We start from the raw sequence: 56,165 nt of genomic DNA on the forward strand, positions 1-56,165 counted from the left end.
AGGCCTGATCCGAAGGAATGACCAGACGCCACTTAGCGCCGGTCGGCATGTTCTGCAAGGCGCTGGTCCAGCCGCTGATCACACTGTCGAGCCGGAACCACTGGGGCTGGGTGCTCTGATCGAAGATCGTGCCGTCCGGCAAACGACCGACGTAACGCACCTCAACCCGGCCGTCGGCACTGGGCTTGGGGCCGGTGCCAGGAGTCAGCTCGGTCATGAGAATCCCGTCAGCCAGCACCTTCACACCCGGCTTGGCCTTCTCGCTGTCCATGAACGTGCGCTCGGCCTTGAGGGCCGCCTCGGTCGGCGCATCCGTACCGGCAGTCTCGGCCTGAGCGATAGCGGCATCATGCTCGCGCAGAATCTGGTCGATGCGCTCCTGCTTGAGCGCCAGCGGCTTGCCCTGATAGGCCTGCTGCAAGCCTTCCACCAACGCCTTGAGGTCCAGGTCAGGGACTTCCTGATGCAACCGCTCGCCAAGGCTTGCGCCCAGGCTATAGGCGAGGTCGTGGCCGTCACTGGACGCAGGCGGTGCCTCGGCGGCTTGAGCCAGGGGTAGCAAGAGGAACAACGACGTTAACAGGTAGCGCGACATTAATGCTCTCCGGCCTGGGAAGGCAGCGATTATGCCTGCGCCAGCGCGAGTAGTGACGAGTCTTGTGACGTGAATTTCACAATGCCTTTGCATCGTGCCGAGCAATCATTTCTCTCAGTATGCAACAGGGACCCATGGATGCTGTCAAGATGCCCTAGCGGCGATGCGCGCAGAAGCCTAGTATGAGCCGCAATTTCGTCACCCAGGAGGTAAGTCATGTCGGCCAAAAAGAAGCCAGTAAATACTCCGTTGCATTTGCTCCAACAATTATCGGGCAGCTTGCTTGAACATCTGGAAGACGCCTGCTCCCAAGCCTTGGCTGATGCCGAGAAACTGCTCGCCAAGCTTGAGAAACAACGCGGCAAGGCGCAGGAAAAACTGCACAATTCCCGCATCAAACTGCAGGATGCTGCCACCGCCGGAAAATCCAAGGCGCAGGCCAAGGCCAAAGGCGCCGTGTCCGAGCTGGAAGAGTTGCTGGACGCTCTCAAGGATCGTCAGACCGAAACCCGCACGTACATCCTGCACCTCAAGCGTGATGCCCAGGAAAGCCTGAAACTGGCCCAGGGTATTGGTCGCGTAAAAGAGGCGGTCGGCAAGATCCTGACCACTCGCGATGCCAAGCCTGTCGCGCCTAAAGCCGTCGCCAAGACACCTGCTGCCAAAGCACCCGCAAAAACTGCAGCGAAAGCGCCGGTTAAAGCGGCCGCCGCCAAGCCAGTCACCAAAGCCGCAGCCAAGCCTTCCGCAGTTGCCAAGCCAGCGGTCAAAACCGCTGCTGCCAAGGCCCCGGTAAAAGCCGCCGCCAAACCTGCCGCCCGCACGACTGCAGCAGCCAAGCCTGTCGCAGCCAAGACCACTGCCACCAAGCCGGCTGCGGCCAAGCCGGTTACCGCCAAGCCTGCTGCAGCCAAGACCACTGCCACCAAGCCGGTTGCAGCCAAGCCTGCCGCCACCAAGGCGCCGGCTGCCAAGGCCACCGCCAGCAGCGCTGCCAAACCTGCAGCAGCAAAAGCAGCGGCCGCCAAGCCTGCGGCGAAAGCGCCTGTGAAAGCGCCCGTCAAGGCACCGGCCAAAGCACCTGCCAAGGCACCTGTGAAAGCAGCAGCCAAGCCTGTCGCCAAACCTGCGGCGAAGCCAGCCGCCGCCAAACCGGCCACGCCAGCGCCTGCTGCTGCAGCCAAGCCGACGACGCCTGCACCTGCTGCGCCAGCCGCCGCACCGGCAACCCCTGCCAACGGCGCAACGCCAACCAGCGCTTCCTAAGTCTGGTCGACGGCATGTCCAACCGCGATGCGCAGCACATCCAGCGCATCGCGGTTTTTTTCTGCATCCCCTTCGGCAAGTTCGAGCAGCCACTCCTCTGCATTCCTCGCCTCACCTGCCGGCCAATCCCCGGTCAGTGCCTCAAGCTTTATCATCAGGCTCTGTTCGGCCTCCAGTTCCAGCGCCTTGACCTTCATCCGTAATGTAGTCAGCAACGCATCTTCAAGCGCAGCAATGCGCCATTGGTTGCGCAAATCCCGTAGCGGACGCACCACATCGTCATGCCAGGGTGTCGCCAACTGCTTTATTTGCGCGACTCGCTGAGCGTTGCACGCCACGTCGCGCGTACCCAGCCACACCCCGCAAAGCACCATGCACACGTTGGCCCCGTTGGCTTGCAGCGTCAGACAAGCCTGTTCCACACCCGGTCGGGCGTAGAAATCGAGGGTGAAACTCCAGAGCGCTGAAGGCATAGTGATCCACCTGTTCAGGACGAAGCTGGTAGACTCCGCCGCCATTATGATTCGACTTCAAAGCCTTACCTTACAGCGTGGTCCGCAACGTCTGCTAGAAGACGCCGAGCTGACTCTGCACGCCGGCCATAAAGCCGGCCTGATCGGTGCCAATGGCGCCGGTAAATCCAGCCTGTTTGCCCTGCTGCGTGGAGAGCTGACGCCGGATGCCGGTGACTGCCTGCTGCCCGCCGACTGGCGTATCGCGCACATGCGCCAGGAGGTCGACACGCTCGAACGCCTGGCCGTGGATTACGTGCTCGATGGCGACGAGCGCCTGCGGGAAGTACAGAGCTCGCTGGCCGAGGCCGAAGCCGCGCAGGACGGCGCCGCTCAGGCACGTCTGCATTCGGAGCTCGACAGCGCCGACGGTTATACCGCCGACGCACGCGCTCGCAAGCTGCTGGCCGGGTTGGGCTTCACCAACGAACAGATGGAACGTCCGGTCGGCAGCTTCTCCGGTGGCTGGCGTATGCGCCTGAACCTGGCGCAGGCATTGATGTGCCCCTCGGACCTGCTGCTGCTCGACGAACCGACCAACCACTTGGACCTTGACGCCATTCTGTGGCTTGAAGACTGGCTCAAGAGTTACCCCGGCACCTTGCTGCTGATTTCCCACGACCGGGATTTTCTGGATGCCGTGGTCGATCACATCGCCCATGTCGAGCAACGCAAGATCACCCTCTATCGCGGCGGCTACAGCGCGTTCGAGCGGGCCCGTGCCGAACGTCTGGCGCAGCAGCAACAGGCCTACGAAAAGCAGCAGGCGCAACGTGCGCACATGGAAAAGTACATCGCACGCTTCAAGGCCCAGGCTACAAAGGCCCGTCAGGCACAAAGCCGGATCAAGGCGCTGGAGCGCATGGAAGAGCTGTCGGCCGCGCACGTCGACTCACCGTTCAACTTCGTTTTCCGTGAGTCCGACAAGATCTCCAGCCCATTGCTGGACCTGTCCGACGCGCGCCTGGGTTATGGCGACAAGACCATCCTCGAGAAGGTCAAGCTGCAACTCACGCCCGGTGCACGCATCGGCCTGCTGGGTCCGAACGGCGCAGGCAAGTCGACGCTGATCAAAAACCTCGCCGGCGAGCTCGAGCCGCAAAGCGGTCGGCTGGTGCGTGGCGAAAACCTCACCGTGGGCTACTTTGCCCAGCATCAGCTCGACTCACTGGACGCCAAGGCGACCCCGTTGCTGCACTTGCAGCGCCTGGCACCGACCGAGCGTGAACAGACGCTGCGTGATTTCCTTGGCGGTTTCGACTTCCGTGGCGCGCGCCTGGATGAGCCGGTGCTGAATTTCTCCGGTGGCGAGAAAGCCCGCCTGGCGCTGGCACTGATCGCCTGGGAAAAGCCCAACCTGTTGCTGCTCGATGAACCGACCAACCACCTCGACCTGGAGATGCGCCTGGCGCTGACCATGGCCTTGCAGGAGTTCGGTGGTGCGGTACTGGTGGTGTCTCACGACAGGCACTTGCTCAAGAGCACGACCGATGACTTCCTGCTGGTGGCCGACGGCCGCGTACAGGAATTCGACGGCGATCTGGATGACTACACGCGCTGGCTGGCCGATTACCGGCTGCGCAACGCGCCGGTCAGCAACACGCCCGTCAACGCCGACAAGACCGACAAGAAAGCCCAGCGCCAACAGGCAGCGGCCTTGCGTCAGCAACTGGCACCGCACAAGCGCGAAGCCGACAAGCTGGAGCGTGATCTCGGGCTGGTGAATGAAAAACTCGCCAAGGTCGAAGAAGCGCTGGCCGACAGCACCAACTACGAGGCTGCCAACAAGGACAAGCTACGCGATCTGCTGGCCGAACAGGCCAAGCTGAAAGTGCGTGAATCCGAGCTGGAAGACGCCTGGATGCAAGCGCTGGAACTGTTGGAATCAATGCAGGCCGAACTGGAAGCATTGTCGTGAGCGAGGCAGGGAAGTGATGGACATGTTGGGCTTGCCGGTATCCGCGTACTGGCTTGAACCGCTGCTGGTGGGTGCGCAGATTCTGCTGATCCTGTTGGCCGGTTACGTACTGCAACGCATCGTCGGTGGTTTTCTGACCGGTCTGGGCGAGCGTTATCCGTTGCCGCCAGAATTGCTGGTCCCGGTTCGCGGCGGCCTGCGCTGGTTGATCATGGGCAGCGCCTTTGTTCTCGTCCTCGGCCGACTCGGGGTATCGGCTACGGTGCTGTGGACCGCACTGTCCGGCTTCGTCGCCGTAGCGGCGGTGGCGTTCTTTGCAATGTGGAGCGTGCTGTCGAACCTGCTCTGCGCCATTCTGATCTTCACCATCGGCCCGTTCCGCATCGGTGACATGGTCGAGCTGGTCGATACGCTGGACAAGCCGGGCGTGAAGGGGCGGGTGGTCGCCATCAATCTGATGTTCACCACCCTGATCGAGACCCCGGAAGCCGGTGGCGCGCTGGTCCAGGTGCCCAACAGCCAGTTTTTCCAGAAGTCCGTGCGCCGCTGGCGTGGCAGCGATCTGTTTCCGCAGATGGTGGTTGCAAAGCAGCCGGATGAGCAGGATTAGAAATCGTTAGCCTTGCAAAGCATTAAGCACTAATTTATTGCGCATTCGACTTTGTATGAGGTGCACGATGGCGCTTGAAACGTGGCTGGGCTTTTTTGCGGCCTGCTGGATTATCAGTCTTTCCCCCGGCGCGGGCGCCATCGCTTCGATGTCCTGCGGCCTGCAATACGGTTTCTGGCGGGGCTACTGGAATGCCCTGGGCTTGCAGATCGCGTTGGTGGCACAGATCGCCATTGTCGCGGCAGGTCTTGGCGCAGTGCTGGCGGCCTCGGATATGGCGTTCACGCTGATCAAGTGGTTCGGCGTCGCGTATCTGGTCTATCTCGGCATCAAGCAATGGCGCGCTTTGCCAGCCGATCTGGCCGATGAATCTGCCGTGCGCCCGGTGGGCAAACCGATGACGCTGGTCTTGCGCGGCTTTCTGGTGAATATCAGCAACCCCAAGGCACTGATCTTCATTCTGGCGATCCTGCCACAGTTCATCGACCCGACCGCTCCGCTGCTCATCCAGTACGCGATCATCGCAGCGACCATGGTGGTGGTCGATCTGATCGTGATGGCGGGCTACACCGGGCTGGCATCCAAGGTGCTGCGCCTGCTCAAGACGCCTCGCCAGCAACGTCGCATGAACCGCACCTTCGCCAGCCTGTTCGTAGGCGCGGCAGGTTTCCTCGCGACGTTGCATCGCGGTACGGCCTGAAACGTGTCGGTCTGGAGCCCTGAGCAGACATACGTTCTGTTCAGGGCGATTGAAGGCCGAACGTAAGATTCTGTAACAAAAATAGACCTCGACTATTGAGTAGTGCCGTTGCGGCGTTAACAATGCAACGCTTCGCATTCCCGTCGAGATTCTGCAATGCCCGTCCGTTCTCGTTTTCTTGCCTGGTTACTGTTGCCGCTTCTGGCGCTGGGCAGCTGCATTGCGCTGGCCGACCCGGTCGAGGGTGCCGCCCAGGCGCTGCATCTGCTGGATTACCTGGGGGCCGATTACCCGGCGACCGTGGCGGACGGCAAGGTTGTGGACACCGTCAAGTATCAGCAGCAGGTCGATAACCTGACTGCGTTGCAAGGCCTCATCGTTGCCTTGCCGCAACGCGCCGAGCGTGATGCTCTGGAGCAGGCGGTAAACCAGCTGAAAAGCGCTGTGGCAAGTCGACAGGACGCTGCGCAGGTCACTCGTCAGGCGCGGCAGTTGAGTGCGAAGCTCGCGCTTGCCTACGAGGTCAGTCAGGCCCCGGCCATTACGCCGGACCCCGCCCGTGGCGCGCCTTTATACGCCCAGCATTGCTCGGTGTGCCATGGCGACAGCGGTGCAGGGGATGGACCGGCAGGTATCGGCCTGGAACCGCCACCCTCGAACCTGCGGGATACTGCGCGGCTGGATCGCCTGAGTCTCTACGACCTCTACAACGCGACCGGGCTAGGCATTGCCGGCACCGATATGCCCGCGTTCGCCGACCAGCTGGACGATCGCCAGCGCTGGGACATCGCGACGTATATCGCCAGCTTCAGCGCACAACCGGTCGCCCAGCCTGCCAAGACCTTCAACCTCGCCGATCTGGCTCGCCAGACACCGGCCGAAATCCAGGCTGGCGAAGGTCCGGACGCTACCGCCACCTTCCGGGCCCAGCGCGCGCAGCCACCTCAGGTACAGCGCGGCCCGGCGCAACTGCTGGATTACACCAGTGTAACGCTGGACAAGAGCCTGGCAGCCTACAAGGCCGGTGATCGCGAGCAGGCCTATGATTTGTCGGTCGCGGCGTATCTGGAGGGTTTCGAGCTGGTCGAAAGCTCGCTGGATAACGTCGACGCCAATGTGCGCAAGGACACTGAAAAGAGCCTGATGGCTTACCGGCAGTCCTTGCAGGACAGCATGCCGCTACCTCAGGTCGCGCAAAAACTGGAAGCAGCCAAAGGCAAGCTCAAGGAGTCGGCGGACCTGTTGGGCAGCGACGGCCTGAGCCTGTCGCTGAGCTATATTTCGGGCCTGCTGATCCTGCTGCGTGAAGGGCTGGAAGCGATTCTGGTACTGGCGGCGATTCTGGCGTTTCTGCGCAACACCGGCCAGCAGTCTGCCGTACGCAGCGTCAACATCGGCTGGGGTCTGGCGCTGCTGGCCGGGCTGGCCACCTGGGCACTCGCGGCGTATGTCATTGACGTCAGCGGCGCGCAGCGTGAATTGCTGGAAGGCGCCACCGCGCTGTTCGCCAGTGTGATGGTGCTCTGGCTCGGGGTGTGGATGCATGATCGTCGTCACGCCGCTGCGTGGCAGGACTACGTCAAAAGCAGTCTGGTCGGCGGCGGCGGTCGTTTCGGCTTCGCGGTGCTGGCGTTCTTCTCGGTGTATCGCGAGTTGTTCGAAGTCATCCTGTTCTACGAAACCCTGTGGCTGCAGGCCGGACCGGCCGGGCACGATGCCGTGCTGGCGGGGGGTGCCACGGCGCTGGTGCTGCTCGTAGGCCTGGCGTGGGTCATCCTGCGCGGCTCGGCGAAGCTGCCGCTGTCGCTGTTCTTCGGCATCAATGCTGCGCTGCTCTGCGCACTGTCAGTGGTGTTTGCCGGTCACGGCGTCAAGGCGCTGCAGGAGGCGGGGATATTCGGCACAAGGCCGGTGCCGTTCTTCGAGTTCGACTGGCTGGGCATTCACGCCGACCTGTACTCACTCAGCGCACAGGCCATCGCCTTGATCGCCATTGCAGTGCTGTACGGCAGAAGTCGTCTGGCCGAGAAGCGCAGGCTGCAAACGGCAGGCTGACGTTTTGCCTGCCAGGGACAAGTGGTGCTCACCGCTTGTCCCTGCTTCCCCCCCAGCGCTGTTGCGATTCGCCGTCTCACTTTCCCGCCCTGTACAAAAAACCACCTGTTACTTCTACCAGTAGACGCCCTTTTTCTTCAGGCCTAGTGTAGCGAAACGCCAACTCGGCTATCGGGTACTGGCGCATTTACCTGACAACGGGGTGGGTGATGGCCAAGTATGAGATTCGGTTGTGGGCTGAAGACATTGAGGAACATGACCATCCTGAAATAGCCATTGAATTTTATGAAAACGATGACCTGCAAGAACACGCCTGGGTCAGGCTGCACCCGCAGGGAAAACACAAGATTCGCGGCGAACTGGGCAGGGATGAGGAAGTGCTGACGGCTCTGGCGCTGGCCTTCAGGAAGAAAGTGGCTGAGTTGGCCGATTGGTAACTTTACTGTTGATAACCTGAGGCACGGCGGGCAATAAAAAAGGTTCGTTCAAACGAACGAACCTTCCAATTTGACACCGACCGATCACGTCACTCGGGATCAACCGGCTTCTTCAACTTCGGGTTCGGGAAGAACTGCACACCCTGAACCTTGGGATCAGCCGGTTTGACCACCGCCTTGTTGACCCGCGTACCCAACTCCTTCGGTATCGAAATACCCTGCTCGTTGAGCGTGTCGCTGTAACCGCAACTCACGCACTCGCGATGCGGCACGTCGTTTTCGTTCCACATCATCAGTTTGTCAGGCTCGCTGCACGCCGGGCAAACCGCCCCGGCGATGAAGCGTTTCCTGGTAATGACTACCGGGGTATCGGTCATGCTGCCGCATCCTCACTCAAGCCACTGTGACGCAACAATGCGTCAATCGACGGCTCGCGTCCTCGGAAGTCGACGAACAGCACCATCGGTGCCTGCGAACCACCACGCGCCAGAATGGCTTCGCGGAAGGCGCGTCCGGTTTCAGCGTTGAGCACACCGTCTTCCTCGAATTTCGAGAACGCATCGGCGGACAGTACCTCGGCCCACTTGTAGCTGTAGTAACCGGCTGCGTAACCGCCTGCGAAGATGTGTGCGAAGCTGTTCGGGAAGCGGTTATAGGCTGGCGGACGCATCACTGACACTTCGTCGCGAATGCCTTCCAGCACGTCCAGCACGCTGCGGCCGTCGCCATGCGTGGCATGCAGCTCGAAATCGAACAGCGAGAACTCCAGCTGACGCACCATCATCAGGCCGGACTGGAAGTTCTTGGCGGCGAGCATCTTCTCCAGCAGATCCTGCGGCAGAGGCTCGCCGGTTTCGTAATGACCGGAGATCAGCGCCAGGCCCTCGGGCTCCCAGCACCAGTTTTCCATGAACTGGCTCGGCAACTCGACGGCGTCCCAGGCCACGCCATTGATACCGGATACCCCGGCATGCTCGACGCGGGTCAGCAGGTGATGCAGGCCGTGACCGAATTCGTGGAACAGCGTGGTGACTTCGTCGTGGGTCAGCAGCGCAGGTTTGCCGGCAACAGCGGGTGTGAAGTTGCACACCAGATTGGCCACCGGGCTCTGTAACGTGCCTTGCGCCGTACGGCGACGGTCGCGCGCGCCGTCCATCCAGGCACCACCACGCTTGTTGGCGCGGGCATACAGATCGAAGAAGAAGCGCCCGACGTGCTGGCCGTTTTCCTTGATCTCGAACAGACGAACATCCGGGTGCCAGGTGTCGAAGCCTTTCTGCTCGGCAATCTCGATGCCGTACAGGCGCTGAACGATGGTGAACAGGCCGCCAAGCACCTTATCGACAGGGAAGTAGGCACGCAGGATTTCCTGGGAAACGCTGTAGCGCTGCTCGCGCAGCTTCTCGCCGTAGAAACCGCTGTCCCAGCTTTGCAGATCAGGGCAGCCCTGTTCGGCGGCATAAGCCTTGAGCTGCTCCAGATCCTGGGCAGCAAAAGGCTTGCTGCGCTTGGCCAGGTCACGCAGGAAGCTCAGTACCTGGTCGCTGGACTCGGCCATCTTGGTTGCCAGGCTCAGCTCGGCGTAGTTCGCATAGCCGAGCAATTGCGCGAGTTCCTGACGCAGGTCGAGGATCTGCTCCATGACCGGCGTGTTGTCGTTCTTGCCCGCGTTCGAGCCTTGATCCGACGCACGGGTGGCGTACGCCGCATAGACTTCTTCGCGCAGTGCGCGGTCTTCGGCGTAGGTCATCACCGCGTAATAGCTCGGGAATTCCAGCGTGATCAGATAGCCTTCCAGATTCTTTGCCTTGGCAGCGGCAGCCATCTGCTGTTTGGCAGAATCGGTCAGGCCGGCGAGGGCGGACTCATCGGCGACCAGCTTGGTCCAGGCCTGAGTGGCATCGAGCAACTGGTTGGAAAACTGGCTGCCCAACTCCGACAGTTTGCTCTGCACTTCGGCGTAACGCTTCTGCTGCTCGGGCGGCAGATCGATACCGGACAGGCGGAAGTCACGCAGCGACTGCTCCAGAATGGTCTTCTGGCCAACGTCGAAACTGGCGGCCTCGGGGCCATTGGCCAGGGCTTCATAGGCTTGGAACAGCGCGCGGTTCTGGCCCATCTCGGTGGAGTAGGCGCTCAAGGCCGGCAGGCAGGATTCATACGCTTCGCGCAGCTCGGCGCTGTTGCACACGGCATTGAGGTGGCTGACCGGGCTCCAGGCAGCGCCTAGGCGGTCGTTCAGTTCGTCCATGGTCAGCACCAGCCCGGCCCAGGTCGGTGTCGAACCCTGTTTGGCGAGGATGTCGGCAATCGCGGCACGGTTATCCGCCAGGATCTGTTCGATAGCAGGTTTGACATGCTCGGCACGAATCGCCGAAAAGGGTGGCAGGTCGTACGATTGCAGAAGAGGGTTGTTCGCGCTCACGGTTTTGCACCTTGCCTTGAAGAAACACTCAGCCATCTTAATTACAATCGACGCCGACCGCAGCAACCAAACCCGCTCTGCACGCCTATCACTGCCAAAGAAGGAGCCTATCGTGGCCATTCGCAAGTTTCAGGAGCACACCCCAGCCCTCGGCGAACGGGCCTTTGTCGATCATTCAGCGGTGGTTATCGGTGACGTCGAAATCGGCGCCGACAGCTCCGTCTGGCCGCTGACCGTGGTACGCGGCGACATGCACCGCATCCGCATCGGCGACCGTACCAGTGTGCAGGACGGCAGCGTGCTGCACATCACCCACGCCGGCCCATTCAACCCGGATGGTTTTCCGTTGATCATCGGCGATGACGTGACCATTGGCCACAAGGCCATGCTGCATGGCTGCACAATCGGCAATCGCATCCTGGTCGGAATGGGCACGACCATCATGGATGGCGCGGTAGTTGAAGACGAAGTCATCATCGGCGCAGGCAGCCTGGTACCGCCCGGTAAAGTGCTGGAAAGCGGCTTTCTGTACGTCGGCCGCCCGGTCAAACAGGTGCGTGCATTAACCGACAAGGAAATCGCCTTTTTTCCGTACAGCGCCACTAATTACGTGAAACTCAAGGATCAGCATCTGGCGGAGGGGTTTGATAAGGGTTGAGGCCCGCTATTAATACTGCGCTCTGCACTCAGTCGACCTTCTATTCTGGCCGAAGGCCTTAGGAGCGAGCCGGGCGACGCTTCGCTTGTTCGCGAAGACCGCGGTTCAAACGCCCATTGTGTGAGCGCTGTACCGACCTCTTCGTGAGCAAACTCACTCCCACGGAGAGTTCAAGGCATCAACGCCCGCAGCGCCGCCTTGCGCGCCTCGGCAGGCATCGCGCCCAGCTTCTCCACAGCCCGATAAAAGGCCTGCCAGTCGCCATTCACCTGCCTGAACAACGCCTCGAAAGCTGGCACCCATTGATCGTAAAGACCAAAAGGCAGCAGCTTGGCGTTGTTCATCGGGCTGTTGATCCAGGCATCGAAGCGCTTGTCGCCTGCCCATTGATCATCCCGCAACGCGCGGTAATCACGGCGCATCCGCTCGAATTCTTCAGCCTTGCGGGCGCGCATCACCTCGGCCGACAGCGGCTGGCGATACAACGCCTTGAGCCGCTCCCGGGTATCGAGCACCAACCGGGTAAACTGATCACGCCGCGCCGACTGCGAAACACTCTCCGGCGGTAATCCCCGCGCCGCACGCCATTGCCGCGTACCTTCCTGCTCGACGAAACTGGCGTAGGACTCGTTGAACTCCGTGTCGTCCTTCACGTAAAAACGCTGATGCGCCAACTCATGAAAAATCAGCGTGGCCAGACGCTCGTCGCCCCAGCCCATCATCGAACTGAGAATCGGATCATTGAACCAACCCAGCGTCGAATAGGCTTCCACGCCACTCAAATACACATCCTTGCCCGCCTGCCGCTGCAACGCCGCCTCACCACGCGCCCCGCCAGGGCTGTAATAACCGCGATACGCCACACACCCAGCGATTGGAAAACAGTGCGTGACCGGCTCCAGCGAGAACTCATCCGTCGCGAACACATTCCACACCACATAAGGCCGCCCCAGATCCGCGTACAGGCGGTAACTCTTGTTATCCGGCAGATGCAAATGCTCACTGGCAAACGTCCGAGCCAACTGCGACCGGGCCAGATGCTGGCGCAAACCTGCATCCCGAGTCGGGTCAGCCACGATCTTCTCCACCGGCTCACGTGCCTGCAGCAACTGCCACTGCCCCTGAGCCAACTGCCCGTAGTAGGAAACGCTGGAGCAGCCGGCAAGCAGCGTGACGGTCGTCAGCGCTGGCAGGTGTCGAAGGCGTGGCAGGGAGAATGTGGCCATGAAGGAAGTGCTTTGGTGGCTTGGGTACGGTGATGTTATGCAGGAGGGGAGTGGGGATGTGCAACTGTTATGAGGATTGAAGGTTACAGAGACTCAAACCACGGACGAGCTGGAACGCACCAAGCTGTGCGCCTGTGTAAAAAGCTATTTTCATTAGACACAAACAGAAAACCCACCGTGCAGGTGGGCTTTAGGTATTGCTATATCATCTGTCCGTGGGGGGAGGCATAAGCCAGCTAGGCCCTCGGCAAGTGGGCAGACTATAGGGAGATTTGCAGTTGTCGTCAATGTCAGGTTTAGAGGTCGCAAAGGCCATCAGATTGTCCATTTCCTCTGCCCGGATTTCGACGTATGAGAACGCAGCGCGCGCTGTGGGCCGGGGTCTTGATGAGGCCATCACTTTGTATGCCTGGAACGCCCTCGTCTCTGCAGCGTTCCTTACACCGCTACACCTGTGCGAGGTGATTGTTCGTAACGGTGTTGCAGACGCAATCGCTTCGGTTTACGGCCCCGAGTGGCCTTGGAGTCCCGGCTTCGAGCAAAGCTTGCCCAATGTTACAGGTCCGGTTTTCAAGCCAAAACAAGAGCTTGCAAGAGCCAGACAGAAATGTGGAACAACCGGGGCCGTTATTGCGGAGTTGAAATTCGTCTTTTGGGAAAAAATGTTCACAAAACGGTTTGAAGGCCGTATCTGGACTCCTTATCTATACCGCTTTTTTCCAAACCTCGAAAAGTGCTTCACTGTATCTGCCCACCGAGCAAAGATCGCGGCTGATCTCGAACAAATCCGATTGCTTCGAAATCGAATTGCTCATCATGAACCAATCTTTTCACGAAACCTGAGAAGCGATTTTGCCGTTATCCAACGCTTGACCGAAACACGCTGCGCAGTTTCTGCAGACTGGATGACTGGCCAACAGCAGGTCATGTCAACGGTTGCCACTAAACCTTTTTAAACAGAGGTACACCTCGGTGCCAAACCGTCTTCTGATACTGATAACCGCACTCACTCTAGCCACCCTCGCCGGATGCGCCGGCCCCTTGCCCACCGTCAATCCGGACATGGCGTGGGTCGACATGCGCACCATCACCGGCCAGTTGATCATGGGCGACAAGCTCGATGGCAAGAACACTTACGACGGCCGCTATTTTCAGGTGACGCCGGGCAGCCATGAGTTGCAGGTGCGTTATGACTACGAGTACCGCTCGGGCGGCATGGGGATGATCGGCGACGAGTACACCGAGATCACGTGTTACGTCAGTGTTCGTTACGACCACTTCGCTGCCGGGCAGCGTTATGTGCTGGAGGTACGCTCACTGGCGAACAGTGTCGATGCCTGGCTTTACGATGCAGAGCGCAAGGTGGTGGCCGAGGAGGAAGAAGAGGGCGGGGTGCACTGCATCTGATCAGCGACCGTTGAGCTGATAGATGATTTTTTTCGTACCGTTGTCGCAGCTGCCGACGATCATGCTGGGATCGGTGGCCTCTTCGTTGCCAACAATTTCCAGCGTGTAGGACGTGACGTTGTTGGCCTGGATCTTGGCTTCGATTTCAGCCTTTAGTTCTTCGCAGGATTTCGGTGCCGCCAGGGCGCTGGTTGCCAGCAGGGTGCAGGTCGCTGCCATAATAAAACGTTTCATGCTCGACTCCTGATCATAATCAAACCATGCGTCAACCAACGCATGACCGATGAAGCAAGCCAGCTTTATACAGCAGATACAGGAGCGCACAAGGCGCCCCCGCAAGGCTGGCTGTGAATCAGCTCAGCAATGTAGCGTCCAGGGTAATCTTCGCGTTCAGTACCTTGGAAACCGGGCAGCCTTCTTTGGCCTGCTTGGTCAACTCGTCGAACTTCTCCTGGGTCGCGCCTGGCACTTTGGCCTTGAGGGTCAAATGCACAGCGCTGATCGCGAAACCGCCTTTTACCTCATCCAGCGACACCTCAGCCTGAGTATCGATGCTTTCAGCAGTCAGGCCTGCACCGCCCAGGATCATGGACAACGCCATCGAGAAACAGCCTGCATGGGCTGCGCCGATCAGCTCTTCCGGGTTGGTGCCTTTGCCGCCTTCAAAACGTGCCTTGAAGCCGTAAGGCGCTTCGCGCAGCACTCCGGTTTCCGTGGAGATGCTGCCGATACCGCTTTTCAGATCACCTTCCCAGTGGGCGGATGCTTTCTTGACGATACTCATGGTGGCTCCTTTTGGAATGAATTTGGATCGTTGCTGTTACAGCATTCTGAGGATAGACGGCTCTGGAAAGTTCAACCGTCGGAAAGACCAACCATTTCAGTAGGTTTTTCTACACTGCCCATTGAAAAGCCGGACTTGCGCCCGCACTGCTGTTTCATCGTGGGCAGCTCCAGCAGCCGGCCCATCACAATTCGAGGAGCTACCCCGGCCTATGAAACGTTTGGCAGATGTAAAAATTTCCACCCTTGATCTGGTGCCGGTGCGCCACGACAAAGGGCCCGCCGATTCCCTGCGCAACTCGCTCAACCTTGCCCAGCATGTTGAAAAGCTGGGTTACAACCGCTTCTGGGTGGCCGAGCACCACAACATGGACGGCATCGCCAGTTCAGCGACCTCGGTGCTGCTCGCCTACCTGGCAGGCGGCACGTCGACCATTCGTGTCGGGGCTGGCGGGATCATGCTGCCCAACCACGCGCCGCTGGTGATTGCCGAGCAGTTCGGTACCCTGGCCAGCCTGTATCCCGGCCGCATCGACCTGGGACTGGGCCGCGCTCCGGGCTCCGACCAGATGACTGCGCGTGCCTTGCGCCGCGAGCGCTCCGGCAGTGCCGATGACTTTCCGGATGATGTCACCGAGCTGATGGAATACCTGGGGCCGCGCACGCCTGATCAAAAAGTGATCGCCGTACCCGGTTCAAACACCAACGTGCCGATCTGGCTGCTGGGCTCGAGCCTGTTCAGCGCCCAGCTGGCAGGCATGCGCGGCTTGCCGTATGCCTTCGCATCGCACTTTGCACCGCGTTACATGCACGAGGCGATTCGCGTGTATCGCAATCACTTCCAGCCATCGGAAGTGCTCGACAAGCCTTATGTGATGCTCGGGGTGCCCCTGTCGGCGGCCGACACGGACGAGCACGCCGAATACCTGGCGACGTCGGTCTATCAGCGCGTTCTGGCGTTGATGCGTGGGCACAGCCTGATGCAGCGCCCGCCTGTCGAGTCGATGGACGGTCTGTGGCTGCCACACGAGCGTGAAGCCGTATCAAGCTTCCTGGGTCTGGCGATGGTGGGTGGCCCGGAAAAGATTCGCGCCAAACTGGACGTGCTGCTCGAGCAGACCGACGCGGACGAGTTGCTCTTCACCTGCGACATGTACGAGCACGAAGACAGGCTGCGCTCTTACGAGATCCTGGCCCAGGTCGCGCACGGCTAAGCGACTTTCCGAATCGGAAAAAACCAGCCAGAAACAGCATCGCCCCGGACTAAATGACAGTCCGGGGCGATGCTGTTCGTGAAACCTGCAAACGGGATTGACCGGGCCAACCGGCCTGAGCCGGGCCTGGCTGGCAATCAACCGCGCTGGTAAACGATTTCCTTGGTGCCGCCTTCGCAGGTGCCGACGACTTGCTTGTCGGCCGCGCTGCCTTTCTCGACCACTTCCAGCGTGTAGGACGTTACGCCCTTCGCCTGGAGTCTTGCGTCGAGTTCACTTTTCAACTCTTCACATGGCTTGCCTGCCGCGAGGGCAGTGCCTGCAATGCTCAGCAAGCCTACAGCCAACAAAAACTTCTTCATGGGTAATCCCTCTCGTCCGGCCAAATGAAGACGCCATCAGAACAGGCGCCCATTGAAAATCCCCACGCTCACACAGCGAACGCGTGGCCACATTTGCGTGTAGCGCAGCTTATGGCAATCGGCCAGCCGAAAGGTTCAGATCACCCTCAGCTGTTGGTGATGCGGAAGCCCACTTTCAACGTCACCTGGAAGTGCGCGACTTTGCCGTTTTCGATATGGCCGCGGGTTTCGGTCACTTCAAACCATTCCATCAGGTCGAGGCTTTTGCTGGCTTCGGCCAGGGCATTGTTGATGGCGTCTTCGATGGTGGTCGTGGAAGAGCCTACGATTTCAACTTTCTTGTACGTGTGATGATCCGACATGGCAGTTCTCCTGAGGTCTGAAAAAGACGCGATATAGAGCGCGCTCCCTGCTTCTGTCAGGAGAAGGCGCGCAAAAGTTCAGACCTTTGCAAAATTCCCATCGCACTTTCCAAAAAGCCCGGAGTCCGAAACAACACGCCCACTCATCATTGCAGGAGAAACACCATGGCTACTACGTCACTTCGCAAAGCCTCGTTGCAGAGTATGGAAGCTGAAATCGAGAGCCTCCTGAAGTCCCTGGAGGGCCTGAAAGCCGACGCTACCGACGAGTCGCGCAAGACACTGAAGAATCTGAAAGCCAACGCTGAAAGCGCGCTGAGCCACTCGCGCAGCCTGCTCAGCGATGTCTACGAAGACGTCAAAGAGAAAACCCGCGAAAACGCACTGGCAACCCGTGACTACGCTCAGGAACACCCTTGGACCACCGCCGGCGTTGCGGTAGGTGCCATCGGCCTGATCGCTGCCTACATGCTGTTCAAGCGCGGTAACTGATCAGTTTTTGATCGGTTCCCCGGACCGCTTCAGCTCATTTTTTAACCACTGAGCAAGCTGCTGCGCTCGTCCATCGGCCGCACGTCTGGGTACCCAAAGCGCCAGCTGCGCCGGGGTTTCACTGAACCCCCAAGGCGCAGCCAGGCGACCGGCCTTCAGGTCATCGATGACCAGAGGCTCGGGCGCAATTGCAATGCCAAGGCCCGCCACGGCCGCCTCCAGCAAATAATACAAATGCTCGAAACCCTGCCCGTAACGCAATGACTGCGGATCGATGCCGTTCTGCTGCGCCCAGCTCGGCCACGCCTGCGGACGCGATGTGGTTTGCAGCAACGACTCTTCCAGCAACGCCTCGACTGGTGCATCGCACAGACGCTCGAATCGCGCGAAACGTGGGCTCAACACCGGTCCGATCCGCTCACTTGCCAGTTCGAAGACCTGCATGTCTGCCGGCCATGGCGGCTCGGCAAATATCAACAGGGCATCAAGACCTGGCCGACGCGGGTCAAGATCACCTTCACCTGCCGACAGGTGCAGACGCAGGTCCGGCAGCTCGGCATTCAGGCGACTCAAGCGCGGGATGAACCAGCGCGCCAGCAGGCTGCCGGAGCAACCCAACACGAACGGCGCATCTGCGCTGCCCTTGCTCAGTTCTGCACACACGCCGCGCAGCCGGTCGAACGCGTCGCCGCTGACATCGCGTAGGCGAATACCTGCATCTGTGAGTTTCAGGCCTCGTCCGTCCTTGCTGAACAGGCTTACACCCAGGTGTTCTTCAAGCACTTTCAATTGGCGACTGACAGCACCATGCGTCACGTTCAGCTGTTCGGCCGCTTGGCTGACACTGCCAAGCCGGGCAGTGCTTTCAAAGGCGCGCAATGCATTGAGGGGAGGGAGGTCGCGGCTCATGATCTGTGAGTTTTCCTGACAGGTTGCAGCGATCTTATCGGTTTTCATCCAGCCTTGCGCTGGTTAAAGTGGACCCATTGCCAATACGGCTCAACCCATTCGCCCAATACTGCAACTGGAGCACTTCATGACCCAGACCAATTTCCGCAGCGGCCCCGACGCCAATGGCCTGTTCGGCTCATTCGGCGGCCGCTACGTGGCTGAAACCCTTATGCCGCTGGTGCTAGACCTCAACCGCGAGTACGAAGCCGCCAAAGCCGACCCGGAATTCATCAAGGAGATGGCCTACTTCCAGCGCGATTACGTGGGCCGTCCAAACCCGCTGTACTTCGCCGAGCGCCTGACCGAGTTCTGTGGCGGCGCGAAAATCTACTTCAAGCGTGAAGAGCTCAATCACACCGGCGCGCACAAGATCAACAACTGCATCGGTCAGGTGCTGCTGGCCAAACGCATGGGCAAAAAACGCCTGATCGCGGAAACCGGCGCCGGCATGCACGGCGTTGCCACTGCTACCGTTGCTGCACGTTTCGGTCTGCCTTGCGTGATCTACATGGGTGCTACCGACATCGAGCGTCAGCAGGCCAACGTGTTCCGCATGAAGCTGCTGGGCGCTGAAATCGTTCCGGTCACTTCCGGCACCGGCACACTGAAAGATGCGATGAACGAAGCGCTGCGTGACTGGGTGACCAACGTCGACGACACCTTCTACCTGATCGGCACCGTGGCAGGCCCGCACCCTTACCCAGCGATGGTCCGTGACTTCCAGGCCATCATCGGCAAGGAAACCAAAGAGCAGATGCTGGAGAAGGAAGGTCGTCTGCCGGACAGCCTGGTCGCCTGTGTCGGCGGCGGTTCCAACGCCATGGGCCTGTTCCATCCGTTCCTGGATGACGCCAGCGTGGAAATCATCGGCGTTGAAGCGGGCGGTCACGGCGTCAGCACCGACAAGCACGCGGCCAGCCTGAACGGCGGCGTACCGGGCGTGCTGCACGGCAACCGTACCTACCTGCTGCAGGACGGCGACGGACAAATCACCGATGCGCACTCGATCTCTGCCGGTCTGGACTACCCAGGCATCGGCCCGGAACACGCATTCCTGCACGAAGTGAAGCGCGTCGAATACGTCAGCATCACCGATGACGAAGCGCTGGATGCTTTCCATCAGTGCTGCCTGCTCGAAGGCATCATCCCGGCGCTGGAAACTGCTCACGCCCTGGCCGAAGCCATGAAGCGCGCGACCAACCTGCGCGATGATCATCTGATGGTCGTGTGCCTGTCCGGGCGCGGCGACAAAGACATGCAAACCGTCATGAACCATATGGCAGCCGCCGAACACACTCAGGAGCAGCTGGTATGAGCCGTCTAGAACATCGTTTCGCCCAGCTTAAAACCGAAGGTCGTGCGGCGCTGGTCACCTTCATCACCGCCGGTGACCCTGGCTACGACACCTCGCTGAAAGTCCTGAAAGGCCTGCCTGCGGCGGGTGCTGACGTGATCGAGCTGGGTATGCCGTTCACCGATCCGATGGCCGACGGTGTGGCGATTCAGCTGGCGACCCTGCGTGCTCTGGACGCTGGCCAGACCCTGCAGAAAACCCTGCAGATGGTCAGCGAATTCCGTGTCGACGATCAGACCACGCCGATTGTGCTGATGGGTTACTACAACCCGATCCACCGCTTTGGCGTCGAAGCCTTTGTGGCGCAGGCAAAGGAAGCGGGTGTTGACGGTCTGATCATCGTTGACCTGCCTCCTGAGCACGACGCCGAGCTGGCGACTCCTGCACAGGCGTCCGGCATCGACTTCATCCGTCTGACTACGCCGACCACCGATGATGCGCGCCTGCCGCGCGTGCTGGAACGCAGTTCCGGGTTCGTTTACTACGTGTCGGTCGCCGGTGTGACCGGGGCTGGCTCGGCCACCACCGAGCACGTCACTGAAGCCATCGCTCGCTTGCGCCGCCACACCGATCTGCCGATCAGCGTCGGTTTCGGTATCCGCACACCCGAGCAGGCCGCGGCGATTGCGCGTCTGGCTGACGGCGTGGTCGTGGGCTCGGCGTTCGTCGACAAGATCGCCAGCGCCGAGTCGCCGGAGCATGCCGTCGACGGCGTGCTGACGCTGTGCGCGGCGCTGGCCGAGGGCGTACGTAGCGCTCGTCGCTGAGGGTAAAGTTTCTGATACAGAGGAATCAAAGCCTGAGCGGCGGCTCTATGTAGCAAGACGTAAGGGGTTCATGACCAGCGTCATGAACCCCTTTTTGCTGCATTGAGTGAAGCCGAGGAAACACCATGAAACTGCCAAACCGTTTTATCACCGGACTGGGTATCTTGATGATCAGCGCCAGTCCGCTGCTGCAAGCTGCACCACCGGATCAACGCGGTGATGGCCCGGACGACAATCGTGGCGTTCAACAGCCGGGGCCGCAGAGCAATGGCGGGCATAACGAGCGTGGCAATGACCGTGGACCGGGCAATGACAATGGCCGGGGTCCGGACAAAGGCCCGGCCAGCCAGCCAGGCAGACAGGCGCATCAGGACAACCGCGGCGGCAACCGCCCACCGCAGGATTTCGGCCCGGTACGCGAGACCTTCCAGCAACACCGCGACGTCATCGGCCGGGGCCAGCCACTGCCGCCTGGCGTACACATCGCCAAGGGCCGTCCGTTGCCCCCTGGTTACGGCAAACGCCTGGACAGCCGCTCGCTGCAATACCTGCCACATTATGACGGCTACGAATGGCGCCGCCTGGGCACCGACGTCGTACTGATCGCCGTGGGTTCTGGGATTGTTTACGCGATTCTGGATGGTGTGTTGAATTGATGGGTGCTGCTATGCGGAGCGTCAGACAAGGCACTCCCACGCTGGAGCGTGAGGAACGATAATCTCGACTATCGTGCGACGCTCCGCGTCGCATGCCGTTCTGGACGCTCCGCGTCCGATCTTGAGGGCAGCCCAGCGCAGAAACCAGCCCAGCTCAACCCTGCTTCTGGTTAACCCGCGCCAAAAACGTCATCAGCGCTCCCGACACAAAATCCGGGTTCTCCAGATTGGCGATATGCCCTGCCTCAGGCACCAGCACGTAAGGGCAGCCGATCAGGCTGGCCATCTCGCGGGTTTCTTCTGGCGGGCGCGGGATGTCCGCATCGCCACACATTACCAGCGTGGTGTCGGCATTCAGTTGTCCGATCAACCCGAGCCGGTCATCACGACCGAAAATCATCCTTCCCAGTGGTACGACGGACTGACGCAACTGCTCGGCATTCATGCTGGCAAGCGCTGCACGAAACGACGTGTACACAGGCGACTGCGGATCAATGCCGGGACGGAAGAAAATCGGTACGACGATATCCAGCAGCGGCTCAGGAAAGGTCCCGACCTCTTCCAGCTTGTCGAGCAACGAGAAGTAATAGGCTTTCTTGGCTTCGGTCTCTTTGCCCAGATAGGTGTCCATCAGCACCAGCCCCGTGATGCGCTCTGGCGCGAGCAGTGCAGCGATTGCGCCCCACATACCGCCGACCGACAGCCCGACGATGCTGCAACGCTCGATATTCAAATGATCCAGCAGCGCCAGCGCATGCCGCGCCAGGTCATCGAGGTTGCGAGTACCTTCGGGAAACCCGCTGGAATCTCCGTGCCCCCACAGATCCGGCACGATCACCCGATACTGGCTGGCCAGGGTATCAATCTGTGCACTCCACATCGCCTTGTCCCAGAGATAGCTGTGACCGAGCACTACCACCGGGCCCGTGCCCTGGTCGGAATAGTGAAGTGTCTTACCGTCGATGAGTAGATCCGGCATTTCTGATGATCCTCTGTTCTGGTCTTTCAGCATTCGGTTCAGGCAGCCTGGGGCAGGGCACCGATGATATTCACGCGTATGCATGACCATTTTGTTGATGTGCGCGCGGCGATGGACCGAGCGGTCACTTTTCAGCGGGGCAATGTTACACCGCAATCGACGGCAATGGCCTGCCCGCCAGCGAAACCCCGCTCAACGCCTGCTCGCTGGCCAGCCAGTCCACGAATTGCTGAACGATCTGCACGCGGCGTTTGCGCTGGGGCAGGACGACGTAATAGCCCTGGCCGGAAATCGCCGCGCCGGCGATAGGGCGACAGAGCAGGCCCTGATCGAGCAGGTCGTCGACCAAGTGCTTCCAGCCGATGGCGATGCCCTGTCCGCCGATGGCCGCCTGGATCAGCAGGGTGTAGTTGTCGAAGCGCAGTTGACCGGGCGCGGGGGCCTGAGGGATGTCCAGCGCGCGGAATACGCCCGCCCAGTCGAACCAGTGGTTGATGCTTTCGCCACGCAGGTGCAGGAGTGGAAAGTCGCGCAGCGCATCGTTGGGCAGCGGCGTCTGGCGCCCGGCGATCAGTTGCGGGCTGCACACCGGGAAGACCTCTTCGCTGAACAGCCAGTGGCTTTCGCCCTGTTTGAAGCGCCCGTCACCGAACAGCACCGCAACATCGATATCAGCACGTAACATGCTGTGGGTACGCTCGCTGGTGACCAGGCTGACGTCCACGTCCGGGTTAACCTTGTGGAAACGGTGCAGACGCGGCATCAGCCAGTAGGCGGCGAAGGCGAAGTCGGTCGCCACCTGAAGCACTTCGTGCTGGTGGTGTTCGGTAATGGCTGTCAATCCGCTGTCGATGGATTGCAGCCCGGCCTGCACATGGCTGAATAGCACTTCACCGGCGTCGGTCAATTCGATGCCACGGTAGATGCGGTCGAACAGACGGGTAGCGAGTTGCTCTTCGAGGCGCTTGATCTGCTGGCTGACAGCGGGCTGTGTCGTGCCCAGTTCGAGGGCTGCCGCTGTGAAGCTGCGCAAACGCGCCGCGACTTCAAATGCACGCATCAGATCGAGTGACACATCGCCGAAAGATTCAAACATTAGCTGGGCTTATCCTAGGTATTGCTGTGTATGGGCTTTACCCTGAAACGTATGGACTCCATCCTCATACCCGGCACTTTCGCATAACTTTTCACAATGGGATGCAGCGATTACATGAAGCGCAAAAATATTCTGTTCATCATGGCCGATCAAATGGCCGCGCCAATGTTGCCGTTTTACGCCCGGTCCCCGATTCTGATGCCGAACCTGAGCCGCATGGCCGCCAATGGCGTAGTGTTCGACTCGGCGTATTGCAACAGCCCCCTTTGCGCGCCGTCGCGCTTCACCCTGGTCAGCGGCCAGCTGCCGAGCAGGATCGGCGCGTACGACAACGCAGCTGACTTCCCGGCCGACATCCCTACTTATGCCCACTACCTGCGTGCGCTGGGCTACAAGACCGCCCTGGCAGGCAAGATGCATTTCTGCGGGCCGGACCAGTTGCATGGCTACGAAGAACGCCTGACCAGTGACATCTACCCGGCCGACTATGGCTGGTCAGTCAATTGGGACGAGCCGGATGTGCGGCCAAGCTGGTATCACAACATGTCATCGGTATTGCAGGCTGGTCCGTGCATTCGCACCAACCAGCTGGATTTCGATGAAGAGGTGCTGTTCAAGTCCCAGCAATATCTGTACGACCACGTGCGCCAGGACGGTGATGCGCCTTTCTGCCTGACCGTTTCCATGACTCATCCTCATGACCCGTACACCATTCCCAAGCCGTTCTGGGACCTGTACGCCGACGAAGAGATCCCGATGCCGCCGCCGCACGCCAATCAGGCCGCGCTGGACCCGCATTCGCAACGGCTGCTCAAGGTCTATGACCTGTGGGACAAGCCCATGCCGACCGACAAGATTCGTGATGCGCGCCGCGCCTACTTTGGCGCGTGCAGCTACATCGACCTCAACGTCGGCAAGCTGATGCAGACGCTCGATGAAGTCGGGCTGGCGGAAGACACCATCGTGGTGTTCTCCGGCGATCACGGCGACATGCTGGGCGAGAAGGGCCTCTGGTACAAAATGCACTGGTTCGAAATGGCCGCGCGCGTGCCGCTGGTGGTGTACGCGCCGGGCCAGTTCAAACCGGGACGGGTCAGTGCGTCGGTGTCGACTGCCGACCTGCTGCCGACCTTCGTCGAAATGGCCAGCGGCAAACTGGACGCCGGTTTGCCACTGGACGGACGTTCGCTGATGCCGCATTTGAAACGCAAGGGCGGGCACGACGAGGTGTTCGGTGAATACATGGCCGAAGGCACCACCAGCCCGCTGATGATGATCCGTCGTGGCGCGTACAAATTTATCTATTCGGAACAGGACCCGTGCCTGCTGTTCGATGTGAAGAAGGACCCGAAAGAGCAGAAGGACCTGAGCCAGTCACCCGCCCATGAAAAGCTGTTCAATGACTTCCTGGCCGAAGCTCGGGCCAAGTGGGACATCCCGGCGATACACCAACAGGTGCTCGCCAGTCAGCGCAGAAGGCGCTTCGTCGCCAAATCGCTGGCAACCGGCAAGCTGAAGAGTTGGGATCACCAGCCACTGGTCGACGCCAGTCAGCAGTACATGCGCAACCACATTGATCTGGACGATCTGGAGCGCAAGGCACGTTTTCCGCAACCTTGACCCTGCCCACACCAAAAAAACCAAAGGGGTACATCAATGAAGAAGTTATCCACAGCCGTTGCGGTCGCGGTCATGACCTTGGGTAGCCTGGCAGCGCAGGCGGAGGACGCCAGTTGCAGCACCGTGAAGATGGCCGATCCCGGCTGGAGTGACATTGCGGCCACCAACGCCATTACCAGCGTGGTCCTTGAGGGCCTGGGCTACACGCCCAAGGTCGATACCCTGGCCGTGCCGATTGCCTACGGCGGTTTGAAAGACGGCAAGCTGGATGTGTTTCTGGGTAACTGGATGCCGGCGCAGCAGGGCTTTTACGACAAGTTCGTGGCCACCGGAGATGTGACGCAACTGGCGAAAAACCTGGAGGGCACCGAATTCACCCTGGCCGTACCGGATTACGTCTGGGAAGCCGGTGTGCATAACTTTGCCGACCTGAACAAATTCGCTGACAAGTTCGACAAGAAGATCTACGGCATCGGTTCCGGTGCGCCTGCCAACCTGTCGTTGCAGGAGATCATCAAGAAGAACGAATTCGACCTGGGCAAATGGAAGCTGGTGGAATCCAGCGAGACTGCGATGCTCGCCGAGGTCAATCGCAACGTGAAGAAAAAAGCCTTTGTGGTGTTCCTCGGCTGGACGCCGCACCCGATGAACGTGCAGATCAAGGGCATGCACTACCTCAAGGGCGGCGAGAAATATTTCGGCGACACCGGCTCGGTCTTTACACTGACCCGCAAGGGTTATGCTCAAGCCTGCCCGAACGTCGGCAAGCTGCTGACCAATCTGAGCTTCACCCTGGACATGGAAAACAGCATCATGGCCGAAGTGGTCAACAAGAAGGTCAGCAACAGCGAGGCGGCGAAAGCCTGGATCAAGGCCAACCCGGCGGTGCTGGACAAGTGGCTGGAGGGCGTACAGACCGCTGATGGCAAGGACGGTCTGGCGGCGGTGAAGGCCAGGTTGTAAGCGTAAAGCCTTGAGTGCGCTGCGTGACGAAGGTCTGTGACGCGGAGCGTCACCCAAGGCATTCCCACGCTGGAGCGTGAGGAACGACAGGCGTCCGACTATCGTGCCCATGCTCCACGTGCCGTTCTGGGCGCTCTGCGTCCTCTACGTTCAATTCAACCGAGGGACCGATGCGCTGGCTCAATCGCCATAAATTCCTACCCTTTCTCGCCTGGCTGCCGCAGCAGAATCGCGCCAGCGTCGGGCGTGACGCGCTAGTGGGCCTGAGTGGCGCCATTCTGGCACTGCCGCAATCCATCGCTTACGCACTGATCGCCGGGCTGCCCCCTGAGTACGGCCTCTACGCTGCGATTGTTCCAGTCCTCGTGGCCTGTCTGTGGGGATCGTCCTGGCACCTGATCTGCGGGCCGACTGCGGCTATCTCCATCGTGCTGTACGCCAGTGTCAGTCCGCTCGCCGTCCCGGCCAGTCAGGACTACATCATGTTGATCCTGCTGCTGACCTTCATCGCTGGCGTATTTCAGTTGTTGCTGGGGATGATGCGCTTCGGTGCACTGGTAAATTTCGTTTCGCACTCGGTGGTGCTGGGTTTCACGCTGGGCGCTGCGGTGGTGATTGCGCTGGGGCAGATGCCCAATCTGCTGGGCATTGATCTGCCGAGTCAGACCACCGCGCTCAAAAGCATGAGCGCCGTGCTCGAGCATCTGCGTGAGGTCGATCTGTCTTCGCTGATGCTCGGTCTGTTGACCCTGGCGCTGGGTATCGGACTCAAGCTTCTCGTGCCTCGCTGGCCGACGCTGTTGATCGCACTGGGGTCGAGCAGCCTGCTGGTGTGGCTGTGGCCGGCGATGTTCGGCCATGTCCGTGTGGTCAGCGCCTTCGTCGGCCATCTGCCGCCCTTCAGCCCGTTGCCGCTGGATCTCGAACTGATCCTCAAGCTGCTGCCGACCGCCGTGGCGGTGGGCATGCTCGGGCTGGTCAACAGCCTGTCGATTGCTCGCTCGCTATCAGCTCGTTCGCAGCAGATGCTCAATGCCAATCAGGAAGTGCGTGCCCAGGGGCTGTCGAACATGGTCGGCTCGCTGTTCTCCGGCTACCTGTCAGCCGGGTCTTTTACCCGTGCGGCATTGAGTTACGAGGCAGGTGCGCGCTCGCCGTTGGCGGGGGTGTTTTCCGCGCTATGGGTAGCGTTGTTCGCGGTCGCCGGTGCCTCGTTGATATCGCACATTCCGATCCCGGCCATGGCCGCCTCAATTCTGCTGATCTGTTGGGGGCTGGTGGATCGCCGAGGCATTCGTGCGCTGTTCCGCGTCAGCCGCGCCGAGTTTTTCGTGATGGCGCTGACCTGTCTGGCCACCCTGCTGCTGGAGCTGCAAACCGCGATCTACGCCGGTGTACTGGCCTCGCTGTTTTTCTACCTCAAGCGCACCTCGCAACCGCGTGTCCAGCAATGGCGCGAGGGCGACGAGGAGGTCCTGCGGGTCGGCGGATCGATCTTCTTCGGCGCCAGCCACTACCTGCAAACCCGCCTGCAACGTACCGAAGGTGTGCGAGTGGTGATCGATGCGCAGCAGATCAACTTCATCGATTACTCAGGCGTGGAGATGCTTCATCAGGAAGCCAGACGTCTGGGCCGGCAGGGCAGAGTGCTGGTCCTGCGCAATGCCAGGCCGCAAGTGATCGAGGAACTGCACAAGCTGGAAGGGGCGGAGAAGTGCCCGATTCTGTTTGAGGATTGAGCCATGAATCATCGTCGCGATGCTCTGCGTTCTACAAAGGTTCTGATGAGCCCGTAGATTTGGCTTCTGCCCGGAGGGCGTGGGAGCGAACTTGTTCGCGAAAGGGCAGGTATAATCGCCGAAAATACATCATCTGAAATACCGCCTTCGCGAACAAGTTCGCTCCCACGGCCTTCGGCCAGAATCAAAAGCGGACTTGTGTATAACTCGGAGCATTGGCACGATAGTCCGCAGATAGCCGATCAACCCGCAGCCAGCAATCTGCGCAACTCAGCCAGCACCGGAGCCGATTCCGGACGCACACCGCGCCACAGCAGGAAGGCTTCTGCGGCCTGCTCGGCCAGCATGCCCAGACCATCCACCGCCTGCGCCGCGCCGTGTTCGGTGGCCCAACGGCAAAAAGCAGTGGGTTCGTTGCTGTACATCATGTCGTAGCAGAAGGTCACTCCCGGCTGGATGAGGCTGGGCGCAATCGGTGGCAACTCTCCGGCCAGGCTGGCCGAGGTGGCGTTGATGATCACGTCCACCGACTCTTCAAGCCAGTCGTAGCTGCTGGCGAATACCGGCCCGAGGTCGGCAAACTCCTGCGCCAGTCGTTCGGCTTTCTCGACCGTACGATTGGCGATCACCAAGGCAGCGGGCTGTTGCGCAAGCAACGGCTCCAGCGCACCACGCACCGCACCGCCTGCGCCCAGCAACAGAATGCGCTGACCACGCAGGCTGCGACCGCAATTGACCGTCAGATCACGTACCAGCCCGGCACCGTCAGTGTTATCACCCAGCAGGGTTCCGTCGTCGAGCTTGCTCAGGGTGTTGACCGCCCCGGCGCGCTGCGCACGCTGGGTCAGACTGTCGGCAAGGCGCCAGGCTTCTTCCTTGAACGGCACAGTAACGTTGGCACCGCGCCCGACCTGGAAAAACGCCTGGGCGAACGCGGTGAAATCGTTCAGCGGTGCCAGCGAGGTCTGGTAATCCAGCGTTTGCCCGGTTTGCTCGGCAAACAGGCGATGAATCAACGGCGACTTGCTGTGGCCGATGGGATTACCGAAGACGACGTACTGGTCCATGTGTGTTCCTGATCTGTTTGCGTGTGCAGCACCTTGCGGCGGTGAATCGGCTCAGTTTTCGGCCAGCCAGTCCCGATCAGTGAGGAAGTATTCGGTCAGACGCGCCTCTTCGCTGCCCGGCGCGGCCTTCCAGTCATAACCCCAACGCACTTGCGGCGGCAGCGACATGAGGATCGATTCGGTACGCCCACCCGATTGCAGACCGAACAACGTGCCGCGGTCATACACCAGGTTGAACTCGACGTAGCGACCACGACGGAATTCCTGAAACTCACGCTGCTGCACGGTATAGGCCGCCGCCTTGCGACGCCGCACGATCGGCAGATACGCATTGATGAACGCATCACCGATAGCACGAATGAACGCGAAACTGGTGTCGAAATCCCACTGGTTCACGTCATCGAAAAACAGACCTCCGATGCCGCGCGGTTCATCGCGATGCTTGAGGTGGAAGTAACTGTCGCACCAGGCCTTGTAACGCGGGTAGACATCCTCACCGAAGGGCGCACAGGCGCGCTCGGCGACCCGGTGCCAGTGCACGCAGTCTTCCTCGACGCCGTAATAGGGCGTTAGGTCGAAACCGCCACCGAACCACCAGACGGCCTCTTCACCTTCTTTCTCGGCAATGAAGAAGCGCACGTTGGCGTGGGAGGTCGGCACGTGCGGGTTATGCGGATGGATCACCAGCGAAACGCCCAGCGCCTCGAAACCACGCCCGGCCAGTTCAGGCCGATGAGCGCTGGCAGACGGCGGCAGATTGCTGCCGAAAACATGGGAAAAATTGACACCGCCTTTCTCGATGACCGTGCCATTCTCGATCACCCGCGTGCGACCACCGCCGCCCGCCGGACGCGTCCAGGCATCTTCCATGAAGTGTGCGCTGCCATCTTCCTGTTCAAGCGCAGTGCAGATACGGTCTTGCAGGTCGAGCAGGTAGGCTTTTACGGCCTCGGTACGGGTACTCATGAGGATCCCTTACGGCTGACGTCAAACGGCTGAGCCCTCGCAGCAAAAGAGGCGCAGGCAAATTGGCGCGTAGCATACCATCGGCGGCGCGGGCTGGCAGTTGACGAAGGTCCGGGGATGGAGTCCGATGGGGGCTCGAAGTATTTTCTGGATGAATTTGAGAGGCCCGGCACACCGCACACTTGTTTTGAGAAACACGAGAAATTACTCTACACGTCTGCGAGCTTTCTAAATTATTAGAGTCTAAAGGCAGTTAAAAAAATCGTAAGGACGCAAGGACGCCAAATACTGTGTGAAGATAAGGAAATTATATTTCTATGAGAATATTAGCAGACGTTCCAATGTGGGAGGACGTAGAGCGAACCCTGAAAGATACGTTTGACACTGTAAATCAGAGCTTTGATCGTGGATGGAGCTCAACTCAGGACGAATGGAATGGTTTCACCCGGAGAGTGAATAATAACTTCACGTCTGTATTCGGCGACATGAGCCCTGACCGAATTGATGCAGTTAAAGAAGCGCTAAGCTTATCTTACCCCATAATTTTGACTCGACTTAGTAACCGCTGGGCATCAATAGAAATCAACCAAATTATTAATGTCTTACTTCAAGTCGCAAAAGAAGTTACGATGATAGTAGGCGGTAGCGTATTGGCCGGCAGTATTGTCGGCGGCGCTATTGGCGCTCTAGCATATGGTGCAGGTATTGGCGTGGGCGCTGCAGTCGGCGGTGGCGTAGGCTTCCAGGTAGGGAATGTTATTCTCATGGGTTTGGGACTCTCCGCAATTTCTGATTACTTCTATCAAGGATTACCCTCCTGCATAGCGACCCTGCATGAGGGGCTATCAGTCGCGTGGAACGCAGAGTACGGTACCCCTATAGGCTTAGATCCAACTGGCGGATCTGCCGCTCGCCGCGACTCTAGAATTGACGAAGCCTCTAGGCTTCTAGCCAAGGGACAAGAAGAACTTGTAGCTCTTCTTTTAACAGCTATCGTGACCTACATGATGCGAGGTCAAATCAAGAGCAGCTTACAGTGCTCTGCCGAAGAAATTATGGCTAGGAGCTCTCAACTTCAGAAAGAAATCTCAAATAAACAGCTGGCTGACTGGCTTTATAAAAATACAGAAAAATTAATAAACCATCCAGATTTCCAACCTAAAGACCCATACAGAAAAAACAACTTTCAAGATGAAAGCCCCGAGTGGGACACCGTTAACTCACGATCAGATGGAGACTTTGGTTATCTGCCACCACTTCGGCAGAATTACGTGAAGGCAGTCTATGAGCTAAAAAAAACCATCAATCGCATGAGGGCCAGTGGCTTAGACCTTGAAGACATCGCAAAACATGCTTATGAGGCGAGAACAAACCTTAAGATTGAGTATCGTAAGTTCACTCCTCCGGAACTACTTGAAACAATAAATACTAGAAATATGAATAAATACGGAAACCCGATAGGTCCGACATTTGAAGATTTGGTTAACAAAGGAAAAACCTTTGAACAAATCATAGACAGTGCTACTAGAGCAGGAGGGGAGGATATCTTCTAATGACGAATTCAAATATTTTTAACCAGCTGGTTATCGAGAAAATGCACTCCGGCCATTCATGCCTGAATTTCTCAGCGGAAATCGATTGGGATAATTTCCCTCGTTATGCTGACTCCATTCTCAGTCTGCTCGAAGGCACCGTTACTTCAAAGTCAGACGCGGTGGACGTACGCGTATGGGACGTGAAGATCAAGGGTGAGGCTTTTTTTCTGACTTACGAGGATTTTCCATCGATGATCAGTCTGGAATCAAAAAACGCCAACGGGGACGCTCTCATCGAGGAGTTCTTTTCTGTCCTTTCCCAAAGCTGACTGCAGCATTGCACTTTCATTTTGGCGGCACCATCGCGTGCTACCTTTGTCTGCCTGATGCATAAGGTCTTGGTCAACATCAAGGAGAGAGCACATGGCAAAGCGTATCCAGTTCAGCGCTGTCGGAGGACCCGAGGTTCTTGAATATGTCGATTTCGAGCCGCAGGCTCCGGGGCCGCAGGCGGTGGTTGTGCGTAACAAGGCCATTGGCCTGAATTTCATCGATACCTATTACCGCAGCGGGCTGTATCCGGCGCCGTCGCTGCCTTCCGGCCTCGGTGCCGAAGGGGCGGGGGTGGTCGAGGCGGTGGGGGCCGAGGTGACGCGCTTCAAGGTCGGTGATCGTGTCGCTTACGGCACCGGGCCGCTGGGGGCGTACAGCGAAGTGCACGTGCTGCCTGAAGCGAATCTGGTGAAGCTGGCGGACTCGATCAGTTTCGAGCAGGCCGCAGCCCTGATGCTCAAGGGCCTGACGGTGCAGTATCTGCTGCGTCAGACGTATCAGGTGAAGCCGGGCGAGACCATTCTGTTTCATGCTGCTGCGGGTGGTGTGGGTTCGCTGGCCTGCCAATGGGTCAAGGCGCTGGGCGCCAAACTGATCGGCACGGTCAGTTCGCCGGAGAAGGCCGCGCACGCCAAGGCGTTGGGTGCCTGGGAAACCATCGATTACAGTCACGAAGACGTCGCCAGGCGCGTGCTGGAGCTGACCGACGGCAAGAAATGCCCGGTGGTCTACGACGGGGTGGGTCAGGACACCTGGCTGACGTCACTCGACTGCGTGGCACCACGTGGGCTGGTGGTGAGCTTCGGCAATGCGTCCGGGCCGGTCTCGGGCGTGAATCTCGGGATTCTGGCGCAAAAGGGTTCGGTGTATGTCACCCGCCCGACACTGGGCTCTTACGCCAACAATGCGCAGAACCTGCAGGCCATGGCGGACGAGCTGTTCGACATGCTCGCCAGCGGCAAACTCAAGGTCGACGGCATTCAGCAGTATGCTCTGAAGGATGCCGCCAAGGCGCAGACCGAGCTGTCGGCCCGGCGTACCACCGGCTCGACCATTCTGATTCCTTGATCGTCTGCCCTTGAATGCGCACTGTGTGTGCCAGCGTCAGCCGGCGCGCACAATCTGCGCGGTGGCGATATCCCTTATCACGCTGGGGTTTCGACGCCCGCCCAGGCTGCCGCCGAGAACCCCGTCGATCTGCCCGCGGAAGTACTGCTCGACGCGCAATCTCGAACGCGCAGCCGGGCGACCCGCCGGGTTGGCCGAGGTGGAGATCAACGGACCGACCAGTGCGCACAGTTCACGTACGGTCGGGTGATCGGTAACACGCAGCGCCACGGTTTCGTGAATGCCGGTGATCCACTCGGGCAGCAGGTTCTGATGCGGTACCAGCCAGGTGTTGGGCCCAGGCCAGGTGCTGGCCATGCGGTCGAGCCACAGTTCAGGGAAGTCTTCGAACAGGAAGTCGAACTGGCGAATGTTGTCGGCAATCAGGATCAGGCCTTTTTCCACCGGCCGTGACTTGATCGCCAACAGACGATAGACCGCTTCTTCATCCCACGGATCGCACCCAAGCCCCCAGACTGCCTCGGTCGGGTAGGCAATCACCGCACCGGCTCGAATATCCTGAGCGGCTTGTTGCACTCGCCAACTGCTGACCATTGTTTGTCTCTCCACTGAATCCTGGCGGCAGTTTAACCTCAGGGCGCTCTGGCGAACCATCGTCCTGCTTCACAGCTTATGCGTCCGTCCAGTTCCAGCTCGGTCAGGCCTGCCAATACCTTGGGTAACGGCCAGCCGCATGACACCGACAGCCCCTCGCTGGTGTGCGGTGCGGCGTGCAGCAGCGCCAACAGTGGATGATCGCAAGGGGCAGGCTTCGCCGGCGTGACGGGATCGATGCCGGGCGCAACGCGTTTCCAGTGCTGCAAGCCTTCAAGAATGTGTTCGACGGTCTCGATCAGTGTCGCGCCGTCTCGTATCAACTGATGACAGCCCTTGGCGCCAGGGTGATGAATCGAGCCGGGTATCGCGTAAACCTCTCGTCCATGCTCGGCGGCCAGCCGCGCGGTAATCAATGAGCCGCTGGCAACACTGGCCTCGACCACCAGTATGCCCAGCGACAGGCCACTGATGATTCGGTTACGTCGCGGGAAGTTGCTGGCCTGTGCTGCGGCGTCCAGCGGGAACTCGGAAATCACGGCGCCGCCCTGGGCCGCCATCTGCGCTGCGAGCACGCGGTGCTGCTGTGGATAAAGTTTTTCGAGCCCGGTGCCAAGCACGCCGATTGTAAGCCCCCCGACATCCAATGCGCCCTGATGCGCGGCACCGTCAATACCTCGCGCCAAGCCGCTGGTGATCACAAAACCGGCAGCCGCCAGGCTGCGCGCGAAAGCGCTGGCGGTGTCGAGTCCGGGTCGGGAGGCGCGACGACTGCCGACCATTCCCAGTTGCGGACACTCAAGGATCGAAGGGTCGCCGGCAATGAAGATCAGCGGCGGTGGATCTGCGATCTGCGCCAGCAGCGCGGGGTAGCCGGGGTCGTCCCACATCAGCAAATGCTGGGCCGGACGCTCCAGCCAGGCCAATGCGGCACTGGCGCCATCACGTACGGAGGGGTCACGACGCGCCTCGGCACAGACACCTGGAATGCCCAGCGCACGCCATGCGCTGGCCGGCGCACTGAGCGCCGACGAGGCCGAACCGAAAGCTTCAATCAGTCTGGAAAAGCGTTTCGGCCCTATCTCGGGCAAGCGGTGCACGCGCAAACGCGCTTCCAGCTCTGCAGGCGAAGAGAGGGCATTTTCGAACAATGGCATGAGATCGTCCCTGATCCATCGTGCATCTCAAGTGATGCACAAACCTGTGGATAACTCTGTTGACAACAATTTGATAAGTGTCTGGTTCGTCACACAAATCCGTGTCAGATCTGAAACATGCGTCTACGGATTGCGAACCTTGTCCATGATGGCCAAAGATCGGTTGGCTTGCAGGACCAAGGCGTAACTAAGCTTGTCGTAGGTACGGAAAACCATCAGCAGACCGGCCCGTTCGTCGGGGATTTTTACCAGCTCACCGGTGATTCGGTCGCGCACGGTTTCGCTGGTCTTGTAGATCGCCAGCACGTTGCCCTCGGTCAGACCGTCGCGTTTGCCCTTGTCGAGCGTGACCACATCCAGCACGCTGACCTGAGTGACGCCGCGTGGCACATCCAGAATCAAACCTTCTATCGGCGCCTGCGGAGCGCTGGGCAGGAACGTCGAGTTGATGGCCCGCTCTTCGCTGCTGAACAAGCGATCGCCCAGACGCACTTCCTGCGTGGAGCGCTGCAGAATCAGGGTCGAGACGTCACCTTCGGTGGCAACCACCTCGGCGCTGCCGACGTCATCGGCGTTGATGCCCAGTACTTCCTTGGTCTCCGGATCGATGTAGGTCTTGCCCTGACGAAAGATGCCATAGACGCTGTGCGCCGGGTCCAGCGCGCCCCGTGCATAGGCACGATCACCGTTGCCACTGAGCACGCGCTCGGCATTGCCCGCAACGATGTAGGGGGCTTTCTCGAACTGCTCGGCGTTGTCGACAATCCGGTTGCTGATCAGGAATGCGTTGATCGCCCCCAGCGGAATGCTCGGAATGGCCTCGACCATCGGCGTACTGCGCACACGCGGTGACAATTTGATGGTCCCGCGCGACTCGCCCCGATTGAGCGTCACACGCGGCTGACCATCGACCCAGGTCAGCGCGAGGGTGTCACCGGGATAGATCAGGTCGGGATCATGGACTTGCGGATTGGCCCGCCAGATCTCGCGCCATTTCCACGGTTCACGCAAGAACTTGCCGGAAATGTCCCAGAGTGTGTCCCCGGCGACAACGGTGTAGCTCTGCGGATAGCCTTCCCTGAGTTGCACTTGCGCCTGCGCAAGACCGCTGGCGGTCAGCAGCAGCAGGGCGAGTAGTGATTTCCTCATGCGGTGAATCCCTTTATCATGTTGCCTCACGCGAACCCTAGAGTCCTGTCCTGGGCTGCCTGCCTTGAACTCCCGGGCCCGGCACCCAACATTGACTTTACCTTAACAGTGCAGCTCTTACGTATATGGCCATTCTAAACATCCTCGAATTTCCCGATTCGCGCCTGCGCACTATCGCCAAACCTGTGGCGATGGTAGACGAAGGCATTCGCCAGTTGGTCGACGACATGTTTGAAACCATGTACGAAGCGCCAGGTATTGGCCTGGCCGCGACTCAGGTCAACGTCCACAAGCGCGTGGTCGTCATGGACCTGAGCGAAGACCGCAGCGAACCGCGGGTCTTCATCAATCCTGAAATCGAAAAGCTGACCGACGAAATGGATCAGTATCAGGAAGGCTGCCTGTCGGTTCCCGGTTTCTACGAAAACGTCGACCGCCCGCAAAAGGTTCGCGTCAAGGCGCTGGACCGTGACGGCAAGCCTTACGAACTGGTTGCCGAGGGCCTGCTCGCCATCTGTATCCAGCATGAATGCGATCACCTGAACGGCAAGCTGTTCGTCGATTACCTTTCCAACCTCAAGCGTGACCGGATCAAGAAGAAGCTCGAAAAGCAGCACAAGCTCAACGCCTGATCCGTCGTTACCCCAAAAGGCCTGAACAGGCCTTTTTTTATAATGAGAACTCCATGACTGAGCCACTGCGCATCGTCTTCGCCGGCACCCCGGAATTCGCCGCCGAACACCTCAAGGCCCTGCTCGACAGCACTCACCAGATCGTCGCCGTGTACACCCAGCCCGATCGCCCGGCCGGTCGTGGACAAAAGCTGATGCCCAGCCCGGTCAAGCAACTGGCGCTGCAACATGACGTACCGGTCATGCAGCCGCCAACGCTGCGCGATCCTGACGCGCAGGCCGAACTGGCAGCGCTGCAACCCGATTTGATGGTGGTCGTCGCCTACGGCCTGATCCTGCCGCAAGTGGTGCTGGATATTCCGCGCCTGGGCTGTATCAACAGCCACGCGTCGCTGCTGCCGCGCTGGCGTGGTGCGGCGCCGATTCAGCGCGCGGTACAGGCCGGTGATGCCGAGAGCGGCGTAACGGTGATGCGCATGGAAGCGGGCCTGGACACCGGGCCGATGCTGCTCAAGGCCGTTACCCCGATCACCGCGCAGGACACGGGCGGGACGCTGCATGATCGCCTGGCCGAACTCGGTCCGCCGGCTGTGTTGCAGGCCATTGCCGGTCTGGCGGAAGGTTCGCTGGTCGGCGAGGTTCAGGATGACAGCCTGGCCAACTACGCCCACAAGCTGAACAAGGACGAAGCGCGCCTGGACTGGACACGTCCGGCCGATGAGCTTGAGCGCCTGGTCCGCGCCTTCAACCCCTGGCCGATCTGCCACAGCACGCTGAACGAAGAAACCCTGAAAGTCCTGACAGCCGATCTGGCCGAAGGGCAGGGCGCGCCGGGGACGATTCTTGGCGCCAGCAAGGATGGCCTGATCGTCGCGTGCGGTCAGAACGCGCTACGCCTGACCCGTCTGCAATTGCCGGGCGGCAAGCCGCTGAACTTCACGGATCTGTTCAACAGCCGCCGCGAGAAATTTGCCATCGGCACGGTGCTGGGCCAATGAACCCGCGTCTGGCCGCCGCCAAGGCACTGGCTGCCGTGCTCAGCGGCAAGGCCTCGCTGAACAGCTCGTTGCCCACTCAACTGGACAAGGTCGAGGTGCGTGATCGTGGTCTGACTCAAGACCTGGCATTCGGCACCGCGCGCTGGCAGCCGCGCCTGTCGGCTCTGGCGGCCAAGCTGCTGCAAAAGCCCTTCAAGGCCGCCGACGCCGACGTTGAAGCCTTGTTGCTGGTCGGTCTTTATCAGCTGTTCTACAGCCGCATTCCGGCCCACGCCGCCATCGGTGAAACCGTGGGCTGCGCCGACAAATTGAAAAAGCCCTGGGCCAAAGGCTTGCTCAACGCCGTGCTGCGCAATGCGCAACGTGACGGCGAGGCGCTGCTGATCGAGCTGGAACACGACCCGGTGGTGCGTACAGCCCACCCGCGCTGGCTGCAGAAAGCCCTGAAAGCCGCCTGGCCGGAACAGTGGGAAGCCATCTGCGCGGCCAACAATGCACACCCGCCGATGATTTTGCGCGTCAACCGACGCCATCACCGTCGCGATCAATACCTCGAACTGCTCAACACTGCCGGCCTGCAAGCCAGTGCGTGCACATTCAGTCAGGACGGCATCGTGCTCGCCGAGCCGTGCGATGTGCGCTCACTGCCCGGTTTTGCCGAAGGCTGGATCAGCGTGCAGGACGAAGCCGCGCAACTGGCCGCCGACCTGCTGGAGCTGGCTCCCGGGCAACGGGTACTCGATGCCTGCTGCGCGCCGGGCGGCAAGACCTGCCACTTGCTGGAAGTGCAGCCGCAACTAAGCGGCGTGGTAGCGGTGGATCTGGAAGCCAAGCGTCTGGTGCGCGTGCGTGAAAACCTTGATCGCCTGGGCCTGGATGCCGAGCTGATCGCCGCCGATGCACGCGAGACAGCGCAGTGGTGGGACGGCAAACCGTTCCAGCGCATCCTGCTCGACGCACCGTGCTCGGCGACCGGCGTGATTCGTCGTCATCCGGACATCAAACTGACTCGTCAGGCAGACGACATCGTCGCGCTGGCGGCCTTGCAGGGCGAGCTGCTCGATGCGTTGTGGCCTACGCTGCAGGTAGGCGGCATGCTGGTGTACGCGACCTGCTCGACACTGCCGACCGAAAACACCGACGTCATCGAGGCGTTTCTGGCGCGTACCTCCGGGGCCAGAGAGCTGGACATCGCCGGGCAGGCAGGACAGCCGCCCGCGGGTATCAAGCAAGCCCATGGTCGCCAGCTGCTGGCCCAGCAAGGCGGCCACGATGGTTTCTACTACGCCAAACTGATCAAGATCGCGGCGGCGCGGGAGTAAGCGCGTGAAAATCATCATTCTGGGTGCAGGACAGGTAGGCGGTACGCTGGCCGAGCATCTGGCGGGCGAAGCCAATGACATCACCGTGGTCGACACTGACGGCGACCGGTTGCGCGATCTGGGCGACCGCCTGGACATCCGTACCGTGCAGGGCAAAGGCTCCTACCCGGCGGTGTTGCGTCAGGCCGGCGCGGACGACGCCGACATGCTGGTCGCGGTGACCAGCAGCGACGAAGCCAACATGATCGCCTGTCAGGTGGCCCACACGCTGTTCCACACGCCGACCAAGATCGCGCGCATTCGTGAAGCGGCGTACCTGACACGCGCTGGCCTGTTCGATAAAAACGCGATCCCGGTCGACGTGCTGATCAGTCCGGAGCAGGTCGTCACCAACTACATCAAACGTCTGATCGAATACCCCGGTGCGCTGCAGGTGATCGACTTCGCCGAAGGCAAAGCGCAACTGGTCGCGGTCAAAGCCTATTACGGCGGCGCACTGGTCGGTCAGCCGTTGCGCCAGCTACGAGCGCACATGCCGAATGTCGAAACGCGCATCGCGGCGATCTATCGCCGCGACCGGGCGATACTGCCGCATGGCGACACGGTCATCGAAGCCGATGACGAGGTGTTTTTCATCGCCGCCAAGGCTGATATTCGTGCCGTTATGGGAGAGCTGCGGCGCCTGGACGAGAACTACAAACGTATCGTCATCGCCGGTGGCGGCAACATCGGCGAGCGTCTGGCTGAAGCCATCGAAAGCCGCTATCAGGTGAAGATCATCGAAGTGAGCCCGGCGCGCTGCCGCTATCTGTCGGAGCATCTGGACAGCACGGTGGTGCTGCAGGGCAGCTCATCGGACCGCGACCTGCTGCTGGAAGAAAACATCGGCAACACCGACCTGTTCCTGGCGCTGACCAACGACGATGAAGCCAACATCATGTCGTCGCTGCTGGCCAAGCGTCTGGGCGCGCGCAAGGTGATGACGCTGATCAATAACCCGGCCTACGTCGATCTGGTGCAGGGTGGCGAAATCGACGTTGCGGTCAGCCCGCAGCTGGCAACCATCGGCACGCTGCTGGCCCACGTGCGCCGTGGTGATATCGTCAGCGTGCATTCGCTGCGACGCGGTGCAGCCGAAGCCATCGAGATCGTCGCTCACGGCGACTCGAAATCCAGCAAGGTGGTGGGCCGCGCCATCAAGGACATCAACCTGCCGACCGGTACGGCAATCGGCGCAGTCATCCGCGACGAACAGGTGCTTATCGCCCATGACATCACCGTGATCGAATCCGGTGACCATGTGATCATGTTCCTTGTGGACAAGAAGTGCATCCGCGAGGTTGAGCGGCTGTTTCAGGTCGGCCTGAGCTTTTTCTGAACCGCTCCTGAACAGGGTGTGACCCTGACTGAACCTCTTGCCGACGCGCCCTGTCGGCAACGCTCGTCGACTCGGGCGAATTCTCTCTGAGCCCGTGCATCTCAGACACACGAGCTTCATGCCTGCACGGGCTTTATGAGAGAGAACGCACCCCATGTCCGAATCGGAAAATTCCCCAGCCCCGCTTCAAGGATCACAGACCGACGGCACACCGGCGGGTGGCTGGCCTGCGCTCAGTGCGGTCAACAAGCACCTGTTGCACCAGCATGTGCTGATCAAGGGCAACCGCACGCTGATGTCCATGAACAAGCCTGGCGGCTTCGATTGCCCCAGTTGCTCCTGGCCAGACCCGAAGAAGCCGCACACCTTTGAATACTGCGAGAACGGTGCCAAGGCACTGGCCTGGGAATCGACCAGGAAACGCGTGACGCCCGAGTTCTTCGCCCGGCATACGGTCAGCGAACTGGCGACCTGGAGCGATCACGCGCTGGAAGCAGAAGGCCGTATTACCGAGCCGATGCGCTACGACGCCGCCACTGACAAATACCTGCCCGTCACCTGGGACGAAGCGTTCGCCGAGATCGGCGCAGAGCTGCGCGGCCTGAGCGATCCATGGAAGCTGGAGCTGTACACCTCCGGACGCACGTCGAACGAAGCCGCCTTTCTGTATCAGCTGTTCGGTCGGCTGTACGGCATGGCCAACTTCCCAGACTGCTCGAACATGTGCCATGAAACCACCACTGCGGCGCTGCCCGAGTCGATCGGGGTCGGCAAAGGCACCACGACGCTGGAAGATTTCGAGAACGCCGACGCGATTTTTATCATCGGCCAGAACCCCGGGACCAACAGCCCGCGCATGATGTCCGAGCTGCACGCCGCCGCACGCCGGGGCGCAAGCATCATCTCGTTCAACCCGCTGCGGGAAAGGGCGCTGGTACGCTTTGCGGCGCCGCAGGACCCGCGCGACATGCTCAGTCTGCATGGGGTGGAAATCAGCTCGCAGTACCATCAGGTCAGGATCGGCGGCGACATGATCGCCCTGCAAGGCGTTTGCAAGGCCGTGATCGAAGCCGATGACGTGGCGCAGCGTGAAAACCTGCCGCGCGTCCTCGATGTGGCGTTCATTGAAGAACACACCCATGGCTTCGAGCAGTACGCCGATTATTGCCGACAGTTGCCCTGGGACATCATCGAGCGCCATTCGGGTCTGACGCGTCAGGCCATCGAAGAGGTGGCTGCGGTTTATAAGCGCTCGAAGGGGGTCATCTGCTGCTGGGGGATGGGCATCACTCAGCACAAGCGTGGCGGTGATGCCATGCAGCAGATCATCAACCTGCTGCTGTTGCGCGGCAACATCGGCAAGCTCGGTGCAGGGGCTTGCCCGGTGCGCGGGCATTCCAACGTACAGGGCGACAGGACGATGGGCATCTATGAAAAGGCCGGCGAACCGTTTCTGGCCAGCATGAGCAAGGTGTTCGGTTTTGAGGCGTCCAGAAAAAAAGGCCACGCCGTGGCCGAGACCTGCGAAGCCCTGTTGCGTGGCGAGGTGGAAGCACTCATTTCCATGGGCGGCAATTTCTTCCGCGCCATTCCGGACACCGATGTGATCTGCCCGACCGTCAGCCGCCTGAAAATGACGGTGCTGGTCAACACCAAGCTCAACCGCAGTGCGACGGTACATGGACAGAAGGCCTTTCTGCTGCCATGCGTGGCGCGTTCGGAACGCGACCTGCAGAACGGTGTGGCGCAAACCATTACGGTGGAGGACTCGATGTCGATGGTGCACGGCTCGACCGGCATGCTCGAGCCTGCGTCAAAACATCTGATTTCCGAAATCGCCATCATTGCCGGTATCGCCCAAGCGACGCTTGCGCCCAACCCCAAGGTGGACTGGGACAGCTATGTGGGTGACTACGCCAGGATTCGCGACAAGATCGAAGAAGTGCTGCCCGAGCAGTTTTACGATTTCAATCAGCGCATCCTAGAACCCGGAGGTTTTCGATTGCCCAATGCCGCCAGTGAGCGCAAGTGGGACACCGAGTCAGGCAAGGCCAACTTCCTCTTTCCCGAAGGCATCTACGACGAAGACGACACGCCGCCGGGCGCCGAGCATCTGCAGTTGATGACGATCCGCAGCCATGACCAGTTCAACACCACGGTGTATTCCAACGATGACCGTTATCGGGACATCTTTGGCGACCGCATGGTGGTGATGCTCAACCCGCAGGACATCGAACGCCTGGGGCTGAAAGCCGGGGACTACATCGAGTTTCAGACGGCGCTCGACCCGACCACGGCGCGGCGTGCAGCGGGTTTCAAGGTCATACCCTACGACGTGCCGCAGGGTTGCTGCGCAGCGTATTACCCGGAAACCAACGGCCTGCTGCCACTGGCCAACCGGGATAAACATGGCAACACTCCTGCGGCCAAATCCATCCCGGTGAACCTGGTGCGGATGAGTCCGGAGGGCACTCAGATGGCGCTGGAGCGGCGCGGGTTGATTGCGGCGGCCAGTTGAGGGAAACACTATCGTGCCCATGCTCCAGCGTGGGCACGCCGTTCCGGACGCTCTGCGTCCTCTTTGTGACGCGGAGCGTCACGCACGGCATTCCCACGCTGGAGCGTGCGGAACGATAATCTCGACTATCGTGCGGCGCTCCGCGTCGCATGCAGTTCTGGACGCTCTGCGTCCTATCTTTCCTAGTACCAGCGCGCTTCGCCTGGCGGGCGTTTCTTGAAGCGTTTCATGGTCCACATGTACTGGCTAGGGTAAGCCCGCACGTATTTCTCGACCACTTTGCTCATCGCCGCTGCCGAGGTTTCGGTGTCGGTGCTGTACATGGCTTCCGGAGCCGCTTCGAGTACCACTTTGTAACCCGAGCCGTCCGGCAGGCGCATGGCGTGCAGGAATACACCGACTGCCTTGCCGCCTGCCAGCATGTTCGGTACGAACTTGCTGGTCAGCGCCTGGGTGCCGCAGAAGGGCACGAAGATGCCCGCTGATTCGGCCGGCTCCGGATCGGCCGGAATACCCACCGAGCCGCCTTTGCGCACTTCCTTGATGACACTGAGAATGCCTTCCTTGGTCGACGCCGCAACCCGGTTGCCCAACTGCACACGCTGCTTGCGCAACAGGTCGTCCACGGCTTTCAGCTTGGGTGGACGATAGAAAATGATCGGCTTGCACTGGCTGCAATAGAAGTGATTGAGCACTTCCCAGTTGCCCAGGTGACTGGTGATGCCAACCACACCCTTGCCGGACGCCAGCGCGTCCTTGAGCACATCGAGCCCTTCGACTTCACGCACCAGGTCGATCGATTTCTGTGCTGGCCAGATCCACGCACAGGCGCTTTCGGTCAGGGTCTTGCCGATGTCCATCAGGCTGCGGCCAACGAGCTTTTCCAGCTCCGGCTCGCTCAACTCGGGGAAACACTTGGACAGGTTGATCCGTGCCACTTCCCGCGAACGGTTGGGCAGCTTCCACATCAGCCAGCCAATCGCGGTGCCTGCCCACTGCACCGCGCGCCACGGCAACAGCGCAAACAATCGCAACGCCCCGACCATTACGGCGCCTTTGAACTTATCCACAGATGACTCCCAGATTCTCGAGGCGGGTAGTGTAACCGTCAGCGGCTCAGGATCGCATACCGATCGCAATCGACGGTGTGGTCCATGACCATACCGCTGGCCTGCATGTAGGCATAACAGATGGTCGGGCCGACAAAGGTGAAACCGGCCTTTTTAAGTGCCTTGCTCATTGCTTCGGCCTCGGCGGTAATCGCCGGGACTTCGCTGCGATCCTTGAAGTGATTGATCTTCGGTGTACCGCCGACAAACGACCAGAGCAGCGCGACCGGGTCTTCCAGCGCCAGCCAGGCCCGCGCATTGGTGCGCACGGCCTTGAGCTTGAGGCGGTTGCGGATGATGCTCGGATCGAGCATCAGCGTCTCTATTTCGGCATCGCTCAACTGCGCCAGGCGCTCGACGTCAAAGCCGTGCAGCACTTCGCGATAACGCGCCCGCCGCTTGAGAATCGTGATCCACGACAGCCCGGCCTGGAACCCTTCGAGCAAAAGCAACTCGAAGAGCTTCTGCGCATCGCGCAGCGGCACTCCCCACTCCTGATCGTGATAAGCGATGTACAGGGGGTCTTCGTTGCACCAAAAGCAGCGTGTCATAGGGCTCCCAAGGAGTGGACGTGCGGCCGAATCGGGTATACTCCCGCTCTTTGAATCGCAGCCCAGCACAGGTGAAATTTGTGAGCCAGCCTACGCCAGCCGTGCGTACCTTCCAAGACTTGATCCTCGCCCTCCAGCAATACTGGGCAGAACAAGGTTGCGTGGTACTTCAGCCCTACGATATGGAAGTAGGCGCCGGCACGTTCCACACTGCCACGTTTCTGCGCGCCGTAGGCCCGGAAACCTGGAACGCCGCTTACGTACAGCCAAGCCGTCGCCCGACTGACGGCCGCTACGGCGAAAACCCGAACCGCCTGCAGCACTATTACCAGTTTCAGGTGATTCTCAAGCCGAACCCGGACAACTTCCAGGAACTGTACCTGGGCTCGCTCAAGCACATCGGCCTCGATCCGCTGGTGCACGACGTGCGCTTCGTCGAAGACAACTGGGAATCGCCGACGCTGGGCGCCTGGGGTCTGGGCTGGGAGATCTGGCTCAACGGCATGGAAGTCTCGCAGTTCACCTACTTCCAGCAGGTCGGTGGCCTGGAGTGCTACCCGGTCACCGGCGAAATCACGTATGGCCTCGAGCGTCTGGCGATGTACCAGCAGGGCGTGGACTCGGTCTACGATCTGGTCTGGGCTGACGGTCCGTTCGGCAAAGTGACCTACGGCGACGTGTTCCACCAGAACGAGGTGGAGCAGTCGACCTACAACTTCGAACACGCCAACGTCGACAAACTGTTCGAGCTGTTCGACTTCTACGAAAGCGAAGCCGCACGCCTGATCGAGCTGGAGCTGCCATTGCCCGGCTACGAAATGGTCCTCAAGGCCTCGCACACCTTCAACCTGCTGGATGCCCGTCGCGCGATTTCCGTGACGGCGCGTCAGCAGTACATCCTGCGCGTACGCACATTGGCCCGTTCGGTGGCTCAGGCCTACCTGCAGGCCCGCGCCCGTCTCGGCTTCCCGATGGCGCCGCCCGATCTACGCGATGAAGTGTTGGCCAAGCTGGAGGCAGCGCAATGAGTGCTCAAGATTTTCTGGTCGAACTGGGCACCGAAGAACTGCCACCCAAGACCCTCGTCTCGCTGGCCGATGCGTTTCTCGCCGGTATTGAAAAAGGCATCACAGGCGCAGGTCTGACCTACAGCGCCAAGCAGGTCTACGCAGCACCGCGTCGTCTGGCCGTGCTGATTACCGCACTGGCCACGCAACAACCGGATCGCAGCGTCAACCTCGATGGCCCGCCGCGTCAGGCAGCGTTCGATGCCGACGGTAACCCGACTCAGGCCGCCCTGGGCTTCGCCAAGAAGTGCGGCGTCGACCTGAGCGAAATCGATCAGAGCGGTCCGAAACTGCGTTACAGCCAGACCATCCTCGGCAAGCCGACGACGTCCCTGTTGCCGACCATCGTCGAAGACTCGCTGAACGACCTGCCGATTGCCAAGCGCATGCGCTGGGGTGCTCGCAAGGAAGAGTTCGTGCGGCCGACCCAGTGGCTGGTGATGCTGTTCGGTGATCAAGTGGTGGACTGCACGATCCTTGCCCAGAGCGCGGGTCGTCATTCGCGCGGTCATCGCTTCCATCATCCGCAAGACGTGCGCATTTCTTCGCCTGCCGGTTACCTCAGCGACCTGCGCGCCGCTCATGTGCTGGCCGACTTCAACGAACGTCGGCAGATCATCAGCAAGCGCGTCGACGAGCTGGCCACCCAACAGGAAGGCACCGCCATCGTGCCGCCAAGTCTGCTGGACGAAGTGGCCGGTCTGGTCGAATGGCCGGTTCCGCTGGTGTGTTCATTCGAAGAGCGCTTCCTGGAAGTCCCTCAGGAAGCCTTGATTACCACCATGCAGGACAACCAGAAATACTTCTGCCTGCTGGATGTCGACGGCAAGCTGCTGCCGCGCTTCATCACCGTGGCCAACATCGAGAGCAAGGACCCGGCACAGATCATCGCCGGTAACGAGAAGGTGGTTCGTCCACGCCTGACCGACGCCGAGTTCTTCTTCAAGCAGGACAAGAAGCAGAAGCTGGAAACCTTCAACGATCGCCTGAAGAACGTCGTGTTCCAGGCGCAGTTGGGCAGCGTGTTCGACAAGGCCGAGCGTGTGTCGAAACTGGCCGCTTACATCGCCCCCCGCATCGGCGGCGACGCCCAGCGTGCTGCGCGGGCCGGTCTGCTGTCCAAGTGCGACCTGTCGAGCGAGATGGTCGGCGAGTTTCCGGAAATGCAGGGCATTGCCGGTTATTACTACGCCAAGGCCGACGGCGAGCCTGAAGATGTCGCACTGGCGCTCAATGAGCAGTACATGCCGCGTGGCGCAGGTGCCGAACTGCCAACCACACTGACCGGTGCTGCGGTGGCAATTGCCGACAAGCTCGACACGCTGGTTGGCATCTTCGGGATCGGCATGCTGCCTACCGGCAGCAAGGACCCCTATGCACTGCGTCGTGCGGCACTGGGCATCCTGCGTATCCTGATCGAGAAGAAGCTCGATCTGAACCTGATCGAAACGGTGAAGTTCGCCGTCACGCAGTTCGGCGCGAAGATCAAGCCAGCCGGTCTGGCGGAACAGGTGCTCGACTTCATCTTCGATCGTCTGCGTGCGCGCTATGAAGACGAAGGCGTCGACGTGGCGGTGTACCTTTCGGTGCGTGCCCTGCAACCGGCTTCGGCGCTGGATTTCGATCAACGCGTCCAGGCAGTCCAGGCCTTCCGCAAACTGCCACAGGCCGCAGCACTGGCCGCAGTGAACAAACGTGTATCGAACCTCTTGAGCAAGGCCGAGGGCAGCATTGCCCAGACCGTCGAGCCCAAGTATTTCGACAACGCCAACGAGTTCTCGCTGTACTCGGCCATCCAGCAGGCCGATCACGCGATCCAGCCGATGGCTGCCGAGCGTCAGTACAGCGAATCGCTGGCGCGTCTGGCGATGTTGCGTGAGCCGGTCGATGCGTTCTTCGAAGCCGTGATGGTCAACGCGGAAGACGCCAACGTGCGTGCCAACCGTTATGCCCTGTTGTCGCGTTTGCGCGGTCTGTTCCTCGGCGTCGCCGACATCTCGTTGCTGGGCTGACAAGGAGTCGCTGTGAAACTGCTGATACTTGATCGGGATGGCGTGATCAATCATGACTCCGACGCTTACATAAAGTCGGTGGCGGAGTGGCTGCCCATTCCTGGCTCGATCGAAGCTATCGCAGCGCTAAGCAAGGCCGGCTGGACGGTGGCCGTTGCCACCAACCAGTCCGGCATTGCCCGAGGTTATTATGATCTGGCCACTCTGGATGCCATGCACGTGCGCTTGCGCAAGCTGGTGGCAGAGCAGGGTGGCGAGGTCGGTTTGATCGTCTATTGCCCGCATGGGCCAGACGATGGCTGTACCTGCCGCAAGCCCAGACCCGGGATGCTGCAGGCTATCGCCCGTCATTACACCGTGGACCTCAAAGGTCTCTGGTTCGTGGGCGACAGCAAAGGTGACCTGCAGGCCGCACAAGCCGTCGATTCTCAGCCTGTGCTGGTGATGACCGGCAAAGGCCGCAAGACGATGGAAGGCGGAGTGCCGGCAGGCACGTTGATTTTTGACGATCTGGCGGCAGTTGCCGCAGAACTTATCCACAACAGCGCTCACTGAACAGTCAGCTCTTCAGGTTCAGGACGCTCAAGGAGCGGGCACCTGCCCGTACGGTAAACGTAACTATGTCGATCATGCAGGCAATCAGGACCTTCTTCTTCTACCTGTTGCTGGGCACCAGCTCGCTGTTGTGGTGCACGTTGAGTTTTTTCATTGCGCCTTTTCTGCCGTTCAAAGCCCGCTATCGCTTCATTAACGTCTATTGGTGCCGCTGCGCCATCTGGCTGACCAAGGTGTTCCTGAACATCAAGGTAGAAGTGACTGGCGCCGAAAACGTACCGAAAACCCCCTGCGTGATCATCTCCAACCACCAGAGCACCTGGGAGACGTTCTTTCTGTCGGCGTATTTCGAGCCGATGAGCCAGGTCCTCAAGCGTGAACTGCTGTATGTGCCGTTCTTTGGCTGGGCGATGGCAATGCTGCGCCCGATCGCCATTGACCGCGAAAACCCGAAAGCCGCACTCAGGGAGATTGCCAAGAAGGGCGACGAGTTGCTCAAGGATGGCGTCTGGGTATTGATCTTCCCGGAGGGCACACGCGTGCCTTACGGCCAGGTCGGCAAATTCTCTCGCGGCGGTACTGCACTGGCAGTGAACGCTGATCTGCCTGTGCTGCCGGTCGCGCACAACGCAGGCAAGTACTGGCCTCGCGACGGCTGGGCGAAAAAGCCAGGCACCATTCAAGTGGTGATCGGCGAGCCGATGTACGCAGAGGGCTCAGGCCCACGTGCCATCGCTGCGTTGAATGAGCGCGTTCAGACCTGGAATGAGGATACGCAACGGGCGATGGGCTCGCCTGCTGTACCTGTTGCAACTCCCGAAAAAGTCCCGGCGTGATTTTGTGGATAACCTGTGTACGGTTTTTTTGAAACCGCGCAAAAAGACGATCTAACCTGCTAATTCATATACATATTTTTTCAGGCTATAAAAACCGGAAAAACGTGCATAAGTTTTGATGATGTATCAGAAACCGACCTTTAAAAGGTCGGTTTTTTTATGCGCAACGCGTCGGTGAAGCCTCAAGCCGATATTGCCGTGCAGGCACTCCGAAGCGCTGGCGGAAGACTCTGCTGAAGTAAGCGACATCACTGAATCCCCAACGCCAGGCGATCTCACTGATCTGTCGATTGGCGAGTAATGGCTCGCGCAGGTCACTGGCGCAGCGTTGCAACCGAGAGGCCAGCAGGTAACGTCCGAACGAGGTCTGTTCATCCTGAAACAAGCTGCTGATATAGCGCGTACTGACTCCGAACCGGACGCTGACACTGGCCAGAGACAGTTTTGTATCTGCCAGGTTGGCCTGGATATGATCCTTGATGCGCAGCAGCAAGCCACTGCGTCTTGAACCTAGTGCCTGCCCTTCGACCCGTTCGGACAACGCCATTGCCAGCAAGTCCAGCCCTTGTTCGGTTATCCGCGCCTGTTGTGATTCGCCTACCCGGTTTTCGAGTGCAGCCAGGCCGGTAAAAAAGTCGAAGACCAGTCCATTGAGCGGGTCATCGCGAGACAGTGATAACGCAGTCAGATACTCCAGATTACACAGACGCTGCTGCAGGCTGTTGCGCGGGATTTGCACCACAGTCTGTCTGAATGCACTGTCGAAGTGCAGCCGGTAGGGGCGACGAGTGTCGTAGATGGCAAAGTCGCCGACCTCCAATAGCGCTTCGCGCCCCTCTTGAGAAACCTGCGCCCGGCCTTCAAGCGCCAGACTCACCAATACGAACTCGTCGTCACTACGCGAAATACTCGAGGTATCTCGGACGACTGTCTGACTGCAGGCCTGCACCTCTACCAAGGCCAGTCCTGCAATGCTGTGCGAGCGCAAACGACCGTGGAAATTTTGTCGATCCGAGAAGGCACATTCCAGCGGCACGAAGGTACTGCACACCACTTCCTGCCAGAACTCTGCTCGTTCCTGCACAGCAATACTGTTGGTGTCGAAATAAATGCTCATCGCGTTCAACCTGCATTTCGATGCGTCAAGCCAACCGCCATGCAAGTCTGAAACCATTCCTGTCGGCCTGTCCGTTCCAGTCAAAAAGCCGTTCCTTTTCGTCCTAATACCGTCGCCAGAAAAGCCCATAGCCTATGGCCATCCAACAGCCACATGAGTTTTTGACGATGAAAGAGCCCTTGAAAGTCGCCTGTGTACAGGCCGCGCCGGTATTTCTGGATCTGGACGCCACCGTAGACAAGACCATCGCCCTGATGGAGCAGGCGGCAGCCGCCGGAGCCCGCCTGATGGCATTCCCCGAAACGTGGATTCCGGGCTATCCGTGGTTTTTGTGGCTGGACGCACCGGCTTGGAACATGCCACTGGTGCAGCGCTATCACCAGCAGTCTCTGGTACTGGACAGCCCCCAGGCCCGGCGTATCAGCGATGCGGCTCGCCATCTCGGTCTCTATGTGGTGCTGGGTTACAGCGAGCGACACAAAGCGTCGCTGTATATCGGTCAGTGGATCATCGACGATCGCGGTGAAACGGTTGGCGTGCGTCGCAAGCTCAAGGCTACCCATGTAGAACGTACGATGTTCGGCGAAGGCGACGGCGCCTCATTGCGTACGTTTGAAACGCCTGTCGGCGTTCTGGGGGCGCTTTGCTGCTGGGAGCACCTGCAACCGCTTTCCAAGTACGCCATGTATGCGCAGAACGAACAGATCCACGTCGCCGCCTGGCCGAGCTTCAGCCTGTACCGCAGTGCCACAAGCGCCTTGGGACCAGAGGTCAATACTGCGGCTTCGCGGGTTTATGCCGCAGAGGGGCAGTGCTTCGTCCTCGCACCCTGTGCAATCGTTTCCTCTGAAATGATCGAGATGCTCTGCGACAGTGACGCCAAGCGCAGCCTGTTGCAGGCCGGTGGCGGGCACGCACGCATTTTCGGTCCGGACGGAAGTGATCTGGCAACTCCGCTGGGCGAACATGAGGAAGGCCTGCTCTACGCAACACTTGATCCAGCCGCATTGACCTTCGCCAAGGTAGCAGCCGACCCGACTGGACATTACTCACGTCCCGACGTCACTCGTCTGATGTTCAATCCGAATCCCAACCCATGTGTAGTCGATCTACCAGGCCTGCCGATCAGCAGCGAGTGCATCGAGCTGTTTCAGCCTGACATCGCGCTGGAGGTGTGACATGCACTCAGCCATTCCTGAACAGCTGCGCAAGCCACGTAAGCTGAACAGCAATCTGCCCGAGGGCTATCAACCACCTTTTCCTGCATGGTCCGCGCGTTTCGATCCGCTGGCAGGGCAGGTGGTGATGGCTTATTTCGGCGTCCAGTCCTTGCATCCGGTAGGTCTGCCAGAACTGGCAGCGATAACCACTCGGTTCGATAGCGACTCAGGACCGCGGTATTGGGACAGCGCACGTTGCGTGGACGCCGATGGTTTCCATACCTGCATAGCCATCGCTTACTGGCACGACGTGGACGCTTTCAATCAGTGGCGCAACAGCTCGGGTTTCGCGCTCTGGTGGCAAGACCCGGCTCGTGAAACCGGGCCACTGGGATGGTTCCTCGAGGTCGTCTGCCCGAGTGCCGAGCGTTTTGAAACATTGTTTTCCGCGCCGGATGTACCTGAAGGCGTTACGCATCTGGCCAGTCACATGAGTGAACCTATTCAGGAACACGCGTACTGGGGCAGTTCCCGCGATCGTATCCCTCTGGCCCAGACCGATGCACTGACAGGCAGCAGCAATCCTTCCAGTGCGAACGCGCTGTGCGTCGGCAGGGTGCGTATGTCGGGGCGCGATAACCTGTGCCTGATTCGATCCGGACAGGACTGGAGCAGCACCACCGGACAGGAACGCGATATGTATCTGAACGACATACAACCCGTGCTACAGCGCGGCATGACGTTTCTGCGCGACGAAGGCGCCACTGTCGGCTGCCTGAGCTGTCGCTTCATGCAAGCGCTGGACAGCGACACCGGCGAACCCTTGGAGAAGAGTTTTGGCCTCGCCTGGTTCGATGACCTGAGTAACCTGGAGCGCTGGGCAAAGACTCATCCCACTCATGTGGCGATCTTCGGCGGCTTCATGCAGTACGTACAGACCCTTAACTTTCAGGTCCAGTTGCGCCTCTACCACGAGATCGCAGTGATCCCCAGTGAGGCCCAGTATTTCGAATACCTCAACTGCCATCCCGGCAGTGGCTTGCTCAGCCGCTGATACGCATCATCCTTGAGGAAGCAGATCATGCAACGACTCACCCTGATTACCCGTTCAGCGCTGGCCATCTCTACCTTGCCGTGTTGGTCGACCACCACCCATGCGCTGGAAATCACCGCAGGCGATTATGAGCCGCTACCTGCCGGCATCAACGCTTTGCTGGTTTATGCACAGCATGCCGAAAGCTCGGACTTCTACAGCAACGGTCACAAGGTCTCGGACGATTTTCGGCTCAAGACCGATGTCAGCCTGCTTCGCTATATCCACTCGTTTGCGCTGGGCAACAACGCGGTGATAGAGCCACAGTTCATCCTGCCTTATGGACATCTGAAGGCTGGTGGTGAGGCAAGCGCACTTGGCCAGACTACCGGCACTGGTGATCTGATTCTAGGCGCACCGGTAAAGTGGACCTTGGCCACCGACAATAAGGATGTCTTTTCCGTGGCGCCTTACCTTTATTTGCCTACCGGCAGTTACGAAAACGACGACGCACTCAATCTGGGTGAAAGCCGCTGGCGGCTCTTGTTGCAAGCTGCCTATATCCACCATTTCAATGCAAGATGGGCGCTGGACACCGCTGCGGATGTGTCATGGTTCAGCCATAACGATGATTACGGTCCAGGCAGTAATACACTGGAACAGAAGGCCCGTTACGAATACCAGGCTTACCTGAGCTACAACCTTTCGCCGCAAACCCGGTTTGCCGTGGGTGGGGGTTATATCGATGGCGGTGAAAACCGGGTGGGTGGCGTCAGCCAGGATGATCGGCTGAGCACTGCCTATCTGCGTTTGAGTGCTACTCATATGCTGACCCCGACGATTCAGGTCCAGGCCGTACTCGGCAAGGATCTGGAAGTGGAAGAGGGGTTCCGGGAGAAGGCACGTTTGAATCTGCGATTGGCGAAACTGTTTTAGAGCACAAACAAAAACCCCGGCTTTCGCCGGGGTTGATGTTTGCTCATACGCTCATCAGAAGTCCAGGTTGGATACTGCCAGCGCATTACTCTCGATGAAGTCACGACGTGGCTCGACCGCATCACCCATGAGGGTATTGAAGATCTGGTCAGCGCCAATGGCGTCTTCGATGGTTACTTTCAGCATGCGACGCACACTCGGGTCCATGGTGGTTTCCCACAGTTGGTCCGGGTTCATCTCACCCAGACCTTTGTAGCGCTGGATGGTGTGGCGCTTGGTGCTTTCGGCCATCAGCCAGGCAAGGGCTTCCTTGAACTCGGTGACGGGCTTCTTGCGCTCGCCACGTTGCACGTAGGCACCTTCTTCCAGAAGCGTGCTGATCTGCGCGCCCAGAGCGGTAACGGTCTTGTAGTCGTTGCTGCCGAAGAAGTCGCGGTTGAAGGTGACGTAGTTCGACAGGCCGTGGGAGATCAGTTCGACCTCTGGCAGCCAGACGTTACGTTCACGGTCTTCACGCAGGCTGGCCTTGTAGACCAAACCTGACTTCTCACCGGTACGCAGACGCGCGTCGAACAGTGCCAGCCAGGCCTGCATGCCCTCGTGATCAGACAGCTGCTCGAGCGTGATCGGCGGCAGGTAGACGAAGTGCTCGGTCAGTTCCTGTGGGTACAGACGCGACAGGCGCTTGAGCGTCTTCATGACCATGCGGAAGTCATTGACCAGCTTCTCCAGCGCGGTACCGGAGATACCCGGAGCCGATTCGCTAAGGTGAAGGCTGGCGTCTTCAAGGGCCGATTGGGTCATGTATTCTTCCATGGCCTCGTCGTCCTTGATGTACTGCTCCTGCTTGCCTTTCTTGACCTTGTACAGTGGCGGCTGAGCGATGTAGATGTAGCCACGCTCGATCAGCTCGGGCAACTGACGGAAGAAGAAGGTCAGCAGCAAGGTACGGATGTGCGAGCCGTCGACGTCAGCATCGGTCATGATGATGATGTTGTGATAACGCAACTTGTCGATGTTGTACTCTTCACGGCCAATACCGCAGCCCAGCGCAGTGATCAAGGTGCCCACTTCCTGCGAAGAGATCATCTTGTCGAAACGCGCTTTTTCAACGTTCAGGATCTTGCCCTTGAGCGGCAGGATGGCCTGGGTTCTACGATTACGCCCCTGCTTGGCTGATCCGCCAGCAGAGTCCCCTTCCACCAGGTACAGTTCGGAGAGGGCAGGGTCTTTTTCCTGGCAGTCCGCCAGTTTGCCGGGCAGACCAGCGATATCCAGCGCCCCTTTACGACGAGTCATCTCACGCGCCTTGCGCGCAGCTTCGCGGGCACGGGCTGCGTCGATCATCTTGCCGACAACTGCTTTGGCTTCGTTCGGGTTTTCCAACAGGAAGTCGGAGAAGTACTTGCCCATTTCCTGTTCGACAGCCGTTTTGACTTCAGACGAAACCAGCTTGTCCTTGGTCTGCGAGCTGAACTTCGGATCAGGCACCTTGACCGAAATGATCGCAGTCAGACCTTCACGCGCATCGTCGCCAGTAGTCGCGACCTTGTGCTTCTTGGCCAGACCTTCCTGCTCGATGTAGTTGTTCAGGTTACGCGTCAGCGCAGAACGGAAACCCACCAGGTGAGTACCGCCATCACGCTGCGGAATGTTGTTGGTGAAACACAGCAGGTTCTCGTTGAAGCTGTCGTTCCACTGCAGCGCAATCTCGACACCAATGCCGTCGTCGCGTTGAATATTGAAGTGGAACACCTGATTGACCGGCGTCTTGTTGGTGTTCAGGTATTCAACGAATGCACGCAGACCACCTTCATATTTGAACAGCTCTTCCTTACCGCTACGTTCGTCCTTGAGGACAATGCCGACACCGGAGTTAAGGAAGGACAGTTCGCGAATACGCTTGGCCAGGATGTCCCAACTGAAGTGGATATTCTTGAACGTTTCAGCGGAAGGCTTGAAGTGGATCTGGGTGCCCGTGGTGTCACTTTCACCGACGATTTTCATCGGTTCCTGTGGAACACCATGCACGTAAGTCTGCTCCCAGATCTTGCCGCTGCGACGAACCGTCAGCAACAGAATTTCTGAAAGGGCGTTAACAACAGATACACCTACACCGTGCAAACCGCCGGATACCTTGTAGGAGTTGTCATCGAACTTACCGCCAGCGTGGAGCACGGTCATGATGACCTCGGCTGCCGACACGCCTTCTTCTTTATGCACGTCTACCGGAATACCGCGGCCGTTGTCGCGCACGGTGATAGATTCGTCTGGATGGATGATGATGCTGATGTCGTCGCAATGGCCTGCCAATGCTTCGTCGATCGAGTTATCAACCACCTCGAACACCATGTGGTGCAGACCGCTGCCATCGTCTGTATCACCGATGTACATTCCGGGACGCTTGCGTACGGCATCAAGTCCTTTCAGCACCTTAATGCTGGACGAGTCGTACGTTTGGTTTTCGCTCATGCAATCACTCCCGATGGTCGTGGGTCTGGGTGATACGGCCTTGTTCCACGTGGAACAAAGCGACTGGCGTTTCCGTCTGCCAGCCTTCCCTCAAAAATTCTTGATCTACACAGGTGATAAACACCTGGCAGCGTAATTCTTCCAGCAAGCGGCAAAGTGCGCGTCGATGGTTGTCATCCAGTTCGGAGGGCAAATCATCTACCAGGTAAATACACTGGCCTCGACGGACCTGGCTGACCAGATGTCCCTGAGCAATACGCAGTGCACAGACCACCAGCTTTTGCTGACCGCGAGACAGAATATCTGCCGCATTATGCGCGCCTAATCTAAGGCGCAGGTCAGCTCGCTGTGGCCCGGCCTGGGTGTGGCCCATTTGCTGGTCGCGGTGGAGGGAAGAGGCAAGCACTGTACTTAGCTCTTTTTCCTTGTCCCATCCCCGGTAGTAGCTCAGGGTCAAACCTTCAAGCTCGACAAGTTCGCTCAAAGTCTGTTCAAAGACTGGCTTTAATGCCTTGATATACGCCCGGCGGAACTCGTCGATCTCGTCACTCGCCGAGCACAGCTCACGGTCCCATGCCGCCTGTGAAGCGGCGTCAAGTGTACCATGCCGAAGCCACGAGTTTCGCTGCTTGAGGGCCTTCTGCAGGCGCTGCCACGTGGCCATAAAGCGAGGTTCCACGTGGAACACTCCCCAATCCAAAAATTGCCTGCGTATCTTCGGCGCGCCTTCCAGCAGTCTAAAGCTGTCAGGGTTGATGAGCTGCAGCGGCAGAATTTCCGCAAGCTGGGCGGCGCTTCTGGCGTTCTGCCCGTCGATACGAATCTGGAACTCACCTTGGCGATCGCGTGAAACACCCAGATTGCTGTGTCCACCTTGTGCCAGATCGACCTGACCGAAGACCGTACATGAAGGCTGCTCGTACTGGATGACGGGCAGCAAGCGACTGCTGCGAAACGAGCGGGCGATACCCAGCAGATGGATAGCTTCCAGCACGCTGGTTTTGCCACTGCCGTTAGCGCCGTAGAGGATATTGATACGCGGGGAGGGGGAGAGGGTCACCGGGTGCAGATTGCGCACCCCGGTGACCGAGACGCGACTAAGAGACATCTAGGTTGCGCTGGACATGAAGTTACAGACGCATCGGCATGACGACGTAGGCGGAATCGTCGTTATCGGACTCTTGCACCAAGGCGCTGCTGTTGGAGTCGGACAGAATCAAACGCACCTGTTCGGTCGTCATGACGCCCAGCACGTCAAGCAGGTAGCTCACGTTGAAACCGATCTCCAGCGAGTCACCGTTGTACTCGACGCTGATTTCTTCTTCCGCTTCTTCCTGCTCGGGGTTGTTGGCCTGAATCTTCAATTGACCACTGGCCAGTTGCAGACGGATGCCACGGTACTTCTCGTTGGACAGAATCGCCGTCCGGCTGAACGCCTCACGCAGTGCCTGAC

At 59.6% G+C, this 56,165-nt stretch carries 55 protein-coding genes (2 of these 55 running past the window's edge); 32 read left to right on the plus strand and 23 right to left on the minus strand.

Going from position 1 to position 56,165, the window contains the following annotated elements:
• Positions 1-595, minus strand: partial view of an FKBP-type peptidyl-prolyl cis-trans isomerase gene (locus LCH65_RS16260; RefSeq protein ID WP_011266156.1) — the 5' portion only. It extends 83 nt beyond the left edge of the window; the window shows 595 of its 678 coding nt (coding positions 1-595); the start codon lies at positions 593-595; the stop codon falls past the left edge of the window.
• Between the two features lie 216 nt (positions 596-811).
• Here LCH65_RS16260 and LCH65_RS16265 point away from each other — a divergent pair, with 216 nt between their 5' ends.
• Positions 812-1,861 carry an AlgP family protein gene (locus LCH65_RS16265; protein ID WP_226439619.1) on the plus strand — a complete coding sequence of 350 codons (1,050 nt, stop codon included), beginning with the start codon at positions 812-814 and terminating at the stop codon, positions 1,859-1,861.
• On the opposite strand, the gene LCH65_RS16270 is transcribed toward LCH65_RS16265, so the two are convergent.
• Positions 1,858-2,334 (minus strand): TIGR02444 family protein, encoded by a 477-nt coding sequence (locus LCH65_RS16270; protein ID WP_003351458.1) that lies wholly within the window; start codon positions 2,332-2,334, stop codon positions 1,858-1,860. The genes LCH65_RS16265 and LCH65_RS16270 overlap by 4 nt on opposite strands.
• A 46-nt stretch (positions 2,335-2,380) precedes the next feature.
• Between LCH65_RS16270 and LCH65_RS16275 the strand changes: the two genes are divergently transcribed.
• The 5 genes from LCH65_RS16275 to LCH65_RS16295 all read left to right on the plus strand — a co-directional run bounded on the left by LCH65_RS16275 (position 2,381) and on the right by LCH65_RS16295 (position 8,093).
• Positions 2,381-4,291 (plus strand): ATP-binding cassette domain-containing protein, encoded by a 1,911-nt coding sequence (locus LCH65_RS16275; protein WP_003432693.1) that lies wholly within the window; start codon positions 2,381-2,383, stop codon positions 4,289-4,291.
• A gap of 16 nt (positions 4,292-4,307) precedes the next feature.
• On the plus strand, positions 4,308-4,901 hold the full coding sequence (locus LCH65_RS16280) for a mechanosensitive ion channel family protein (RefSeq protein ID WP_002551363.1): 594 nt from the start codon (positions 4,308-4,310) through the stop codon (positions 4,899-4,901).
• A gap of 67 nt (positions 4,902-4,968) precedes the next feature.
• The gene (locus LCH65_RS16285; RefSeq protein WP_054082307.1) at positions 4,969-5,601 is read left to right on the plus strand and encodes a LysE family transporter; all 633 of its coding nucleotides are present in this window, start codon (positions 4,969-4,971) and stop codon (positions 5,599-5,601) included.
• Between the two features lie 156 nt (positions 5,602-5,757).
• Positions 5,758-7,656 (plus strand): cytochrome c/FTR1 family iron permease, encoded by a 1,899-nt coding sequence (locus tag LCH65_RS16290; RefSeq protein ID WP_044309658.1) that lies wholly within the window; start codon positions 5,758-5,760, stop codon positions 7,654-7,656.
• A gap of 209 nt (positions 7,657-7,865) precedes the next feature.
• Entirely contained in the window at positions 7,866-8,093 is a 228-nt protein-coding gene (locus LCH65_RS16295) for a hypothetical protein (RefSeq protein ID WP_003367743.1), read from the plus strand.
• A gap of 89 nt (positions 8,094-8,182) precedes the next feature.
• On the opposite strand, the gene LCH65_RS16300 is transcribed toward LCH65_RS16295, so the two are convergent.
• On the minus strand, positions 8,183-8,470 hold the full coding sequence (locus tag LCH65_RS16300) for a YheV family putative zinc ribbon protein (RefSeq protein ID WP_003367746.1): 288 nt from the start codon (positions 8,468-8,470) through the stop codon (positions 8,183-8,185).
• Positions 8,467-10,518 (minus strand): oligopeptidase A, encoded by a 2,052-nt coding sequence (prlC, locus tag LCH65_RS16305; protein ID WP_226439620.1) that lies wholly within the window; start codon positions 10,516-10,518, stop codon positions 8,467-8,469. Before prlC ends, LCH65_RS16300 begins: the two co-directional genes overlap by 4 nt.
• A gap of 112 nt (positions 10,519-10,630) precedes the next feature.
• On the opposite strand from prlC, the gene LCH65_RS16310 reads away from it, so the two are divergent.
• Complete coding sequence (locus LCH65_RS16310) at positions 10,631-11,176, plus strand: gamma carbonic anhydrase family protein (protein ID WP_226439621.1); 546 nt, start codon at positions 10,631-10,633, stop codon at positions 11,174-11,176.
• 170 nt (positions 11,177-11,346) lie between these two features.
• Here LCH65_RS16310 and LCH65_RS16315 read toward each other — a convergent pair whose 3' ends face one another.
• Positions 11,347-12,402, minus strand: coding sequence for an aminopeptidase (locus tag LCH65_RS16315; protein ID WP_122267134.1), 1,056 nt, complete (start codon positions 12,400-12,402; stop codon positions 11,347-11,349).
• Positions 12,403-12,689: 287 nt separating this feature from the next.
• Here LCH65_RS16315 and LCH65_RS16320 point away from each other — a divergent pair, with 287 nt between their 5' ends.
• Positions 12,690-13,358, plus strand: a complete 669-nt coding sequence (locus LCH65_RS16320; protein WP_060708466.1) for a hypothetical protein — start codon at positions 12,690-12,692, stop codon at positions 13,356-13,358.
• Between the two features lie 85 nt (positions 13,359-13,443).
• Positions 13,444-13,809 carry a hypothetical protein gene (locus LCH65_RS16325; RefSeq protein ID WP_161429428.1) on the plus strand — a complete coding sequence of 122 codons (366 nt, stop codon included), beginning with the start codon at positions 13,444-13,446 and terminating at the stop codon, positions 13,807-13,809.
• On the opposite strand, the gene LCH65_RS16330 is transcribed toward LCH65_RS16325, so the two are convergent.
• Positions 13,810-14,043, minus strand: a complete 234-nt coding sequence (locus tag LCH65_RS16330; RefSeq protein ID WP_003367761.1) for a DUF1161 domain-containing protein — start codon at positions 14,041-14,043, stop codon at positions 13,810-13,812.
• Between the two features lie 118 nt (positions 14,044-14,161).
• A complete protein-coding gene (locus tag LCH65_RS16335; RefSeq protein WP_003367763.1) occupies positions 14,162-14,593 on the minus strand; it encodes an OsmC family protein in 432 nt (143 codons plus the stop codon).
• A 211-nt stretch (positions 14,594-14,804) separates the two neighbouring features.
• On the opposite strand from LCH65_RS16335, the gene LCH65_RS16340 reads away from it, so the two are divergent.
• The gene (locus tag LCH65_RS16340) at positions 14,805-15,806 is read left to right on the plus strand and encodes an LLM class flavin-dependent oxidoreductase (RefSeq protein WP_226439622.1); all 1,002 of its coding nucleotides are present in this window, start codon (positions 14,805-14,807) and stop codon (positions 15,804-15,806) included.
• Between the two features lie 137 nt (positions 15,807-15,943).
• Here the strand turns inward: LCH65_RS16340 and LCH65_RS16345 are convergent, their stop codons facing one another.
• Both LCH65_RS16345 and LCH65_RS16350 read right to left on the minus strand, forming a co-directional pair.
• Positions 15,944-16,168 carry a DUF1161 domain-containing protein gene (locus tag LCH65_RS16345; protein WP_003318454.1) on the minus strand — a complete coding sequence of 75 codons (225 nt, stop codon included), beginning with the start codon at positions 16,166-16,168 and terminating at the stop codon, positions 15,944-15,946.
• Positions 16,169-16,314: 146 nt separating this feature from the next.
• On the minus strand, positions 16,315-16,530 hold the full coding sequence (locus tag LCH65_RS16350) for a dodecin (protein ID WP_003318455.1): 216 nt from the start codon (positions 16,528-16,530) through the stop codon (positions 16,315-16,317).
• A 165-nt stretch (positions 16,531-16,695) separates the two neighbouring features.
• Here LCH65_RS16350 and LCH65_RS16355 point away from each other — a divergent pair, with 165 nt between their 5' ends.
• A complete protein-coding gene (locus LCH65_RS16355; RefSeq protein ID WP_003318456.1) occupies positions 16,696-17,022 on the plus strand; it encodes a DUF883 family protein in 327 nt (108 codons plus the stop codon).
• Here LCH65_RS16355 and LCH65_RS16360 read toward each other — a convergent pair whose 3' ends face one another.
• The gene (locus LCH65_RS16360) at positions 17,023-17,979 is read right to left on the minus strand and encodes a LysR family transcriptional regulator (RefSeq protein WP_044309654.1); all 957 of its coding nucleotides are present in this window, start codon (positions 17,977-17,979) and stop codon (positions 17,023-17,025) included.
• A 79-nt stretch (positions 17,980-18,058) separates the two neighbouring features.
• Here LCH65_RS16360 and trpB point away from each other — a divergent pair, with 79 nt between their 5' ends.
• The 3 genes from trpB (at position 18,059) to LCH65_RS16375 (ending at position 20,750) form a co-directional block, all read left to right on the plus strand.
• Complete coding sequence (gene trpB / locus LCH65_RS16365) at positions 18,059-19,288, plus strand: tryptophan synthase subunit beta (RefSeq protein ID WP_003367769.1); 1,230 nt, start codon at positions 18,059-18,061, stop codon at positions 19,286-19,288.
• A complete protein-coding gene (gene trpA, locus LCH65_RS16370; RefSeq protein ID WP_003432715.1) occupies positions 19,285-20,094 on the plus strand; it encodes a tryptophan synthase subunit alpha in 810 nt (269 codons plus the stop codon). The genes trpB and trpA overlap by 4 nt, the downstream gene beginning before the upstream one ends.
• A 125-nt stretch (positions 20,095-20,219) precedes the next feature.
• The gene (locus LCH65_RS16375; RefSeq protein ID WP_044309652.1) at positions 20,220-20,750 is read left to right on the plus strand and encodes an anti-virulence regulator CigR family protein; all 531 of its coding nucleotides are present in this window, start codon (positions 20,220-20,222) and stop codon (positions 20,748-20,750) included.
• Positions 20,751-20,904: 154 nt separating this feature from the next.
• Here LCH65_RS16375 and LCH65_RS16380 read toward each other — a convergent pair whose 3' ends face one another.
• Both LCH65_RS16380 and LCH65_RS16385 read right to left on the minus strand, forming a co-directional pair.
• Positions 20,905-21,729, minus strand: a complete 825-nt coding sequence (locus tag LCH65_RS16380) for an alpha/beta fold hydrolase (protein ID WP_054082300.1) — start codon at positions 21,727-21,729, stop codon at positions 20,905-20,907.
• A gap of 145 nt (positions 21,730-21,874) precedes the next feature.
• Positions 21,875-22,825, minus strand: a complete 951-nt coding sequence (locus tag LCH65_RS16385; protein WP_226439623.1) for a LysR family transcriptional regulator — start codon at positions 22,823-22,825, stop codon at positions 21,875-21,877.
• A 114-nt stretch (positions 22,826-22,939) separates the two neighbouring features.
• Between LCH65_RS16385 and betC the strand changes: the two genes are divergently transcribed.
• The 3 genes from betC (at position 22,940) to LCH65_RS16400 (ending at position 27,147) form a co-directional block, all read left to right on the plus strand.
• Positions 22,940-24,445, plus strand: coding sequence for a choline-sulfatase (gene betC / locus LCH65_RS16390; protein WP_054082298.1), 1,506 nt, complete (start codon positions 22,940-22,942; stop codon positions 24,443-24,445).
• Between the two features lie 36 nt (positions 24,446-24,481).
• Positions 24,482-25,408, plus strand: coding sequence for a choline ABC transporter substrate-binding protein (locus LCH65_RS16395; RefSeq protein WP_054082297.1), 927 nt, complete (start codon positions 24,482-24,484; stop codon positions 25,406-25,408).
• Between the two features lie 170 nt (positions 25,409-25,578).
• A complete protein-coding gene (locus tag LCH65_RS16400) occupies positions 25,579-27,147 on the plus strand; it encodes a SulP family inorganic anion transporter (protein WP_226439624.1) in 1,569 nt (522 codons plus the stop codon).
• 242 nt (positions 27,148-27,389) lie between these two features.
• Here LCH65_RS16400 and aroE read toward each other — a convergent pair whose 3' ends face one another.
• On the minus strand, positions 27,390-28,214 hold the full coding sequence (aroE, locus tag LCH65_RS16405) for a shikimate dehydrogenase (RefSeq protein WP_044309647.1): 825 nt from the start codon (positions 28,212-28,214) through the stop codon (positions 27,390-27,392).
• Between the two features lie 51 nt (positions 28,215-28,265).
• The gene (hemF, locus tag LCH65_RS16410; RefSeq protein WP_003401477.1) at positions 28,266-29,180 is read right to left on the minus strand and encodes an oxygen-dependent coproporphyrinogen oxidase; all 915 of its coding nucleotides are present in this window, start codon (positions 29,178-29,180) and stop codon (positions 28,266-28,268) included.
• Between the two features lie 317 nt (positions 29,181-29,497).
• Between hemF and LCH65_RS16415 the strand changes: the two genes are divergently transcribed.
• The 3 genes from LCH65_RS16415 to LCH65_RS16425 all read left to right on the plus strand — a co-directional run bounded on the left by LCH65_RS16415 (position 29,498) and on the right by LCH65_RS16425 (position 32,116).
• A complete protein-coding gene (locus tag LCH65_RS16415) occupies positions 29,498-30,733 on the plus strand; it encodes a DUF6861 domain-containing protein (protein WP_206735769.1) in 1,236 nt (411 codons plus the stop codon).
• Positions 30,733-31,044 (plus strand): DUF3630 family protein, encoded by a 312-nt coding sequence (locus tag LCH65_RS16420; RefSeq protein WP_164989669.1) that lies wholly within the window; start codon positions 30,733-30,735, stop codon positions 31,042-31,044. The genes LCH65_RS16415 and LCH65_RS16420 overlap by 1 nt, the downstream gene beginning before the upstream one ends.
• A 94-nt stretch (positions 31,045-31,138) precedes the next feature.
• Entirely contained in the window at positions 31,139-32,116 is a 978-nt protein-coding gene (locus LCH65_RS16425; protein ID WP_058416776.1) for an NADPH:quinone reductase, read from the plus strand.
• A 36-nt stretch (positions 32,117-32,152) separates the two neighbouring features.
• Here LCH65_RS16425 and LCH65_RS16430 read toward each other — a convergent pair whose 3' ends face one another.
• The 3 genes from LCH65_RS16430 to LCH65_RS16440 form a co-directional block, all read right to left on the minus strand.
• Positions 32,153-32,710 (minus strand): L-threonylcarbamoyladenylate synthase, encoded by a 558-nt coding sequence (locus LCH65_RS16430; protein WP_003340101.1) that lies wholly within the window; start codon positions 32,708-32,710, stop codon positions 32,153-32,155.
• A gap of 38 nt (positions 32,711-32,748) precedes the next feature.
• On the minus strand, positions 32,749-33,867 hold the full coding sequence (gene dprA / locus LCH65_RS16435) for a DNA-processing protein DprA (protein WP_226439625.1): 1,119 nt from the start codon (positions 33,865-33,867) through the stop codon (positions 32,749-32,751).
• Between the two features lie 123 nt (positions 33,868-33,990).
• A complete protein-coding gene (locus LCH65_RS16440) occupies positions 33,991-35,016 on the minus strand; it encodes a LysM domain-containing protein (protein WP_003367793.1) in 1,026 nt (341 codons plus the stop codon).
• Positions 35,017-35,141: 125 nt separating this feature from the next.
• Here LCH65_RS16440 and def point away from each other — a divergent pair, with 125 nt between their 5' ends.
• The 5 genes from def (at position 35,142) to LCH65_RS16465 (ending at position 41,864) form a co-directional block, all read left to right on the plus strand.
• Positions 35,142-35,648, plus strand: coding sequence for a peptide deformylase (gene def / locus LCH65_RS16445; protein WP_002551333.1), 507 nt, complete (start codon positions 35,142-35,144; stop codon positions 35,646-35,648).
• A gap of 53 nt (positions 35,649-35,701) precedes the next feature.
• The gene (gene fmt / locus LCH65_RS16450; protein ID WP_003367799.1) at positions 35,702-36,646 is read left to right on the plus strand and encodes a methionyl-tRNA formyltransferase; all 945 of its coding nucleotides are present in this window, start codon (positions 35,702-35,704) and stop codon (positions 36,644-36,646) included.
• Positions 36,643-37,968, plus strand: coding sequence for a 16S rRNA (cytosine(967)-C(5))-methyltransferase RsmB (gene rsmB, locus LCH65_RS16455; RefSeq protein ID WP_003432726.1), 1,326 nt, complete (start codon positions 36,643-36,645; stop codon positions 37,966-37,968). The genes fmt and rsmB overlap by 4 nt, the downstream gene beginning before the upstream one ends.
• Positions 37,969-37,972: 4 nt before the next feature.
• The gene (gene trkA / locus LCH65_RS16460) at positions 37,973-39,346 is read left to right on the plus strand and encodes a Trk system potassium transporter TrkA (RefSeq protein ID WP_003367803.1); all 1,374 of its coding nucleotides are present in this window, start codon (positions 37,973-37,975) and stop codon (positions 39,344-39,346) included.
• 154 nt (positions 39,347-39,500) lie between these two features.
• A complete protein-coding gene (locus LCH65_RS16465; RefSeq protein WP_226439626.1) occupies positions 39,501-41,864 on the plus strand; it encodes an FdhF/YdeP family oxidoreductase in 2,364 nt (787 codons plus the stop codon).
• Between the two features lie 182 nt (positions 41,865-42,046).
• Here LCH65_RS16465 and LCH65_RS16470 read toward each other — a convergent pair whose 3' ends face one another.
• Together LCH65_RS16470 and LCH65_RS16475 are read right to left on the minus strand one after the other, a co-directional pair.
• Entirely contained in the window at positions 42,047-42,934 is an 888-nt protein-coding gene (locus tag LCH65_RS16470) for a lysophospholipid acyltransferase (protein WP_003367808.1), read from the minus strand.
• A gap of 38 nt (positions 42,935-42,972) precedes the next feature.
• Positions 42,973-43,524 (minus strand): DNA-3-methyladenine glycosylase I, encoded by a 552-nt coding sequence (locus LCH65_RS16475; RefSeq protein WP_003432729.1) that lies wholly within the window; start codon positions 43,522-43,524, stop codon positions 42,973-42,975.
• An 80-nt stretch (positions 43,525-43,604) separates the two neighbouring features.
• Between LCH65_RS16475 and glyQ the strand changes: the two genes are divergently transcribed.
• The 4 genes from glyQ (at position 43,605) to LCH65_RS16495 (ending at position 47,994) form a co-directional block, all read left to right on the plus strand.
• Positions 43,605-44,552 carry a glycine--tRNA ligase subunit alpha gene (gene glyQ / locus LCH65_RS16480; protein ID WP_002551326.1) on the plus strand — a complete coding sequence of 316 codons (948 nt, stop codon included), beginning with the start codon at positions 43,605-43,607 and terminating at the stop codon, positions 44,550-44,552.
• Positions 44,549-46,603, plus strand: coding sequence for a glycine--tRNA ligase subunit beta (glyS, locus tag LCH65_RS16485; RefSeq protein WP_003432731.1), 2,055 nt, complete (start codon positions 44,549-44,551; stop codon positions 46,601-46,603). Before glyQ ends, glyS begins: the two co-directional genes overlap by 4 nt.
• 12 nt (positions 46,604-46,615) lie before the next feature.
• On the plus strand, positions 46,616-47,158 hold the full coding sequence (gmhB, locus tag LCH65_RS16490; RefSeq protein WP_003367814.1) for a D-glycero-beta-D-manno-heptose 1,7-bisphosphate 7-phosphatase: 543 nt from the start codon (positions 46,616-46,618) through the stop codon (positions 47,156-47,158).
• Between the two features lie 65 nt (positions 47,159-47,223).
• A complete protein-coding gene (locus LCH65_RS16495; protein WP_044309641.1) occupies positions 47,224-47,994 on the plus strand; it encodes a lysophospholipid acyltransferase family protein in 771 nt (256 codons plus the stop codon).
• 157 nt (positions 47,995-48,151) lie between these two features.
• On the opposite strand, the gene LCH65_RS16500 is transcribed toward LCH65_RS16495, so the two are convergent.
• Entirely contained in the window at positions 48,152-49,111 is a 960-nt protein-coding gene (locus LCH65_RS16500; RefSeq protein WP_044309640.1) for a helix-turn-helix domain-containing protein, read from the minus strand.
• A 167-nt stretch (positions 49,112-49,278) separates the two neighbouring features.
• On the opposite strand from LCH65_RS16500, the gene LCH65_RS16505 reads away from it, so the two are divergent.
• The 3 genes from LCH65_RS16505 to LCH65_RS16515 are packed head-to-tail and all read left to right on the plus strand — an operon-like array spanning position 49,279 to position 52,240.
• Complete coding sequence (locus tag LCH65_RS16505) at positions 49,279-50,289, plus strand: nitrilase (RefSeq protein ID WP_226439627.1); 1,011 nt, start codon at positions 49,279-49,281, stop codon at positions 50,287-50,289.
• A 1-nt stretch (position 50,290) separates the two neighbouring features.
• Complete coding sequence (locus tag LCH65_RS16510; protein ID WP_226439628.1) at positions 50,291-51,325, plus strand: phenylacetaldoxime dehydratase family protein; 1,035 nt, start codon at positions 50,291-50,293, stop codon at positions 51,323-51,325.
• Positions 51,326-51,352: 27 nt separating this feature from the next.
• Positions 51,353-52,240 carry a transporter gene (locus LCH65_RS16515; RefSeq protein WP_226439629.1) on the plus strand — a complete coding sequence of 296 codons (888 nt, stop codon included), beginning with the start codon at positions 51,353-51,355 and terminating at the stop codon, positions 52,238-52,240.
• Positions 52,241-52,294: 54 nt separating this feature from the next.
• Here LCH65_RS16515 and gyrB read toward each other — a convergent pair whose 3' ends face one another.
• The 3 genes in view from gyrB to dnaN are tightly spaced (at most 22 nt apart) and all read right to left on the minus strand, a layout consistent with a single transcriptional unit that may run on beyond the window.
• Positions 52,295-54,712: a DNA topoisomerase (ATP-hydrolyzing) subunit B gene (gene gyrB, locus LCH65_RS16520; RefSeq protein WP_003432737.1), complete on the minus strand. Its 2,418-nt coding sequence runs from the start codon at positions 54,710-54,712 to the stop codon at positions 52,295-52,297.
• 4 nt (positions 54,713-54,716) lie between these two features.
• On the minus strand, positions 54,717-55,820 hold the full coding sequence (gene recF, locus LCH65_RS16525) for a DNA replication/repair protein RecF (protein WP_003340176.1): 1,104 nt from the start codon (positions 55,818-55,820) through the stop codon (positions 54,717-54,719).
• Between the two features lie 22 nt (positions 55,821-55,842).
• Positions 55,843-56,165, minus strand: the 3' end of a protein-coding gene (gene dnaN, locus LCH65_RS16530) for a DNA polymerase III subunit beta (RefSeq protein ID WP_003367826.1). Its footprint extends 781 nt past the window's final position; the window shows 323 of its 1,104 coding nt (coding positions 782-1,104); the start codon falls outside the window, past its right edge; its stop codon occupies positions 55,843-55,845.

It is taken from the genome of Pseudomonas sp. MWU16-30316, from assembly GCF_020515645.1.
In the GTDB taxonomy this organism is placed as follows: Bacteria; Pseudomonadota; Gammaproteobacteria; order Pseudomonadales; family Pseudomonadaceae; genus Aquipseudomonas; species Aquipseudomonas cerasi.

What these genes read in the sequence shown, in the direction of transcription:
- LCH65_RS16265 (WP_226439619.1), top strand. Translation starts at nt 812, where the DNA reads ATGTCGGCCAAAAAGAAGCCAGTAAATACTCCGTTGCATTTGCTCCAA.
- LCH65_RS16270 (WP_003351458.1), bottom strand. Translation starts at nt 2,334, where the DNA reads ATGCCTTCAGCGCTCTGGAGTTTCACCCTCGATTTCTACGCCCGACCG.
- LCH65_RS16275 (WP_003432693.1), top strand. Translation starts at nt 2,381, where the DNA reads ATGATTCGACTTCAAAGCCTTACCTTACAGCGTGGTCCGCAACGTCTG.
- LCH65_RS16280 (WP_002551363.1), top strand. Translation starts at nt 4,308, where the DNA reads ATGGACATGTTGGGCTTGCCGGTATCCGCGTACTGGCTTGAACCGCTG.
- LCH65_RS16285 (WP_054082307.1), top strand. Translation starts at nt 4,969, where the DNA reads ATGGCGCTTGAAACGTGGCTGGGCTTTTTTGCGGCCTGCTGGATTATC.
- LCH65_RS16290 (WP_044309658.1), top strand. Translation starts at nt 5,758, where the DNA reads ATGCCCGTCCGTTCTCGTTTTCTTGCCTGGTTACTGTTGCCGCTTCTG.
- LCH65_RS16295 (WP_003367743.1), top strand. Translation starts at nt 7,866, where the DNA reads ATGGCCAAGTATGAGATTCGGTTGTGGGCTGAAGACATTGAGGAACAT.
- LCH65_RS16300 (WP_003367746.1), bottom strand. Translation starts at nt 8,470, where the DNA reads ATGACCGATACCCCGGTAGTCATTACCAGGAAACGCTTCATCGCCGGG.
- LCH65_RS16315 (WP_122267134.1), bottom strand. Translation starts at nt 12,402, where the DNA reads ATGGCCACATTCTCCCTGCCACGCCTTCGACACCTGCCAGCGCTGACG.
- LCH65_RS16320 (WP_060708466.1), top strand. Translation starts at nt 12,690, where the DNA reads ATGTCAGGTTTAGAGGTCGCAAAGGCCATCAGATTGTCCATTTCCTCT.
- LCH65_RS16330 (WP_003367761.1), bottom strand. Translation starts at nt 14,043, where the DNA reads ATGAAACGTTTTATTATGGCAGCGACCTGCACCCTGCTGGCAACCAGC.
- LCH65_RS16335 (WP_003367763.1), bottom strand. Translation starts at nt 14,593, where the DNA reads ATGAGTATCGTCAAGAAAGCATCCGCCCACTGGGAAGGTGATCTGAAA.
- LCH65_RS16340 (WP_226439622.1), top strand. Translation starts at nt 14,805, where the DNA reads ATGAAACGTTTGGCAGATGTAAAAATTTCCACCCTTGATCTGGTGCCG.
- LCH65_RS16345 (WP_003318454.1), bottom strand. Translation starts at nt 16,168, where the DNA reads ATGAAGAAGTTTTTGTTGGCTGTAGGCTTGCTGAGCATTGCAGGCACT.
- LCH65_RS16350 (WP_003318455.1), bottom strand. Translation starts at nt 16,530, where the DNA reads ATGTCGGATCATCACACGTACAAGAAAGTTGAAATCGTAGGCTCTTCC.
- LCH65_RS16355 (WP_003318456.1), top strand. Translation starts at nt 16,696, where the DNA reads ATGGCTACTACGTCACTTCGCAAAGCCTCGTTGCAGAGTATGGAAGCT.
- LCH65_RS16360 (WP_044309654.1), bottom strand. Translation starts at nt 17,979, where the DNA reads ATGAAAACCGATAAGATCGCTGCAACCTGTCAGGAAAACTCACAGATC.
- trpB (WP_003367769.1), top strand. Translation starts at nt 18,059, where the DNA reads ATGACCCAGACCAATTTCCGCAGCGGCCCCGACGCCAATGGCCTGTTC.
- trpA (WP_003432715.1), top strand. Translation starts at nt 19,285, where the DNA reads ATGAGCCGTCTAGAACATCGTTTCGCCCAGCTTAAAACCGAAGGTCGT.
- LCH65_RS16375 (WP_044309652.1), top strand. Translation starts at nt 20,220, where the DNA reads ATGAAACTGCCAAACCGTTTTATCACCGGACTGGGTATCTTGATGATC.
- LCH65_RS16380 (WP_054082300.1), bottom strand. Translation starts at nt 21,729, where the DNA reads ATGCCGGATCTACTCATCGACGGTAAGACACTTCACTATTCCGACCAG.
- LCH65_RS16385 (WP_226439623.1), bottom strand. Translation starts at nt 22,825, where the DNA reads ATGTTTGAATCTTTCGGCGATGTGTCACTCGATCTGATGCGTGCATTT.
- betC (WP_054082298.1), top strand. Translation starts at nt 22,940, where the DNA reads ATGAAGCGCAAAAATATTCTGTTCATCATGGCCGATCAAATGGCCGCG.
- LCH65_RS16395 (WP_054082297.1), top strand. Translation starts at nt 24,482, where the DNA reads ATGAAGAAGTTATCCACAGCCGTTGCGGTCGCGGTCATGACCTTGGGT.
- LCH65_RS16400 (WP_226439624.1), top strand. Translation starts at nt 25,579, where the DNA reads ATGCGCTGGCTCAATCGCCATAAATTCCTACCCTTTCTCGCCTGGCTG.
- aroE (WP_044309647.1), bottom strand. Translation starts at nt 28,214, where the DNA reads ATGGACCAGTACGTCGTCTTCGGTAATCCCATCGGCCACAGCAAGTCG.
- hemF (WP_003401477.1), bottom strand. Translation starts at nt 29,180, where the DNA reads ATGAGTACCCGTACCGAGGCCGTAAAAGCCTACCTGCTCGACCTGCAA.
- LCH65_RS16415 (WP_206735769.1), top strand. Translation starts at nt 29,498, where the DNA reads ATGAGAATATTAGCAGACGTTCCAATGTGGGAGGACGTAGAGCGAACC.
- LCH65_RS16420 (WP_164989669.1), top strand. Translation starts at nt 30,733, where the DNA reads ATGACGAATTCAAATATTTTTAACCAGCTGGTTATCGAGAAAATGCAC.
- LCH65_RS16425 (WP_058416776.1), top strand. Translation starts at nt 31,139, where the DNA reads ATGGCAAAGCGTATCCAGTTCAGCGCTGTCGGAGGACCCGAGGTTCTT.
- LCH65_RS16430 (WP_003340101.1), bottom strand. Translation starts at nt 32,710, where the DNA reads ATGGTCAGCAGTTGGCGAGTGCAACAAGCCGCTCAGGATATTCGAGCC.
- dprA (WP_226439625.1), bottom strand. Translation starts at nt 33,867, where the DNA reads ATGCCATTGTTCGAAAATGCCCTCTCTTCGCCTGCAGAGCTGGAAGCG.
- LCH65_RS16440 (WP_003367793.1), bottom strand. Translation starts at nt 35,016, where the DNA reads ATGAGGAAATCACTACTCGCCCTGCTGCTGCTGACCGCCAGCGGTCTT.
- def (WP_002551333.1), top strand. Translation starts at nt 35,142, where the DNA reads ATGGCCATTCTAAACATCCTCGAATTTCCCGATTCGCGCCTGCGCACT.
- fmt (WP_003367799.1), top strand. Translation starts at nt 35,702, where the DNA reads ATGACTGAGCCACTGCGCATCGTCTTCGCCGGCACCCCGGAATTCGCC.
- rsmB (WP_003432726.1), top strand. Translation starts at nt 36,643, where the DNA reads ATGAACCCGCGTCTGGCCGCCGCCAAGGCACTGGCTGCCGTGCTCAGC.
- LCH65_RS16465 (WP_226439626.1), top strand. Translation starts at nt 39,501, where the DNA reads ATGTCCGAATCGGAAAATTCCCCAGCCCCGCTTCAAGGATCACAGACC.
- LCH65_RS16475 (WP_003432729.1), bottom strand. Translation starts at nt 43,524, where the DNA reads ATGACACGCTGCTTTTGGTGCAACGAAGACCCCCTGTACATCGCTTAT.
- glyS (WP_003432731.1), top strand. Translation starts at nt 44,549, where the DNA reads ATGAGTGCTCAAGATTTTCTGGTCGAACTGGGCACCGAAGAACTGCCA.
- LCH65_RS16495 (WP_044309641.1), top strand. Translation starts at nt 47,224, where the DNA reads ATGTCGATCATGCAGGCAATCAGGACCTTCTTCTTCTACCTGTTGCTG.
- LCH65_RS16500 (WP_044309640.1), bottom strand. Translation starts at nt 49,111, where the DNA reads ATGAGCATTTATTTCGACACCAACAGTATTGCTGTGCAGGAACGAGCA.
- LCH65_RS16505 (WP_226439627.1), top strand. Translation starts at nt 49,279, where the DNA reads ATGAAAGAGCCCTTGAAAGTCGCCTGTGTACAGGCCGCGCCGGTATTT.
- LCH65_RS16510 (WP_226439628.1), top strand. Translation starts at nt 50,291, where the DNA reads ATGCACTCAGCCATTCCTGAACAGCTGCGCAAGCCACGTAAGCTGAAC.
- LCH65_RS16515 (WP_226439629.1), top strand. Translation starts at nt 51,353, where the DNA reads ATGCAACGACTCACCCTGATTACCCGTTCAGCGCTGGCCATCTCTACC.
- gyrB (WP_003432737.1), bottom strand. Translation starts at nt 54,712, where the DNA reads ATGAGCGAAAACCAAACGTACGACTCGTCCAGCATTAAGGTGCTGAAA.
- recF (WP_003340176.1), bottom strand. Translation starts at nt 55,820, where the DNA reads ATGTCTCTTAGTCGCGTCTCGGTCACCGGGGTGCGCAATCTGCACCCG.